The sequence below is a fragment of the Actinokineospora lacus genome (assembly GCF_053813445.1).
This window is the reverse complement of record NZ_JBQERA010000009.1, coordinates 1-55,529: the sequence shown is the minus strand read 5'-3', so window position 1 is coordinate 55,529 and position 55,529 is coordinate 1. Positions and strand designations below refer to the sequence as shown.

The following is a 55,529-nucleotide window of genomic DNA, read 5'->3' as shown; positions in this document are numbered from 1 at the left end:
CGACTCGGATTCTTGCACCTCAGACACGCTCCAATCCTGACACATCCACAATATGGGATGCCTTTCCAAAAAATGGCCGCGCTCATACGGTTCCTCCCCGAACCAACGGACGCGGGAGGATCACGTGCGGAAGAGAACGATCGGAGCGGCCCTGCTGGCGCTGGCGTTGAGCGCCTGCGGCACCGGGACCGGCGCGAGCGGGGGGACGACGCTGTCGCTGGTCGGCTTCGCCGTGCCCAAGGCGGCGAACAACGCCATCCAGAAGGAGTGGGCCAAGACCGCCGACGGCGAGGGCGTGGTCTGGGAGGAGTCCTATGGGGCCTCCGGCGACCAGAGCCGCGCGGTGGCGGGCGGCCTGAAGGCCGACTACGTGCACTTCTCCCTGGAGGGCGACGTCACCCGCCTGGTCGATGCCGGGCTCGTCGCGCCGGAGTGGAACGCCGGTCCGTCCAAGGGCATCGTCTCCACTTCCATCGTGGTGATCGCTGTCCGCAAGGGCAACCCCAAGGGCGTCAAGGGCTGGGACGACTTGACCAAGCCGGGCATCGGCATCGTCACCCCCAACCCGGGCTCCTCGGGTTCCGCCAGGTGGAACATCCTCTCCGCGTACGGCCACGCCGAGGTCACCGGCCAGGACCCGCAGGCGTTCATCACCAAGTTCTTCACCAACGTCGTCGCCTTGCCCGGCAGCGGTCGCGACGCGACGACGGCGTTCACCGGCGGGACCGGCGACGTCCTGCTCACCTACGAGAACGAGGCCATCCTGGCCCGGCAGAACGGCGAGGACTTCGACTACGTCGTCCCGGACACCACGCTGCTGATCGAGAACCCGGCGCGGTGCTCAAGGACGCCGACCCGAAGGCCGCCAAGTGGCTGGAGTTCGCGCTGGGCGCGACCGGCCAGACCGAGTACGCCAAGGTCGGCTTCCGCCCGCTGGTCCAGGGCATCAGCGTCGAGGTGCCCGGCGCCAACGACCCGGCCAACCCGTACCCCACGCCCAGGAAGCTGCAGACCATCACCGACGACTTCGGCGGCTGGCCCGCGGCCAACGAGAAGTTCTTCGGCGATGACGGCATCATCACGAAGGTCCAGAAGGAGATCAGCGGGTCATGACGGCGATGCTCGCCCGCCGGACCATGGGCCGCGGTCCGGCGCTCGGGCTCGGTCTGGCCACGCTCTGGTTCAGCCTGGCTGGTCCTGATCCCCCTGACCGCGGTGCTGGTGGAGACCGCCGCAGGCGGCTGGGGCGCGTTCTGGCGGGCGGTCACCGACGAGCAGACCTTCGCCGCGATCCGGCTCACCGTCATCCAGGCGCTGATCGTCACCGGGGTCAACGTGGTCATGGGCGTGCTGATCGCCTGGGTGCTGGTACGCGACGAGTTCCCCGGCAAGAAGGTCCTCGAAGTCGTCATCGACATCCCCTTCGCCCTGCCGACGATCGTCGCGGGCCTGGTCCTGCTCGCCCTCTACGGACCGCGCAGCCCGGTCGGCGTCGACATCGCGAACACGCGGACCGCGGTGTTCCTCGCCTTCCTGTTCGTGACGCTGCCGTTCGTCGTGCGGACCGTGCAGCCGGTGCTGGCTGAGCTGGACCCCGAGGTCGAGGAGGCGGCGGCCTCGCTCGGGGCGAGCAGGGTGGTGACGTTCCGGCGGATCATCCTGCCCGCGCTGACCCCGGCGATCGCGGCGGGCGCGGCGATGTCGTTCGCCAGGGGCATCAGCGAGTACGGCTCGCTCGTGCTGCTGTCGGGCAACCTGCCGCTGCGCACCGAGGTGGCGTCGGTGCGCATCCTCAGCCACATCGAGAACGGCGACCTCGCCGCCGCGTGCGCGGTCGCCGCCGTGCTGCTGGTCATCGCGCTCGTCGCGATCGCGGTGCTGGACATCATCCAGCGGAAGGTGGCCGGCCGTGATTAAGAACTCGCTGCGCTCGATCGTGGTCGTCTACCTGTTCCTCCTCGTGATCTGGCCCGTGGCGCTGGTGGCGCACAACACCTTCGGCGACGGGGCCGAGGCGCTCCACGTCGCGCTGTCGGACCCGGTGGTGCTCAACGCGCTGTGGCTCACCGCGCAGGTCGCGTTCGTGGCCGTGGTGATCAACACCGTGTTCGGCGTGGGCATCTCGCTCCTGCTGGTGCGCCACCGGTTCCCCGGGCGGCGGTTGCTGTCGGTGTTGCTCGACCTGCCGCTGTCGGTGTCGCCGGTCGTCGTCGGCCTGGCCATCCTCCTGGTCTACGGCGGCGTCGACGGCTGGTTCGGGCCGACGCTGGAGGGTGCCGGGTTCCAGGTCGTGTTCGCCATGCCCGGCATGGTGATGGCCACGGTGTTCATCGCGCTGCCGCTGGTGATCCGCGAGGTCGTGCCGGTGCTGCACGAGATCGGCGATGAGCAGGAGCAGGCCGCGCGCACGCTCGGCGCCACGGGGTGGCAGGTGTTCCGCCGGATCACGCTGCCCGCGGTCCGCTGGGCCGTGGTGTACGGCGTCGTGCTCAGCCTCGCCCGCTCGCTCGGCGAGTTCGGCGCGGTGAAGATCGTGTCCGGCAACCTGATCAACCGGACGCAGACCGCGACGCTCGTGGTCGAGCAGAAGTACCAGGACTTCGAGCAGTCCACCGCGTACGCCACGGCGTTCCTGCTGGCCTTCGCCGCGGTGCTCTGCCTGGTCGTGGTGTCCGTCATCCGCCCGAAGGAGGGCTCATGAGCATCCAGGTCCGCGGTGTCGGCAAGCGGTTCGGCTCGTTCGTCGCGTTGGAGGACGTGTCCGTCGAGGTGCCGACCGGCGGGCTGACGGCGCTGCTCGGCCCCAGCGGCGGCGGCAAGTCCACGCTGCTCAGGGTCATCGCCGGGCTGGAGCGCCCCGACACCGGCTCGGTGCTGATCGACGGTGCGGACGCCACGGACATACCGGTGCGCAGGCGCGGCGTGGGGTTCGTCTTCCAGCACTACGCGGCGTTCAAGCACTTGACGGTGTTCCGCAACATAGCCTTCGGGCTGGAGATCCGCCGCAGGCCCGCCGCCGAGATCAAGGCGCGGGTAGAGGAACTGCTGCACCTGGTGCGGCTGGAGCAGTTCGCCCACCGGTTGCCCGCGCACCTCTCCGGCGGCCAACGTCAGCGCATGGCCCTGGCCCGCGCGCTGGCCGTCGAGCCGCGCGTGCTGCTGCTCGACGAGCCGTTCGGCGCGCTGGACGCCCAGGTCCGCAAGGAACTGCGCGAATGGCTGCGCCGCCTGCACGACGAGGTCCAGGTGACGACGGTGTTCGTCACCCACGACCAAGAGGAGGCGCTGGAGGTCGCTGACGAGATCGTCGTCGTCAACCAGGGCAAGGTCGAGCAGGTCGGCACGCCCGACGAGCTGTACGACCGGCCCGCCAACGAGTTCGTCATGAGCTTCCTCGGCCCGACCACCCGCCTCGGCGACGCCCTTGTCCGCCCCCACGACATCGACGTGCGGCTGGACGGCACGGGGGTGCGGGGCCGCGTCGTCCGGGTGAACCGGATCGGCTTCGAGGTGCGCGTGGTCGTCGAGGTCGGCGCGGACACCGTGCTGGTGACGTTGGACCGCACGCAGGCAACGAGGCTCGGTCTGGTCGAGGGCTTGGCCGTCGGACTGGCCCCGGTCCGCGAGGTCTTGTCCGAAGAAGAGACAGGTCAGGCTGAAGAACTGGGTTGCCACGCCGTGCGGGGCGGATGACGTCTCGCCGATCCCGCCGATCCCGCCGGTCGCCACCGAGAGCACCGGCTTCCAGCGCAGCGCGGTGCGCGGCAGCAGTTCCAGCAGGGCGCGTCGGGCTGTGTTGTCGGAGGAGGAGTACGCGTCGTCGTTGGCTCGGCGGCCTTATGACCTCCGGCATGCGTGTGTGTCGACGTGGCTTTGCCGCGGGTGTGCCGTCGGCTCAGTGCGCGGCGCGGGCGGGGCACTCGGTGACGGTCCTGCACACGGTCTACGCGAAGGTGATCATCGGGCTGGAAGGTGCGGCTCGCCGACGCATCGAGGCTGAGCTGGGACTGGACGTGGACCCCGACCCCAAAACTTGGGGGGAAATAAGGGGCGGGTAGCCGCGGAGGGGCTGCCTAGAGCCGGTCACGCCCGGACAGGGCATGATCAACTAATGGGGGTGTTTGCGCAGGTCGCGGCGAGGAAGTGCTGGTGCCCCCGGTGAGAGTCGAACTCACACTGGACGGGTTTTGAATCCGTTGCCTCTGCCGGTTGGGCTACGGGGGCGCGGGGGAGAGTTTAGGGGATCGGGGTGGGGTGGGTGTCGGCGGTGTCACTGTGGTGGTGACGTCGGGGGGTGGTCGGGCGGCGGTAGGCTGCAACTTCCCGATTCGTGGTCGCTAACCCCAACAGGAGGACCCGGTGAGCGAGTTGGCTGCCGAGGCGCAGGCAGGCCCCGTCGCGCGCCGTGTGCTGGTCGCTGAGGATGAGGCTTTGATCCGGCTGGACCTGGTCGAGATGCTGCGGGAAGAGGGTTACGAGGTCGCGGGGGAGGCCGGGGACGGCGAGGAGGCCGTGCGGCTGGCGGGGGAGTTGCGGCCGGACCTGGTGATCATGGACGTCAAGATGCCGCGGATGGACGGGATCGACGCGGCGACGATGATCGCGCGGGAGCGGATCGCGCCGGTGGTGATGTTGACGGCGTTCAGCCAGCGGGAGTTGGTGGAGCGGGCGCGCGACGCCGGGGCGATGGCGTACCTGGTCAAGCCGTTCGCCAAGCACGACCTGGTGCCCGCGATCGAGTTGGCGGTCAGCCGGTTCGCGGAGCTGCACGCGCTGGAGAACGAGGTCGCGGGGCTGACCGAGCGGCTGGAGACGCGCAAGGTCATCGAGCGGGCCAAGGGGCTGCTGATGACCAAGCAGGGCCTCAGCGAGCCCGAGGCGTTCCGGTGGATCCAGCGCACGGCGATGGACCGCAGGACCACCATGAAGGCCGTCGCCGAAGCCGTGCTGGAGCACATCACCTGATCCGGAACCGGCTCATGGTGGACGAGCTGACGCCTGGCCCCAGCACCCGGGTCTCCAGGACGTGGCCGCCCTGCGCCAAACCACCCAAGGCCAGCGCCACGGCGTAGTCGCCGCCGGGGGAGGGGCCGTCCACCGCCGTGGGCACGGCCGCCACCAGCCGCCCGTCCAGCCGTACCTCGAAGCCGATCACCCCCGCCAGCGTGCCGGTGTCCCATTGGGCCGCCCGCCCGTCCAGCCGCACGTCCAGCACCAGGCGCCCCTGCGGCGCGGCGGTGGCGCCTGCCAGGGGCTTGCCCGCCGAGTCCCCCAAGGTCACCGTGGTCGCGGGAAGCGCGTCGACCACGGGGAAGAACGCCCGCCTGGGCTCGGTCGGGAACGTGGCCCCGGCGCCGGGCTCGATCTCCAAATACGACTCCAGCACCATCGCCCCGGGACCCGCTCCGGGCGCGCGCACCGCCAGCGGGGACAGCGAGTGCGGACCCGTGGGGCCCAGCAGCCGCGCGGGCACGTCGGCGATCACGGTGACCACCGCCCCCGGGCCCGCGGACACCGCGGTGGCAGGCCGGGCGGGCACGCGGTCCGGTCCCAACTGGACGGTCATCCCCGACGGGGCCATCCCGGCGGGCACGGACACCGTCGCCACCACCCGCGCCGCCGTGGCCGTGGCCAGCGGACGCCGGGCGATGCCCAGCCGCGGGGCCTCCTCGTCCGGCCCGAGCACCCGCCGGGTGGCCACGGTGATCGGCACCTCCACCACTGAGGGCACCGCTACCGCCGGACCGGTGAACCCCGCCCCCGCCAGACGCACGCGCGCCCGGCGCCCCGACGGCCCCCGCACCCCCACCACCACGTAAGCCTCGTCCCACGCGGGCACAGAAGACGACGAGGCCACCACGCGCCCGTCCTGCCGCAGCACCACTCCCGACGGACCCACCTCGACCTCGACCAGGTGCAGCACCCCCGCCCCGCGCGGCACCACCAGCCCCGCGGAACCCCCGGGCAGCACGCGCGGCCCACCGTCATCCAGCACAGCCCGCACCGCGCCCTCGGTCACCTCCGCGCCCACCCGGTCGGCCGGACCCGGCACCAGGTCGACGGTGAGCGCCCCGCCCGGCCCGGCCGCGTCGGTCAGCACCGCCACCCGGCCCGCCCCGCCGACCAGCCGCAGCGGCGAGCGCGCCCGCAGCATCGCCACGTCCGACCCGCACCCCAGCTCGATCGACAGCCCCGCGCCCCGCGACCGCTCGCCGATGTCCACACACCCTCGATATCCGGACAGGTGCCAGCGCGAGCCCGGCAGATCCGACCGGACGGAGCCGTCGGAGGCGAAGTCGTCGGTGAAGCCGGTCAGTCCGGAACGCCACGAGGAATCACCCGGACCGGACGCGCCGGTCACCTCGGCCGCCGCCGAGTGCTGCCCGAAGGCGTCCACCGACCGCACCGAGATCGGCGTTCCCGCCGCCACGCCGTCGAGCTGGACCTCCGGCTCGGTCACCAGCCGGGTCCCGCCCGGCCAGCGCACCTCGTACCCCGGCGCGGAGCCCGTCCACGCGACTGTCTGCCAGGTGGGCCCCGGCGTCACGCGGACGGCGCGCGGCGGGTCGGGGGCCCGGCCGGGCGCCGGAATCACCACCGAGTCCGCCGAATAGCGCATCACCCGTTCAGGCGATGGGGGCATCATCTCGGTTGCCGGAGCGTCGTCACTGGGAGTGCGCAAGACCAGGATGGCGGCGACCAGCAGGGCGGCCCCCGCCACCCCGGCCAGCAGGCGCTTGCGCTCGGGCACCCCCGCAGCCTAGATCGGGGACAGCCTCCCAGGTCACCCCGTATTGCGAACTCGAAACAGCGCGGTGTCGCCGAGTTCCGGCCGGGCTGTCCGGCGTGCGGACGCGGGCGCTCACTTTCGTTGCAGTCTGGTCACGAGCAGCCCTGGAGCGTGACTACACCGCGTTCTGTCATTACGTTCCGCCCCAACCCTCCATTAGGTAGGAGGGCGAGGTTCGGCATGCTCTACCCGCATTGTCGAACGCAAGCGGAGAAGGGACATCACGTGCGTAACCAGACGGTGAAGGCCGGTGTGCTGGTCGCCGGCGCGTTGTTGCTCGCAGCCTGTGGCACCAACAAGACCGAGGAGCCCGGCCAGGGTGCCAACGGGGGTCAGGCGTGTGACTTCAGCAAGGGCACCCTGGTCATCGGCGTGATCGCGCCGCAGTCCGGTGGTCTGTCCGCGCTCGGCCTGGGCATCAAGAACTCCGCGGAGCTCGCTGCCGAGCAGGCCAACGAGAAGTGCACGGTCAAGGGCTATGAGATCAAGGTCCAGACCGAGGACGACCAGGCCACCGCGCAGGTCGGCGGCCAGGCGGCGACCCGTCTGTCGTCCAACCCGGACGTCGTGGCGGTCATCGGCACGCTGAACTCGTCGGTGGCCCAGACCGTGCAGCCGATCCTGGCGGGCAAGAAGGTCCTGATGGTCTCGCCCGCGAACACCAGCCCGACCCTGACGATGGGCGCCGAGTACGCCACCGCGCCCAAGCGCCAGTTCGACAACTACTTCCGGGTCTGCGCCACCGACGCGCTGCAGGGCCCGTTCGCCGCGGACTACCTGGTCAAGGACGCGGGCAAGAAGAACATCGCCATCATCACCGACGGCAAGACCTACGGTGAGGGCCTGGCCGCGGAGTTCAAGAAGCAGGCGGAGAAGAACGGCGCCAAGATCGCCGCCACCGCCCGCGTCGGCGAGCAGGAGACCGACTTCTCCTCCGCGATCACCTCCATCCGCGGCTCGAAGCCGGACGCGGTGTACTACGGCGGCGAGTACCCGCAGGCGGGCCCGCTGTCCAAGCAGATGAAGGACGCCGGCCTGGACGTCCCGGTCATGGGCGGCGACGGCATCTTCGACCCGCGCTTCATCGAGCTGGGCGGCAAGGACGGTGACCTGGCCACCTCGGTCGGCGCCCCGACCGAGACCCTGGACAGCGCCAAGGCGTTCGTCGAGGCGTACAACGCCAAGGGCTACAAGGACGGCTTCTCCGCTTACGGCGCCTTCTCCTACGACGCCGCGAACACCATCATCACCTCGCTGGCCAAGACTCTGGGCGACGCGGGCACGTGGGGCGACGACCAGCGCGAGGGCCTGATCACGAACACCAAGGCCTACTCGGCGCAGGGCGCGACCGGCCAGGTCAGCTTCGACGACTTCGGCGACAGCACCAACAAGCTGCTGACCGTCTACAAGGTCTCCGGTGGCGACTGGGCGGCCGAGAAGACCGGCACCTTCGGCGGCTGACCAGGAACTTGACGGTTCCCGGTCCCTGAGAGATGTGGCGGCGGGGGCAGGCGCACCAGCCTGCCCCCGCCGTTCATGGAGGTAGACGTGGCCACGCTGCTACAGCAGCTGATCAACGGCCTGGTGTTCGGCGCAGCGATCGCGCTCATCGCACTCGGCTACACGATGGTGTACGGCATCATCCAGCTCATCAACTTCGCCCACGGCGAGGTGTTCATGGTGGGCGGGTTCGCCGCCCTGGCGACCACATACATGCTCCCCGAGGGCCTGTTGGACGCATGGTGGTTCGCCCTGCCGCTGATGGCGCTGAGCGGCGCGATCGTCGCGGTCGTCCTCGCGGTCATCATGGAGCGTTTCGCGTACAGACCATTGCGGAACGCGCCAAGACTCGCACCGCTGATCACCGCGCTCGGTGTGTCGGTGATCCTCAAGGAGGCCGTGCGGCTCGGCTTCCCCGGCGCGACCGCGGCACTGCCCTTCCCCCGGGTGTTCGTCGACAAGATCTGGCTGATCGAGGTCGGTGGCGGCACCATCGTCATCGGCTCCACCGCGCTGCTGCTGATCGGCGTCTCGATCGTGGGCGCGATCATCCTGCAGACCTACATCAGCCGCTCCCGGATGGGCCGGGCCATGCGCGCCACCGCGCAGGACCCCGACACCGCCCGGCTGATGGGCGTCAACCCCAACCGCACCATCGTCCTGACGTTCGTGATCGGCGCCGCCCTCGCGGGCCTGGCGGGCACCCTCTACGGAGTGCACCTGCTCGCGGTCAACACTGAGCTGGGCTTCATGTACGGCATCTTCGCCTTCACCGCGGCGGTGCTCGGCGGCATCGGCTCCATCAAGGGAGCGGTGATCGGCGGGTTCGTCATCGGCCTGATCAAGACCCTCTCCGGGCAGTACCTGTGGGGCGGTATCGCCTACGACCTGGTGTGGATCTTCGTCCTGCTGATCGTGGTGCTGGTGTTCCGGCCGCAGGGCCTCTTCGGCGAGCCGGAAAGGGTGCGCGCATGAGCAGGATCAAGGACGTGGTCAAGCCCGCGATGATCAAGCCGCTGGCGATCGCCGCCGGTGTGCTGGCGATCATCGCGGCGCTGCTGCCGTGGGTCACCTTCCGGCTGAACGAGGGCTACTACCCGGACTCGGCCACGCTGCAGTTCTTCGACGCGCCGTTCGCCGTCACCGGGTTCCGGCTGCACACGCTGCTCGTCGGCGTGCTCATCCTCGCGTTCACCTTCGCCCCGCTGCCCTCCCGCAACCGCGCCACCCGCGCGCTCGGCTTCGGCCTGCTGGGCATCTCGCTGGTCAACGCCTTGTTCATCACCCTCAACGGCGGCGGCCTCGGCGCCATCACCGCGGCCGACGGGACGTTCGCCTTCGGCAGCATCGTGGGCGTCGTCGCCGCTGTGCTGGCGATCCTCGCGGGCAAGGCCGGTGAGGACGAGGTCATCCCGGAGTACTCGACCAACCTGCCCCGCCTGGCGAAGTACGGGGTGCTGCTGGTCTCCTTCGCCGGTCTGCTGCTGATGGTGGCCTGGCTGCTCACCGTGGGCGGCCAAGGCGGCGTCGGCAACCCGTACGCGGGCGCGGAGTTCCTGTCGCTGCTGTCGTTCGTGGCGGCCGCGATCGGCGTGCTGTACGGCACCGGCGTCGGCAAGTGGATCTCGGCGCTGTCCGACCAGCACAAGTGGTTCAGCATCGTGGTGCTGCTGCTGTGCGCGCTCGCGCTGCCGTTCACCGACGCGGGCACGGCGTACTGGATGACGACCGCGGCCAACGTCGGCGTGTACGCCGCGACCGCGATCGGGCTCAACATCGTCGTCGGCCTCGCGGGTCTGCTCGACCTCGGCTACGTCGCGTTCCTGGGCATCGGCGCGTTCGTCGCGGCGAACTTCTCCGGCGCGGCGGCCGCGGCCTTCGACATCGAGCTGCCGTTCCTGCTCGTCGTGGTGATCGCCGCGGTGGTCGCGGGCATCTTCGGGGCGGTGGTCGGCTCGCCGACGCTGCGGGTGCGCGGTGACTACCTGGCCATCGTCACCCTGGCCTTCGGTGAGATCTTCCGAAAAGCCGCGCAGAACGACATCGGCGGTGTGACCGGCGGCGCGAACGCCATCCCCGGCGTGCCGCCGATCAACTGGTTCGGCCTGTCCTTCGACGAGTCCTTCAAGATCGGCTCGATCCAGCTGCCCTCCGGTGTGCTCTATTACGTGCTCATCGTGGTGATGGTCGCGCTGGTCATGGTCGTGTTCGCCAACCTCAAGGACTCCCGGATCGGGCGGGCCTGGATCGCCATCCGCGAGGACGAGGACGCCGCGCGCGCCATGGGCGTCAAGACCGGCCAGGCGAAGATCCTCGCCTTCCTCATCGGCGCGATGCTGGCCGGTGTCGCGGGCGCGGTGTTCGCGCACAAGACCTCGACGGTGGCCTATGACAGCTTCCAGTTCATCGAGTCGGTGACGCTGCTCGCCGCGGTGATCCTCGGCGGCATGGGCTCGATCCCGGGCGCGGTGCTCGGCGCTTCGCTGCTGCTGGTGCTGCCGGAGAAGCTGCGCGAGTTCGCGGAGTGGCGGCTGCTGCTGTTCGGCCTGGCCCTGGTGCTCATCATGCGGTTCCGTCCACAAGGGATCGTGCCGGACGCGCACCGCAGAGCCGAGCTGGCCAAGGACGACGAGCCCAAGGTGCTGGAGGGGGCCCGATGAGCGCGGCGACGAGAATCGGCGAGCCTGTGCTGGTCGCCAGCGACGTGACCATGGTGTTCGGCGGTCTGACCGCGCTGCGCGATGTGAGCCTGACCCTGCACGCGGGCCAGATCCTCGGGCTGATCGGGCCCAACGGCGCGGGCAAGACCACGTTCTTCAACTGCCTCACCGGCCTGTACACCCCGACTCGGGGTGGGGTGAAGCTCAGCGGGGTCAGCCTGCCCAACGACCCGGCCAAGGTCACCGTGGCGGGCGTGGCGCGGACGTTCCAGAACATCCGGCTGTTCCCCAGCATGACCGCGCTGGAGAACGTGATGGTCGGGCGGCACTCGCGGATGAAGCAGGGCCCCATCGCCTCGCTGTTCCACGGCCCGTCGTTCAAGCGCGGGGAGAAGGCCGCCCGCGACCGCAGCCTGGAGTTGCTGAACTTCGTCGGCCTGTCCAAGGTGGACGACGAGTTGGCCCGCAACCTCCCCTACGGCGACCAGCGCAGGCTGGAGATCGCCAGGGCGCTGGCCACCGACCCGTCGGTGCTGCTGCTGGACGAGCCCACCGCGGGCATGAACCCGCAGGAGACCGAGGCGGCGCGGCAGCTGATCCTGTCCATCCGCGAGCTCGGCATCGCGGTGGTGGTCATCGAGCACGACACGAAGTTCATCTTCTCCCTGTGCGACCACGTCTCGGTGCTCGTGCAGGGCGAACTGCTCGTGGAAGGCACCCCGGACGTCGTGCGGGGGGACCCGCGGGTCATCGAGGCCTACCTGGGCAAGCCGCCGGAGGAGGTCCAGGCCGAGGTCCGCGGGTACGCCGAGGAGACCGCCGTCATGCGGCCCGTCCGCGACGAGGGTCAGGGAGAACAGCGATGAGCGCCCTGCTTGAAGTGCAGAACCTCAGCGTCGCCTACGGCGCCATCGAGGCCGTCCGCGACGTGTCGTTCACCGTCGGCGAGGGGCAGATCGTGTCCCTCATCGGCAGCAACGGCGCGGGCAAGACGACCACGCTGCGCACGATCTCCGGGCTGCTGAAGCCGAAGTCCGGCAAGATCCTCTTCGAGGGCGCCGCGATGGACAGCTGGCAGGCGCACACCATCCTGGAGCGCGGCATCGCGCACTGCCCGGAGGGCCGCAGGCTGTTCGGGCGCATGACCGTGGAGGAGAACCTCCACCTCGGCGCGTACGTCCGGCGGGACGCGGGCGTCGAGAAGGACATGCACCGCGTGTACGAGCTGTTCCCGGTCCTGGGGGAGCGGCGCAACCAGAAGGCGGGCCTGTTCTCCGGCGGCGAGCAGCAGATGCTCGCCATCGGCCGGGCCATGATGTCGCGCCCCCGACTGCTCATGCTCGACGAGCCCTCCATGGGCCTCTCCCCGATCATGACGCAGCGGATCTTCGACACGATCTCGGAGCTGAAGTCGCAGGGCACCACGATCCTGCTGGTCGAGCAGAACGCGCTGGCCGCACTGGCGCTGTCCGACCGGGGCTACGTGGTGGACCTGGGCCGCACGACGCTGGAGGGCCCGGGGCACGAGCTCCTGGCCGACGAGCGCGTCCGGGCGGCGTACCTCGGCGAGGGCTGAGTTCGGATTGACAGGGCCCGCGACCAGATTCGGTCGCGGGCCCTTTTCCGTGTCCGGTGCGGCTTTACGGACGGGTGATGTGACCGGCCTTGACCGCGCCGATCAGGTCACCCAAGTCCGTCGTGACCAGCACCGCGCCTCCGGGGTTCTTGCTGTCCCGGACAGCTCCAACAGCTGCGACCTCGACGCAGTTTCCGCCATTGCCTCCGCTGAAGCTGCTCTTGCGCCAAGCGTGACCCATCTCGACGCACCTGACTGCCCCATCACGATCGACGCGCACTGCGTGGACCAGTACGTCGAAGTCGTGATCGGGGACCGAGTCGGGTGCGACAACGCCGTGACCCTCGTCCTCGCCCACCCCGACACCTGCGATCGCCTGATCACGGCGGCCACCGAAGCGCGCGACCGGCTCATCGGCCTGTTGGCCGACACCACCGCGCCTTCGGATTCGGGACCACTCGCTCTCGTCCCCTTCGACTGAGCCAGGGACAGCCCGATGCGCGGCTACTTCGAGCCGGGGGCGCGGTCCAGGGCCATGCAGGTGAGGCGGGCGGTGCAGGTGCGCTTGCCGGACTCGTCGGTGATGACGATTTCGAAGGACGATGCCGTGCGGCCCACGTGCAGTGGGGTGCAGACGCCGGTGACGATGCCTTCGCGGGCGGCGCGGTGGTGGGTGCAGGAGAGTTCCACGCCGACCACGGACTTGCCCTGCGGGGCGTGCAGCGCGCCCGCGATGGAGCCCAGGGTCTCGGCCAGGACGCCGTTGGCGCCGCCGTGCAGGAGGCCGTAGGGCTGGAGGTTCCCGGCCACCGGCATGGTGCCGACCAGCCGGTCCTTGTCCCACTCGGTGACCTTGATCCCCAGCTTGTCGTCCAGGAGCTGGCCCGCGACGTCCGGGTGCACCTGGAAACCGTCAAGACTGCTCATGGGTCCCTCCGATGGGTGACGCGTCAGCGCTGTCGGGGCTCCACCCTAGACTCGCGGGGTGCCTGCGAAGACCGAGATCCCAACCACACCCGCGCGCCGCCTCCTGCTGATCGACGGCCACTCGATGGCGTACCGGGCGTTCTTCGCGCTGCCCAAGGAGAACTTCTCCACCGGCACCGGCCAGCACACCAACGCCGTCTACGGCTTCACCTCCATGCTCATCAACCTGCTGCGCGACGAGGCGCCCACCCACCTCGCGGTGTGCTTCGACCTGTCGCGGCAGACCTTCCGGTCGGAGGCGTTCGCCGACTACAAGGCCAACCGCAGCGCGTCGCCGGATGAGTTCAAGGGCCAGGTCAGCCTCATCCAGGAGGTGCTGACCGCCCTGCAGATCCCGATGCTGTCCAAGGAGAACTACGAGGCCGACGACTGCATCGCCACGCTGACCACCCAGGCCACCGCGCAGGGCTACCACGTGGCCATCTGTACCGGCGACCGCGACGCCCTGCAGCTGGTGACCGGCCAGGTCACCGTGCTCTACCCGGTCAAGGGCGTCTCCGAGATGGCCCGGTTCACCCCGGAGCTGGTGCTGGAGAAGTACGGCGTCAGCCCCGAGCAGTACCCCGACTTCGCCGCCCTGCGCGGCGACCCGAGCGACAACCTGCCGAAGGTCCCGGGCGTCGGCGAGAAGACGATCATGAAGTGGATCCAGCAGTTCGGCTCCCTCGACGGGCTGATCGACCGGGTCGACGAGGTCAAGGGCAAGGTCGGCGACGCGCTGCGGGCCAACCTCTCCCACGTGGTGCTCAACCGCCAGCTCACCGAGCTGGTGCGCGACGTCCCGCTCGGCGTCGAGCCCGACGAGCTGGCCGTGCAGGCCTGGGACCGCGACGCCGTGCACCGGCTGTTCGACGAGCTGGAGTTCCGCGTCCTGCGCGACCGCCTCTTCGCCACCCTGGCCACCGCCGAGCCCGAGGCCGAGGAGGGCTTCGAGGTCAGCGGCGGCGCCCTGGCCCCCGGCGAGCTGGCGGCCTGGCTGGCCGAGCACGCCGGGCCGGGCGTGCGGATCGGGCTGTCCCTGCGCGATCAGTCCGCCGGGGTGTCCGGGCAGGCCGTCGAGCTGAAGTCGGTGGCGCTGTCCGGGACCGACGGCGCGGGCGTCTACGTCGACGTGGTCGAGCTGGCCGAGGCCGACGAGACCGCGTTGCGCGCCTGGCTGGCCGACCCGGCCGCGCCCAAGCTGGCCCACGACGTCAAGCGGTCGCTGCACGCGCTGCGCCACCGCGGCTGGGAGCTGGCGGGCCTGGCCACCGACACCGCGCTCGCGGCCTACCTCGTGCGGCCCGGCCAGCGCACCTTCGCCCTCGACGACCTGGTGCTGCGCTACCTGCAGCGCGAGCTGCGCGTCGAGCAGGCCGACGGGCAGCAGCAGCTGTCCCTGCTCGACGAGGAGGGCGAGGACGAGCGCAAGCTGGCCGCCGGGGAGATCCTGCGCGCCCGCGCCATCGCCGAGCTGGCCGACGCCCTCGACACCGCGCTGGCCGAGGTGCGCCAGGACAAGCTCCTCGCCGAGATCGAGCTGCCCCTGCTGCGCGTGCTGGCCGAGCTGGAGGCCGACGGCATCGCCGTGGACACCGAGCGCCTCAGCGAGCTGGAGTCGCACTTCGGCGCCCGGGTCCGCGACGCCGAGCGGGCCGCGTTCGACGTCATCGGCAAGGAGATCAACCTCGGCTCGCCCAAGCAGCTGCAGGTCGTGCTGTTCGACGAGCTGCAGATGCCCAAGACCAAGCGCACCAAGACCGGCTACACCACCGACGCCGACGCGCTCACCACGCTCTACGAGCAGACCGAGCACCCCTTCCTGCGCCACCTGCTCGAGCACCGCGACGCGATGCGCATGCGGATCACCGTCGAGGGCCTGCTCAAGTCCGTCGGCGACGACAACCGCATCCACACCACGTTCAACCAGACCATCGCGGCCACCGGGCGGCTGTCCTCCACCGAGCCCAACCTGCAGAACATCCCGATCCGCACCCCCGAGGGCCGGATGATCCGCGAGGCGTTCATCGTCGGGCCCGGGTGCGCCGAGCTGATGTCGGCGGACTACAGCCAGATCGAGATGCGGATCATGGCCCACCTCTCCGAGGACGAGGCGCTCATCGCGGCCTTCCACTCCGGCTTCGACTTCCACGCCGCCACCGCCGCCCGGGTGTTCTCCGTCGAGCCCACCGAGGTCACCGGGGAGCAGCGGGCCAAGATCAAGGCGATGAACTACGGCCTGGCCTACGGGCTCTCGGCGTTCGGCCTGTCCGGGCAGCTGCGGATCTCCACCGAGGAGGCGCGCGGGCTGATGGAGGAGTACTTCGCCACCTTCGGCGGCATCCGCGACTACCTGAACGAGATCGTGGGCGTGGCCCGCAAGGAGGGCTACACCGAGACGATCTTCGGCCGCCGCCGCTACCTGCCCGACCTGACCAGCGACAACCGCCAGCGCCGGGAGATGGCCGAGCGGATGGCCCTCAACGCCCCGATCCAGGGCAGCGCCGCCGACATCATCAAGGTGGCCATGCTGCGCGTGCAGCGGCGGCTGTCCGAGACCGGCGCCCGCAGCCGGATGCTGCTGCAGGTCCACGACGAGCTGGTGCTGGAAGTGGCCGACGGCGAGCGGTCGGCGATCGAGGACCTGGTGCGCGTGGAGATGGCGGGCGCCTTCGACCTGCGGGTCCCGCTCGACGTGTCGGTGGGCTTCGGCCGCTCCTGGCACACCGCGCACTGACCGTGGAGCTGTACGAGGCCATCGCGCGCCGCCGCGACGTCCGCGCCGAGTTCACCGACGCCCCGCTGGAGGAGGCCGCGCTGACCCGGGTGCTGGGCGCCGCGCACGCCGCGCCCAGCGTCGGGCTCACCCAGCCGTGGGACTTCATCGTCATCCGCTCGGCCGCCACCAAGGCCGCCTTCCACGCGCACGTGTCGCAGGAGCGCTCCGCCTTCGCCGCGACGCTGTCGGGGGAGCGGCGGGAGACGTTCGACCGCATCAAGATCGACGGAGTCCTGGAGTCCGCCGCCTCGGTCGTGGTGACCTACGACCCGCGCCGCGGCTCGCCCGCGGTCCTCGGCCGCCACGCCATCGCCGACGCCGGGCTGTACTCGGTGTGCCTGGCCATCCAGAACCTGTGGCTGGCCGCGACCGCCGAGGGGCTGGGCGTGGGGTGGGTCAGCTTCTACCGCGAGGATTTCGTGCGCTCGCTGCTGGGGATTCCGGCGGAGGTCCGCCCGGTGGCGTGGCTGTGCCTCGGCCCGGTCGCCAGCCTGCGGAGCGTGCCGGACCTGGAGCGGCACCACTGGCGCAGCCGCGCCCCGCTGGCCGACGTCGTGCACCGAGAGCGATTCCCGAAGGTTACTTAGCCATCCGGCGGGTATCACTGCTCCTGTGAACACTCGACGCGGACTGATCCTGGGCGGAACAGGGATGCTCGCGGGTGTCTCGGCCCGACTGGTGGGCGCGGGGTGGCACATCGTGCTGCCCAGCCGCCGGTACGCGCCCCTGGCCGTCGAGGGCGACGGCCGCGCCCGCTGGGTACGTGCGGACTGGAACCGCCCCAACGACTTGGCCTGCAAGGCCACGCGCGTGCTCGGCGGTCAAGCCGACCTGCTGGTCACCTGGATCTCCGAGGAATCCCGCGAACCGGTCCTGCGCGCCGTCGGCCCGTTGCTGGCCCCGGACGCCCCGGTGGTGGAGGTGCACGCCCACGACGCGGTGAAGCCCGTCCTGGCCGAGCACCCGACGCACCAGGTGGTGCTGACCGAGGTCGGCTTCGCGGGCCGCACCCGCTGGCTGAGCGACGACGAGATCACCGCGGGCGTCCTCGCCGCGGTCGACCGCGCCCTCTCCGGCCTCCCACCCGCGTCCCGCCGCCTGTCCGAGCTGGTCTGACTCGCCCACGGCCTCGGCGGAAAGCGTGAACTCCAGGGATTGGGGGCTCGCGCCAGTACCGTCCAAGTCGTCCACAGTGGACCGGCAAGGCGGGTTCACCGCAGGGCGTCGGCGGGGCGGAGTTCCCATACGGTCCACAGTGGGCGGTAGCCCTGGCGGGCCCAGAACGTCGGGGAGATCGGGTTCGGGGGGTTGTAGTACAGGAACGAGCCGCGGGAGTGGGGGGTGCCCAGGTCGGCGTGGACGGTGTTCATGAGGGTGCGGCCGACGCCGATGCCGCGGGCGGAGGGCAGGACCGAGACGCAGTTGACGAAGGCCCAGCGGCCCGCGGGGACGCGCGTCCTGGCCCACGAGCCGGGCACCGCCTCGGTCTCCCACGCCTCGGCCATGGCCACCGCGACGCCGTCGAGTTCGGCGATCCACGTCGGGTCGCCGCGGTCGAGGTGGGTCCTGATCGTGCCGCGCTTGATCGCCAGGGCGTCGGGGCGGACGATGCCGCCGCCGACCAGGGCGGCGTACTCGACCTCCGCCATGGCCAGCTCCACCAGCACGTCCACGTCGGCGAGCGTGGCCCGCCGGACCGCGCAGACGCCGCCCGCGGCGACCGGGCCGGCCGCGCGCACGGCCAGCACCGTCAGCGGGATGAAACCGTGGGCCAGCAGCGGTGCCGTGGCCGCCGCGTCGCGGCTGGGCCAGGTCAGCACGCACGCGGAGTCCGGGCCCGACGCCTCGGAGTCCAGGCGAGCGCGCCAGCGCCGCAGCAGGGCGTCGAGGCCGGGGCCGCTGAACGGCCCCACGACCGGGTGCAGCTCCCGCACGTCCCGGGTCGACCACAGGGTCTGCGGGGCGCCCGGCTGGTGCAGCGTGCGCACGACGACGCCCGCGACCCGGTCGCCGCCGGGCAGGGCCGCGGTCAGCACCTCGCCGTCCGGCGGGGGCGTCGGCTCGGGCAGCAGGGGGTCCACGGCCGCGAAGTGGGCCGTCTGGGCGCGCATGAGGGAGTCCAGCGCCGTCACCGCACGCACCGGAAGATCGCGGTGCCGGGGAAGAGTCGCCCCCGCAGCGGGCTCCACTGGCCCCACTCGCGGGTGTGCCCCTCAGGCCACTCCGGCTCGATCAGGTCGAAAAGCCGGAAACCGGCGTCGTCCAGCGTGCTGACGTAGTCGCCCAGCGTGCGGTGGTGCTCGACGTAGGTCGCGTTGCCCTCGGCGTCGACCTCGACGTACGGCGTCCGGTCGAAGTACGAGGTCTTCGCGCGCAGGCCCTCGGGCCCGGGGTCGTCCGGGAAGATCCAGCGCATCGGGTGGGTGACCGCGAACGTCCACGTCCCGCCCGGCCGCAGCACGCGGGCGACCTCGGCGAACACCGCCCCGACGTCGGGCACGAACGGCACGGCCCCGAACGCCGAGCAGGCCAGGTCGAACGAGGCGTCGGCGAACGGCAGCCGCTCGGCGTTGGCCTGCACGAGCGGCACGGCCAGCCCGGTCGCCGCGTTGGCCCGCGCGCCCCAGCGCAGCATCCCCGCCGACAGGTCCAGGCCGACGGCGAAGGCGCCCTGCGCGGCCAGCCACCGCGAGCACGGCGCCGAGCCGCAGCCCACCTCCAGCACCGAGCGGCCGCTGACATCACCCAGCAGCCCGGCCTCGGCCTCGGTCAGCCCCTCCGGGCACCAGCGGAACTCCGCCGCGCCGAGGAAGTCCCCGTGCTCGGCGTGGTACTCGTCGGCATCGGCGTCCCACCAGGCGATATTCGCCGCTTCGGACTCCGCCGACCCGACCCGCCTGCGGGCGGTCCCGCTCGTTCCCAGTGCCCGTTCCGCGTTGACATGGCTCACCTCGGTATCTTCGCAGCCGGGTTGGCCAACCCCAGGTTTGCCCAGGCAGGGAGAACCCGCGTAGGATATGGCCGCGCAGTGGATTCATGCTGGCCTGCCTATTTCACGTATTTGGGTGTCCGTCGGCGACGTCTCCGCCGCGTGACCGGTTAGCCACCACAAGACCCCAAATCCGTAGCGGAGCCACCTACCTAATGTCCACCGACACCACCGCCGTCCCGACTGCTGCCCCTGCACCCAAGCAGCAGGTCGCCATCAACGACTTCGGGACTGAGGAGGAGTTCCTCGCCGCGATCGACGCGACGATCAAGTACTTCAACGATGGCGACATCGTCGAGGGCACGATCGTCAAGGTCGACCGGGACGAGGTCCTGCTCGATATCGGCTACAAGACCGAGGGTGTCATTCCCTCTCGTGAGTTGTCGATCAAGCACGATGTCGACCCCGCCGACGTTGTCAAGGTCGGCGATGAGGTCGAGGCCCTGGTTCTCCAGAAGGAGGACAAGGAGGGCCGCCTCATCCTGTCCAAGAAGCGCGCTCAGTACGAGCGGGCCTGGGGCACGATCGAGGCCCTCAAGGAGGCGGACGAGCCGGTCAAGGGCACCGTTATCGAGGTGGTCAAGGGCGGTCTGATCCTCGACATCGGGCTGCGCGGCTTCCTGCCCGCGTCGCTGGTGGAGATGCGTCGCGTCCGCGACCTGCAGCCCTACGTCGGCCGCGAGCTCGAGGCCAAGATCATCGAGCTGGACAAGAACCGCAACAACGTGGTCCTGTCCCGGCGCGCCTGGCTCGAGCAGACCCAGTCCGAGGTCCGCAGCGAGTTCCTCAACCAGCTGCAGAAGGGCCAGGTCCGCAAGGGCGTCGTGTCCTCCATCGTCAACTTCGGTGCCTTCGTGGACCTTGGTGGCGTCGACGGCCTGGTGCACGTCTCCGAGCTGTCCTGGAAGCACATCGACCACCCCTCCGAGGTCGTCGAGGTCGGCCAGGAGGTCACGGTCGAGGTCCTGGACGTGGACATGGAGCGCGAGCGCGTGTCGCTGTCGCTCAAGGCCACGCAGGAAGACCCGTGGCGCCAGTTCGCCCGCACCCACGCGATCGGCCAGATCGTGCCGGGCAAGGTCACCAAGCTGGTTCCGTTCGGCGCGTTCGTCCGGGTGGACGAGGGCATCGAGGGCCTGGTGCACATCTCCGAGCTGGCCGAGCGCCACGTGGAGATCCCCGAGCAGGTCGTTCAGGTCGGCAACGAGGTCATGGTCAAGGTCATCGACATCGACCTCGAGCGTCGCCGCATCTCGCTGTCGCTGAAGCAGGCCAACGAGGGCTTCACCGCGGACTCGGAGTTCGACCCCACGCAGTACGGGATGGCCGCCGAGTACGACAACGAGGGCAACTACATCTACCCCGAGGGCTTCGACCCGGACACGCAGGAATGGCAGGACGGGTTCGAGAAGCAGCGCGAGGAGTGGGAGCGGCAGTACGCCGAGGCCCACGTGCGCTACGAGGCCCACATGAAGCAGGTCACCAAGGCCGCCGAGCTCGACGCCGCTGCCGCGGCCGAGGCGGCGACCGGTGGCGGCAGCACCGGCGGGGAGCAGAACTACTCCTCCGGTGGCTCCGACCAGCCCGCCCAGAGTGGTGGCACGCTGGCCAGCGACGAGCAGCTCGCAGCGCTGCGCGAGAAGCTGTCCGGCGGCGTCTGATCGCCTGAGGGTTTCCCTCATCCGAGCGCCCCGCACCGATTCCGGTGCGGGGCGCTCGGCCGTACGGCGGGCGTCACGCGTGGTGTGGTTGCTGGGGCTGGTGGTCGCGGGTTGCCCCTCGGCCCGCCCGCGCTCCCCGGAGTTCACCCACGGCCCCGCCGACGCGAGCCGAGCGCGCGGTGCCCCGGGTGATACCGGTCGGGTGCGGGGATCGTCCGCTGACAGAATGGCCGCCATGCTGCGCATCGGGCTCACCGGCGGGATCGGGTCAGGGAAGTCGACGGTGGCCGCCAGGCTCGCCGAGCACGGGGCGCTGGTGATCGACGCCGACGCGCTCGCCCGCGAGGTGGTCGAGCCCGGCACCGACGGCCTCGCCGCCATCGCCGCGGAGTTCGGCCCCGGGGTCCTGACCTCCGACGGCGCCCTCGACCGGCCCGCGCTGGCCGCCACCGTGTTCACCGACGAGGCCGCCCGCAAGCGCCTCAACGCGATCGTGCACCCCCGGGTCGCCGCCCGCACCGGCGAGCTGATCGCCGTCGCCCCGGCCGACGCCGTGGTCGTCCACGACGTGCCCCTGCTGGTCGAGAACGGGATGGCGCCGCACTACCACCTCGTCCTCATCGTCGACGCCCCGGTGGAGACCCGCGTCGCCCGGCTCATCGAGCGCGGGCTGCCCGAGGCCGACGCCCGGGCGCGCATCGCCGCCCAGGCCGACGAGGCCGCCCGCCGCGCGGTGGCCGACGTGTGGCTGGACAACTCCGGCGCCCGCGACCTCGTCCTCGCCGAGGTCGACGCCCTCTGGGCCGACCGCGTCGTGCGCTACGAGGCGAACGTGCGCCTGCACCGCGGCCCCGACCGCGGCAGGCCCCGGCTCGTCGACCCCGACCCGACCTGGCCCGCGCAGGCCGAGCGGGTCATGGCCCGGCTGCGGCTGGCCACGGGCCGCCGGGTGGACCACATCGGCTCCACCGCGGTGCCCGGCCTCGCCGCCAAGAACGTGCTCGACTTCCAGGTCACCGCCGACCTCGACCAGGCTGCCGCTTTCGAGCAGGCACTCGCCGAGGCGGGCTTCCCCCGCGCCCACGGCTTCGAGCAGGACACCCCGTACCCCGCCGACGACGACCCGGCCCGCTGGCGGAAGCGCACGCACGTCAGCGCCGACCCGATGCGCTGGGCAAACATCCACATCCGCGCCGAGGGCGGCCCCAACTGGCGCTACGCCCTGCTGTTCCCCGCCTGGCTGCGCGCCGAGGACACCGCCCGCCAGGAGTACGAGGACCTCAAGGCCGACCTCGCCGGGCGGGCCGAGGACATCCCGTCCTACGGCGACGCCAAGGGGCCGTGGTTCGAGTCGGCGCACCACCGGGCCGAGAAGTGGGCGGAGGCGACCGGCTGGCGGCCGTGAGGTTCTGGAAAGGGAAGTCCGGGAAAGGAAGTCCTAGAAAGGCGGCCACACCTCGAAGATGTGCTTGTACGCCAGCCACGCGGAGAGGTCGTGCCGGAAGCGGCTCATCTCCTCCAGCGTCTTGTGGACGGTGCACAGCGCCAGGTCCGCGTCACCGACGCGCAGCACGCGCCCGGCCACGGCTGCGGCGAACTCCTCCGACCGCACGATCCGCGCCGTCGAGCCGCCCGGCGCGGCCAGCCCGAGCAGCAGGTCGGTCGTGCGCCACATCCTGCCGTCGATGCGCACCCGCACGGCCGTGAGCACGCTGGGGCCGGTCCGCGCGTGCCGCGAACGCGGTCTCTGCTGGGTCAGGCGCAGGTTCAGCTCCGGCAGCAGCCAGGTGACCTCGGAGTCGGCGAACGGGTCCTCCGGGGTGGGGCACTCCAATCGCAGGCCCCACCGCTCGATCTGGCAGACGCGGAGGCCGCGCGAGGTTCCGGACGAGTAGCTGCGTACCGCGGAGACCGTGTCGACGATGTCGACCAGCTGCGGCGTGATTGCCGTGCCCACGCCGCCGAGGGTAGTCGGAAGCATGCGGTCGGTGATCGCTGAAGGGAATTCGTTATGTCACGACTACCGCGCGGTTCGGTATCGTTCGAGCGTACTTCGTGTTCAGTTGGTGACAGGCCGTTGACTATTGCCGCTTCGCACCACTAATGAGGCCGCCACGCGACCTCGATGCCGTGCGTCGCGAGCCAGGAGTCGACGTCGTGCCCCGCGTGCGCGATGCCCGCGACGGCGCTGTGGGAGCGGGAGAGGGCGCGCTCGCCCGCGCCCAGGTCGAGCAGCCCGGCGCGGACCGCGGCCAGCAGCTCGTCGTTGTCCTCCACCCACACCGACCGGCCGGTGCGGACCAGGACGTCCAGGTACAGGTCCACGGTGCGCCAGATGTCGTCGTGCACCGAGATGTCCACGACGTCGATGTAGTAGTCGTGGCCGAGGTCGACGCCGGGGCGCCCGCGCCAGCGCGAGACGCGCAGCCCCATCGCGGGCAGCAGCAGCGACTCGAAGTAGGCGATGCGGCGGTGCCCGTCCACCGGGCGCGCCATGTACAGACCGTGCTCGGTGTGGCGGTACTCGTCCACCAGCCGGATGAAGCCCTTGGGGTCGACGTTGGTCATCGCGGCCGGGTCGAAGACCTCCACCTTGGGCGGGTGGGTCGCGTGGTCGCGCCGGGCGAGGGGCACGGGGACCGGGGAGTCGGCGGTCATGCCGCCATCGTGCCCACTCCGACACCGTCTCGCACAGTCCTTTCGCGCCGATCCCGCCACTCGAACGGGTGAACACCACTAAGCTCCCGCGCCGACCGGCCGTTGTGGCGCCGGGTCGAGCGCGAGAGGCCCCGATGTTCGGAATCCTGCGGCCGTGCCGCCACCGCCTGCCCGGTGACCTGGCCACGTCCTGGCTCGCCCACCTCTGTGGACTGTGCCTCGCCCTGCGCGACGACCACGGACAGTTCGCCCGAACGGTGACCAACTACGACGGGCTGGCCATCTCCGCGCTCGTGGAGGCGCAGGCGGCAGGCGACGACCGGCGGGTGGCCGGGCCGTGCCCGCTGCGCGGGATGCGCCGGACACCGGTCGCTGAGGGATCGGGCGCTCGGCTGGCGGCCGCGGTGTCGCTCGTGCTGGCCTCGGCCAAGGTGCGCGACCACGTCGAGGACCGCGACGGCGTGCTCGGCAGGCGGCCGGTCTCCGCCGCGGCCCGGACGGTGGCGCGGCGCTGGGCCCAGCAAGGCACGCGTACCGGCGCCGACGTGGGCTTCGGAACCGCGGTGCTGCTCGACGCGGTGGGTCGCCAGGGTTCGGTGGAGGCGTCGGTCGGGCTCGGGGTGTCCGTCCTGGCCGCGACCGAGCCCACGGAGACGGCCACCGCCGCCGCCTTCGCCCACACCGCGGTGCTGGCGGGGCGTCCGGGCAACGCCGAGCCCCTGGCCGAGGCGGGACGGCTCTTCGGCCGCATCGCGCACCTGCTCGACGCGGTGGCCGACCTGGAGGCCGACCGGGCGGCGGGGCACTGGAACCCGATCACGGCCACCGGCGCCGACCTGGCCGCGGTGCGCGGCCTGTGCGACGACGCCGTGATGGGCGTGCGGCTGGCCCTGGCCGAGGTGGAGTTCCGCGACCAGGCCCTGGTGCACGCGCTGCTGGTGCACGAACTCGGCGCCGCCGTGGACCGGACCTTCCGCGCCCACTACCCGCCCCCCGGCCAACCACCCCACGGCCCTGGGCACCCGGGTCACGGGTACCCGACGCCCGGCCCCGGCGGCTGGCAGCGGCCGATGGCCGCCACCGGGCCCGCGGGCCCGCCACCCCCGTATGGGCACGGTCACGTCCACGAGCACAGGCCCTCGCGGTGCGGCTGCTGGCAGTGGCCCAAGCTGACCACGCCGCCGACGTCGCGCGGTGTCGTGCTGGGCTGCCTGGCCTGCCTGTACGAGTGCGGCAGCTGCCAGGTCTGCTGCCGCGACCCGTACCCCGGCCCCTGGTCGGGCAAGCCCCGCGACGGGTGGTGCAGCAGCAACTGCGACTGCCCGACCTGCGATTGCTGCTGTCCCTGCGACTGCTGAGTGTCGGTGCCCGGGCGTAGCCTCGTGGCGTGGCATTCGCGACCGAGAACCCCGTCCTCGCGCACTCCGAGTACCGCCCGGTGGGCGACATCCCCCGCACCGGCGGCGAGTTCCGGATGCGTGCCGACTACCAGCCCGCGGGCGACCAGCCCGCGGCGATCACCGAGCTGGAGCGGCGCATCCGCGGCGGGGAGCAGGACGTGGTGCTGCTGGGCGCCACCGGCACCGGCAAGTCGGCGACCGCGGCGTGGCTGATCGAGCGCCTGCAGCGGCCGACGCTGCTGATGGCGCCGAACAAGACGCTGGCCGCCCAGCTGGCCAACGAGCTGCGCGAGTTCTTCCCGGAGAACGCCGTGGAGTACTTCGTCAGCTACTACGACTACTACCAGCCCGAGGCGTACATCCCGCAGACCGACACCTACATCGAGAAGGACTCCTCGGTCAACGACGACGTCGAGCGGCTGCGCCACTCGGCGACGATGAGCCTGCTCTCCCGGCGCGACGTGATCGTGGTGGCCTCGGTGTCCTGCATCTACGGCCTGGGCACGCCGCAGTCGTACCTGGACCGCTCGATCCCGCTGGCCGTGGGCCACACCGTCGAGCGCGACGTGTTCCTGCGCGCGCTGGTGGACGTGCAGTACGCCCGCAACGACATCGCCTTCGCCCGTGGCACCTTCCGGGTGCGCGGGGACACCGTGGAGATCATCCCGGCGTACGAGGAACTGGCCATCCGCGTGGAGTTCTTCGGCGACGAGATCGACTCGCTGTACTACCTGCACCCGCTGACCGGCGACGTCGTGCGCCAGGAGCAGGAGCTGCGGATCTTCCCGGCCACCCACTACGTCGCCGGGCCGGACCGCCTGGAGCGGGCCATCAGGAGCATCGAGGAGGAGCTGGAGGCCCGGCTGGCCGAGCTGGAGCGGCAGGGCAAGCTGCTGGAGGCCCAGCGCCTGCGGATGCGCACGAGCTACGACGTGGAGATGATGCGCCAGGTCGGCTTCTGCTCGGGCATCGAGAACTACTCCCGCCACGTCGACGGCCGCGCCGCGGGCACCTCACCGGCGACCCTGCTGGACTACTTCCCGGAGGACTTCCTCCTGGTCATCGACGAGTCGCACGTGACGGTCCCGCAGATCGGCGGCATGTACGAGGGCGACATGTCCCGCAAGCGCAACCTCGTCGAGCACGGCTTCCGGCTGCCCAGCGCGGTCGACAACCGCCCGCTGACCTGGGAGGAGTTCGCCGAGCGCATCGGCCAGGCCGTCTACCTCTCGGCCACCCCGGGCCCGTACGAGCTGGGCCAGACCGGCGGCGAGTTCGTCGAGCAGGTCATCCGCCCGACCGGCCTGCTGGACCCGGAGGTGGTGGTCAAGCCGACCGAGGGCCAGATCGATGACCTGGTCCACGAGATCCGCACCCGCGCGGACAAGGACGAGCGCGTCCTGGTCACCACGCTGACCAAGAAGATGTCCGAGGACCTGACCGACTACCTGCTGGAGCTGGGCATCCGCGTCCGCTACCTGCACTCCGAGGTCGACACCCTGCGCCGCGTGGAACTCCTGCGCCAACTCCGCATGGGCGACTACGACGTCCTGGTCGGCATCAACCTGCTGCGCGAGGGCCTCGACCTGCCCGAGGTCTCGCTGGTGGCCATCCTCGACGCCGACAAGGAGGGCTTCCTCCGCAGCGGCACCTCCCTCATCCAGACGATCGGCCGCGCGGCCCGCAACGTCTCCGGCGAAGTCCACATGTACGCCGACAAGGTCACCGACTCGATGCGCCACGCCATCGACGAGACCAACCGCCGCCGGGAGAAGCAGCGCGCCTACAACGAGGCCAGGGGCCTGGACCCGCAGCCGCTGCGCAAGAAGATCGCCGACATCCTCGACCGCGTCTACTCCGAGGCCGAGTCCACCGACCAGGCGGTCCCGGTCGGTGGCTCCGGCCGCAACACCTCCAGGGGCAAGCGCGCCGCGGGCGAGCCCGGCGGCGCCAAGTCCGCGGGCATCGCGGGCAAGGACCCGTCGACGATGCCCCGCGCCGAGCTGGCCGACCTCATCCAGTCGATGACCGACCAGATGATGAACGCCGCCCGCGACCTGCAGTTCGAGCTGGCCGCCCGCCTGCGCGACGAGATCCACGACCTCAAGCGCGAGCTGCGGGGCATGGACGCCGCCGGGATCAGTTGATCCGGTAGAAGTTCCCGTAGTGGTCGGGGGAGTACCAGACCACGCCGGTGGTGACGTCGCGGACGATGCGGCGGGCGTCGCGGGCCGCGCCCCTGGGCCGGTGGTGGGTGTCGTACTCGTAGAAGGTGTGGCCCGCGGGGAGCTGGCCCTCGCGGTTGTAGAAGCGCCCGCCAGCGAAGTTGTACTGCCCGTAGGGCCAGGCGTACCAGTTGCGGGCGGTGGGGAAGCCCAGCTGGCCCCAGCCCCGGTAGGCGGTGCGGGCGGCGTCGCAGGCGGAGAAGGTGCACGAGGGGTACACGGCCGCGCTCGCGGGAGCGGCCACAGTGGACGTGAACGCGATGAGCAGCGCGAGCAGGGTGAGCGCACGGCGGAACAAGGCAACCTCCACGGTCCGGAGTTGGTCAAGATCCATCGTGGCCACGCGGGCGGTGCCCGATCAAGAGCGACCGGATGAACAGCGCTCAGACGGCGGATTGCCTGCCGATCGTCAGCGTCCGGATGCCGGGGGTGAGCACGACCGCGCCGATCGCCAGCAGGATCAGCGCGCCCGCCCCGGTGAGCGTGGCGGGGGCGCCGAAGTGCTCGGCCAGCGGGCCAATGGCGATCTCCCCCAAGGGGATCGCGATGAAGGAGCCCATCGCGTCGTAGGAGTACACGCGGGCCAGCCGGTCGGCGGGGACGTTCTCCTGCAGCGAGACGTCCCACGCCACGCCGAACTGCTCGACGGCCATGCCGCACAGCACCATCGTCAGCAGCAGCGGCACGAACGCGGGCACGTGCGCCATGGCGAACAGCGGCAGCGCGGCCACCGCGACCAGGGCGGTGCCCACCAGCAGCGCCCGCCGGGGCTGCCAGCGGGTGGCGATGAGCCCGCCCAGCAGCGCGCCCGCGGTCTGCGCGCCGAGGATGAACCCCCACGCCAGCCGCCCGACGGTCTCATCGGCCACCGAGGGGCCCAGCACCTGCAACCCGCCGACGTAGGCGGCGTTGACCACGAGCATCCCGGCCACCACCGACCACACCCACGGCCGCGACGAGAACTCCCGCCACCCGGTCCGCAGGTCCGCCAGCGGCCGGGTCGGGGCGGCGGCGTCCACCTCGGGGGCGCGCACGCGGGCGTAGAAGAACCCGGCCAGCGCGAACACCGCCGCCGTCGCCGCCATCGCCCAGCCCGGCTCGGTCAGCGCGACCACCATGCCGCCCAGCGACGCGCCGGTGATCATCGCCGTGTTGATGCCCAGCCGAGCCAGCCCGTTGGCCTGGCGCAGGAGGTCGGCGGGCACGGTCTGCGGCGTCAGGGCCGACGCGGCGGGCAGCGAGACCGCGGCGACCGCGCCGTTGATCACGCTGAGCACCACCAGCAGCGGCACGGTGGCGAACTCCATCAGCACCGCGGCGGCCGTCGCCGCCTGCGACCCGGCCGCGGCCAGGCTCGCGCCCTGCAGGATCACCCCGCGCGGCAGCCGGTCGGCCAGCACGCCGCCGATCAGCAGCAGCGCCACGTTGGCCAGGGAGCGGGCCCCGACGACCAGCCCGAGCGCGGCCACCGAGTTGGTCAGGTCCAGCACGGCGAAGGCCAGCGCCACCGGGGCCACGGCGTTGCCGAGGAACGTGGTGACGCGGCCGATCACCAGCCTGCGGAACATCGGGTGCCGCATCGGGGACCACATCCCCGGCGGTGTCCTGCCCCGTTCGTAGTGCGAGCCGTCAGCGGCGGTCGCCTCGAAATCCCCCATGCCCAACCCCCGTCAGCGCGGTTCCATCTCAAAGAGAGAGATCGTCGTGCTGACCCGGACCGTACCGGGGGTGTGCGCGGGTTGGGCCGAGCGGTGCAGGCGCTCGCTGAGCGCGCTGATCGCCGCGACGGTCTCCCGCCACAGGGCGGGGTCGACCCACAGCTCGGCGTCGTCGGCGGTGCCGTGCGCGGCCCGCATGGCGCTGCGCCTGCTCAGCTCGGTGAGCAGGGACCGGTCGACCGCGGGCTGCTCGGGCTCGGGCGGGCGGTGCCGGTAGCGCTTGGCCACGCCGCCGCGGATCGGCACCTCCTCGACCATGTCCACCAGCCCGGCGTCGAAGAGCTTGCGCAGGTGGTAGCTCACGTTGGCCTGCGTGCCGCCGACCTCGCGGGCCACCTCGGCCGCGCTCATCGCCGCGCCGGTGAGCAGGGTCAGGATGCGCATGCGCAGTGGATGGGCCAGGGCCCGCATGTCGTGCAGGCTCGGGTGAGCGTCCCCCTCGGTCATGCGGGAAGTCTGCCGAACCGGCCCACCCTGCTGTCAAACGAGTATTTGGCGGTCGCTGCCCAGTCGGGGCTGCCTACTCGGCGCTGGCTACTCAGCGCTGTCCACTCGGCGTTACCTACTCCGGGCGCCTGCGCCGCCCGCCGGGCTGCGCGGCAGGGCCGGGCGCGGGCTGTGCGGGGGGCGCGGGGGGCGCCTGCTCGGCCGGGCGCGGCTCCTCGGCCGTCGCCCTCATCTCGCGCAGCAGCTCGTCGAATATCGGCGTGGACATCGGCGCACTCTGACCTGCCACTTCGTACTCCAATCAACAGCATGGTCCACGCGGAACCTACCGGTCTGCCCCCACAGTCTCCGCCATCCGGGGCGGACACGTTCGGGCGAAAGGGTGCGATGACAAGCAAGTTACCCATGGGTAATAATTGCCGCATGACGGAGAACCTGGTTTCGCTCAAGGTCGACATCGCCGACCACGTCGCCGAGGTGACGCTGCTCGGCCCCGGCAAGGGCAACGCCATGGGCCCGGACTTCTGGCGCGAGCTCCCCGTGGTCTTCACCGCGCTCGACGCCGACCCCGAGGTCCGCGCGGTCGTGCTCACCGGCAGCGGGGCGCACTTCTCCTACGGGCTCGACCTCCCCGCCATGATGCCGTCCTGGGGCGACCTGCTCGGCGGCGAGGCGCTCGCGGCCCCGCGCACCCGGTTCCTCGACCAGATCCGCGCGCTGCAGGAGGCGGTGACCTCGGTGGCGGCCTGCCGCAAGCCGGTGATCGCCGCCGTCAGCGGCTGGTGCATCGGTGGCGGCGTCGACGTCATCGCCGCGGCCGACGTCCGCCTGGCCAGCGCCGAGGCCAAGTTCAGCGTGCGCGAGGTCAAGGTGGCCATCGTCGCCGACCTCGGCAGCCTCCAGCGCCTGGCGGGCATCATCGGCGAGGGCCACGTCCGCGAGCTGGCCTACACCGGCCGCGACATCGACGCCGCCCGCGCCGAGCGCATCGGCCTGGTCAACGACGTCTACCCCGACCAGGGCGAGCTGCTGGCGGCCGCGCGCGCCATGGCCGCCGACATCGCGGCCAACCCGCCGCTCGTCGTGCAGGGCACCAAGGACGTGCTCAACCACGACCGCGAGCGCCGCGTCGCCGACGGCCTGCGCTACGTCGCCACCTGGAACGCCGCCTTCCTGCCCAGCAAGGACCTCGGCGAGGCCGTGCAGGCGTTCCTGGCCCGCCGCCCGCCCACGTTCACCGGGGAGTGACCAGGACGCCCGGGTTGAGGATGCCCGCCGGGTCCCACGCGCCCTTGATGGCGGCGTAGAGGTCGCGTTCGGCCTGGGTGCGGGTCAGGTGCAGCCAGGGGGCCTTGGCGACGCCGACGCCGTGCTCGGCGGAGATGGACCCGCCGAAGCCCGCGACCGCGCGCAGCACCGCGTCGGTGACGGCGTGCTCGTCGGGGGCGCCGACGACGTTGACGTGGAAGTTGCCCTCGGCGAGGTGGCCGAAGAGGACCAGCCGGGCGCCGCGCGCGGTCTCGGCGACGGCGGCGCGCACCGCGGCCTCGAACTCCGCCGCCCGGGTCGGGGGCACCGCGACGTCGAGCTTCACCGGGACGCCGAGGGCGCTGACCGCCTCGGTGTGGCCCTCGCGGTAGGCCCAGAGGCCGCGCCTGCCCGTCTCGTCCACGGCCAGGGCGGTGTCGAGCACGTCGGGCAGCCCGGCGACGACCGCGCCGAGCGCCTCGGTCGGGTCGTGGTCGTCGGCGTACTCCACCAGCAGGTACACCGGGTACGCCCGGGGGAACGGCGGCGGGATCTCCCGGTGCGCGCACACCATCCGCACCCCGTCGTCGAAGACGACCTCCACCGAGGTCAGCAGCGGCCCGCGCAGCGCGGCGATCGCGGCGACCGCCGCGGCGGTGGACGGCAGCGCCAGCACCGCGGTCGCCCGGCGCGCGCTCGCCGGGACCAGCCGCAGCCGCACGGCGGTGACCACCGCCAGCGTCCCCTCGCTGCCCACCAGCGCCCCGGCCAGGTCGTAGCCGGTGCTGTCCTTCTCCAGCCCGGCCAGTGACCCGATCACCCGCCCGTCGGCCAGCACCGCCTCCACCCCGGCCACCTGGTCGCGCATCGGCCCCCACCGCACCACCCGCAGCCCGCCCGCGTTGGTGGCCACCATCCCGCCCACCGTCGCCGAGTCGCGCGCGGCGATGTCGACGGCGAAGTCCAGCCCGGCCGCCGCCGCGTGCGCCCGCAGCGCCGCCAGCGGCACCCCGGCGCCCGCGGTGACCTGGCCGGACGCCGGGTCGACGGCGCCCAGCTCGGTCAGCCGGGCCGTGCTCAGCACGACCTCGCCCGAGCGCGGCACCCCGCCGCCCACCAGCCCGGTGTTGCCGCCCTGCGGGACCACGCCGACCCCGGCCGCCGAGCACAGCGCGAGCACCGCGGCGACCTCGTCGCGGGAGCCGGGGCGCACCACCGCCGACGCCGACCCGGTGAACCGGCCCGTCCAGTCGGTCTCGTACGCCGCGCGCGGGCCCGGATCGGTCAGCACGTGCGCGCTGCCCACCGTCGCGACCAGCCGTTCCACAAGGTCCACAGCCGCCACGCTAGCCCGGACGGTTGAGCGGGGCCGCTCCTGGACACCCTCCGCGAAAGGACTCCCACGCACCGAAGGAGAGCCATGCCTTCCCTGACCGATCGCCGCGTCGCGTTCCTCGTCGCCTCCGAAGGCACCGAGCAGGTTGAGCTGACCGAACCGTGGAAGGCCGTCCGGGAAGCGGGCGGCGTGCCGGAGCTGGTGTCCACCGACCAGGGGCGCGTGCAGGCGTTCAACCACCTGGACAAGGCCGGGACCTTCGCCGTCGACCGGGCCGCGAAGGACACCTCGGCCGAGGACTTCGACGCGCTGGTCCTGCCCGGCGGCGTGGCCAACCCCGACTTCCTGCGCATGGACGGCGACGCGGTCGCCTTCGCCAAGTCGTTCTTCGAGCAGGGCAAACCGGTCGCGGTGATATGCCACGGGCCATGGACGCTGGTGGAGGCCGACGTCGTGCGCGACCGCAGGATGACCTCGTGGCCGAGCCTGCGCACCGACATCCGCAACGCGGGCGGCGACTGGGTCGACGCCGAGGTCGTGGTGTGCCAGGGGCGGGCGTCGACGCTGGTCTCCAGCCGCAAGCCCGACGACCTGCCCGCCTTCTGCCGCACCCTGGTCGACGTCTTCTCCCGGTCCCCCATACCCGGCTGACCGGGGCCGATACGCTGCGCGCGTGTCCCAACCAGCAGACCGAATATGGACGATCCCGAACGCCCTGAGCGTCCTGCGCCTCGCGGGCGTCCCGGTGTTCCTGTACCTGCTGCTGGTCCCCAAGGCCGACGGCTGGGCCATCGCCATCCTGGTCGTCGGCGGGTTCACCGACTGGCTCGACGGCAAGATCGCCCGATGGCTCGACCAGACCTCGAAGCTCGGGGTGCTGCTGGACCCGGCCGCCGACCGGCTCTACACGCTGGCCGCGATCATCGCCTTCGTCGTGCGCGACATCGTCCCGTGGTGGGTGGCCGCGGTGCTGGTGGGCCGCGACCTGCTCGTGGCCGTGTGCATCGCGCTGCTGCGCCGCAACGGGTTCGGCCCGCCCGAGGTCACCTACGTCGGCAAGGCCGCCACGTTCAACCTGATGTACGCGTTCCCGCTGCTCCTGTTGGCCCAGGGCGGCTCGACGGCCGCGGAGATCGCCCGGCCCTTCGCCTACGCGCTGGCCATTTGGGGCGGGCTGCTGTTCCTGTGGTCCGGACTGCTCTACATCGCGCAGACCCGAGGGGCCCTGCGGCTGCCCGCGACACCGTGAGACGATCTTCCCCCGCGCGTGCGTGCCTGCGGGGGAGCCACCCTCACCTCCGCTGATCGCGCACGGTACGTTGGCACTGTTCAACGCCAGTCGACCCAGCAGGAGGAGAGCTCACGTGAGCACCAACGACGGGCCTGGAATCCCGCCGGAGCAGTCTCCCGAGCGGACGTCGGTGTTCCGGGCCGATTTCCTGGCCGACGCTGAGGCCGCGCCCCCCAAGGCGCCCGAGCCCGCCGTCGCCGGTGTCGACGCCCTGCCGCACGGCTCGGCCCTGCTGGTGGTCAAGCGCGGTCCGAACGCGGGCTCGCGCTTCCTGCTGGACCGGGACACCACCAGCGCCGGGCGCCACCCCGACAGCGACATCTTCCTCGACGACGTCACCGTCTCTCGGCGGCACGCTGAGTTCCGCCGCGAGGGCGGGGAGTTCGTGGTGATCGACGTGGGCAGCCTCAACGGCACCTACGTCAACCGCGAGCCCGTGGACCAGGCCGTGCTGGCCGGTGGCGACGAGGTGCAGATCGGCAAGTTCCGCCTGGTGTTCCTGACCGGGCCGAGCGCGGGCGCGTAACACTGGTGACCATCGTCGGGCAACCGACGCGGGACGGATCGACCATCGGCGCGGTGCTGGCCCGGCTGCGCCCGGAATTTCCCGACGTCACCATCTCCAAGATTCGGTTCCTGGAGGCCGAGGGGCTGCTCAGCCCCGAGCGCACGGCGGCGGGCTACCGCCGCTTCTCCGAGGCCGACATCGCCCGGCTGCGGTTCGTCCTGGCCGCCCAGCGCGACCACTACCTGCCGCTGAAGGTCATCCGCGAGCGCCTGGACGCCGGGGCGACCCTGCCCGCGCTGACCGCGGTCCCCAAGCGCGGCAGGATGCCCGTCATCGGCTTGGACGAGCCCGCGGGCGACCGGCTCACCCGCGAGGACGTGCTGGCCCACACGGGCGTGCCGTCGGCGCTGCTGACCGAGCTGGAGCAGTACGGCCTGGTGCGCCCGGACCCCAGCGGCTGTTTCGACACCGACGGCGTGCAGGTGGTGCGGATCGCCGCCGCCCTGGGCGGGTTCGGCATCGAGCCCCGGCACCTGCGCGCCTTCCGGGCGGCGGCCGACCGCGAGCTGGGGCTGCTCGAACAGGTGGTCGCGCCGCTGTACCGCCAGCGCGACCGGGCGAAGGCCGGGGAGCAGGCGCGGGAACTGGCCGGACTGTCAGTGGGTTTGCATACCCTGCTGGTGAAGTCCGGATTGCGCCGGGTCACCGGTGAGTGATCGAGAACCTTGGTGTGGGCCTGCGCGGATTGTGACCGGATCTGCGTGCCGGGGCCCGGGATTTGTCGGGCATGGTGGCAGCTTGGCGGGTAGCGTCGGGGCCAGGCGATAAGCGATGCTCGGTGAAGACGGGACGCCGGAGCCCCAGCGAGCGGAGGGAGGCGAGCCCGATGAGCAGCGAGATGCGCGTGGTGGGCGTGCGGGTGGAGCTACCCGCCAACCAGCCGATCCTGTTGTTGCGTGAGACCGACGGTGATCGGTACCTGCCCATCTGGATCGGGTCGGTGGAGGCCACCGCGATCGCGCTGGAGCAGCAGGGGGTGCGGCCTGCCCGGCCGTTGACCCATGACCTGCTCAAGGACGTCATCGGCGCCTTGGGCCGCGAACTGGAGCAGGTCCGGATCACCGACCTGCGAGAAGGCACCTTCTACGCCGAGCTGGTCTTCGACGGCGACATCCGGGTCTCGGCCAGGCCGAGTGACTCCGTGGCGCTCGCGCTGCGGGTGGGCGTGCCCATCCACGCGGAGGACGCGGTGCTGCAGGAAGCGGGCCTGGTCATCCCGGACGAGCAGGAGGACGAGGTGGAGAAGTTCCGCGAGTTCCTCGACTCGATCTCCCCGGAGGACTTCCGGGGCGCTGACACCTAGACCGGTTGCACGCGCACCGCGTTGACCGGGGGAGACCTCGCCCGGTCCGGTGTGGGGGCGTCGGTCGCGGTGCGATGGCACATCCATCCACAATGCGGCATCCTGCTTCTCTCACCGTGCGGTTCGCCGGTTGTCCGCGCGTCGCGTTGACCCCTGGGCGGGGTCGTCTTACCGTCGGGGACGAGCCGATTCGCGCCGGGCGTGCGAGCCCACCTCCGCGAAACGGCGCGGCCGAGGCGTTCCCACCAGCGGAACGGGCGGTCTCGTTCGCCGGTCGCCAGACCGGTCGAGGGGAGGCAGGCGTGTTGGAACACGGGTCCACCACGGCGGGTCAGCCGGACGGCGCCGAGCAGGGCGAGTTGTTCCCGGACGCGTCGCTGCCGGACGAGTTGGTGGGCTACCGCGGGTCAGCGGCCTGCCAGATCGCGGGCATCACCTACCGCCAGCTCGACTACTGGGCGCGCACCGACCTGGTGGTGCCCACCATCCGCAGCGCCCACGGATCGGGGTCGCAGCGGCTGTACTCGTTCAAGGACGTGCTGGTCCTCAAGGTCGTCAAGCGGCTGCTGGACACCGGTGTGTCGCTGCAGAACATCCGCGTCGCGGTGGAGCACCTGCGCCGCAGGGGGGTGCGCGACCTGGCGAGGATCACCCTGTTCAGCGACGGGACCACGGTCTACGAGTGCACCTCGCCCGAGGAGGTCGTCGACCTGCTGCGCGGCGGCCAGGGCGTGTTCGGCATCGCGGTCAGCGGCGCCATCCGGGAGATCACCGGCACCATTCATGAGTTCCCCTCCGAGCGGGCCGACGGCGCGGTCATCTCCGACGACGAACTCGCCCAGCGCCGCAAGGCCCGAACGGCAGGATGAGCTGTGACGCCCGCCACCGCAACCGGTGAGCGGGCAGGTCACCCGGCTGGGGCTAGACTCAGCGACGTCGCCGATCCCGCGCGGGAGAGTCCGACCGGCCCCACCAGGCCGGTTCGGCGCCGAAGGAGCAAATCCTCCCCGGAACCTCTCAGGCACCCAGGACCGCATGGGGGAGACACCTCTGGAAAGCGAGCCCGCCGGTCACCTCCGGCAGGGCCCCGCCGAAGGTGCAAGCCCGCTGCAGCGGGTGAAGCTCTCAGGCGCCCGGGTACCGGGCACGGACAGAGGGGGAGGGCCACCGGGCGACTGACGTCCGTGGGCCCGAACCCGACTGCCCGAACCCCGACTGCCTGAGGAGCTTGCCGATGACGAGCGACCGCGTCCCCCTCGCCGCGCTGGAGCACGGCACCCCGTTCGCCGAGCGCCACATCGGCCCGCGGCCCGCCGAGCTGGCCCGCATCCTCGACACCGTCGGCGTCGGCTCCTTGGAGGAGCTGGCCGAGCACACCGTGCCCGCCGCCATCCGGGAGGACGGCCTGCGGCTGGACCTGCCCGAGCCCGCCACCGAGGCCGAGGCGCTGGCCGAGCTGCGCGCGCTGGCCGCGTCGAACCGCACTCTCGCGCCGATGATCGGTCTGGGGTACTACGGCACGGTCACCCCGCCGGTCATCCGCCGCAACGTGCTGGAGAGCCCGGCCTGGTACACCGCCTACACCCCGTACCAGCCCGAGATCAGCCAGGGCAGGCTCGAGGCGCTGCTCAACTTCCAGACGATGGTCGCCGAGCTGGTCGGCCTGCCCACCGCGAACGCGTCCATGCTGGACGAGTCCACCGCCGCCGCCGAGGCGATGACGCTGCTGCGCCGGGGCGGGCGGTCCAAGTCGAACCGGTTCGTCGTGGACGCCGACACCTTCCCCCAGACCATCGCGGTCGTGCGGACCCGCGCCGAGCCGCTGGGCATCGAGGTCGTCGTCGCCGACCTGGCCGACGGCCTGCCCGACGGTGAGTTCTTCGGCGTGCTGCTGTCCTACCCCGGGGCCTCCGGGGTGGTGCGCGACCACGCCGAGCTGATCGCCGAGGCGCACTCGCGCGGCGCGAAGGCCGCCGTGGCCGCCGACCTGCTGGCGCTGACGCTGCTGCGCGCGCCCGGCGAGATCGGCGCGGACGTCGTCGTCGGCACCACCCAGCGCTTCGGCGTGCCGATGGGCTTCGGCGGCCCGCACGCCGGGTACATGGCCGTCGCCGCCGGGCTGGAGCGGCAGCTGCCCGGCCGCTTGGTCGGCGTGAGCACCGACGCCGACGGCAACCTGGCCTACCGGCTGGCGCTGCAGACCCGTGAGCAGCACATCCGCCGGGAGAAGGCCACCTCCAACATCTGCACCGCGCAGGTCCTGCTGGCCGTGGTCGCCTCGATGTACGCCGTCTACCACGGCCCCCTGGGCCTGCGCGGCATCGCGACCCGGGTGCACCGCATGGCCGCCGTCCTGGCGGGCGGGCTGCGCGCCGGTGGCGTCGAGGTCGTCCACGACGGCTTCTTCGACACCGTGCTGGCCCGCGTCCCCGGCCGCGCCGCCGACATCGTCGCCGCGGCCCGGGAGCGGGAGGTCAACCTGCGCCTGGTCGACGCCGACCACGTCGGCATCGCCACCGGCGAGACCACCACCCGCGCCCACCTGCGCGCGGTGTGGGCGGCCTTCGGGGTCTCCGGCGACCCCGACGCCCTCGACGAGACGGTGGCCGACGCGCTGCCCGGCGCCCTGCTGCGGACCAGCGACTACCTGACCCACCCGGTGTTCTCCACCCACCACTCCGAGACCGCGCTGCTGCGGTACCTGCGCGCGCTGTCGGACAAGGACGTCGCGCTCGACCGCAGCATGATCCCGCTGGGCTCGTGCACGATGAAGCTCAACGCCACCGCGGAGATGGAGCCGATCACCTGGCCCGGCTTCGCCGAGCTGCACCCGTTCGCGCCCGTCGAGGACGCGCCCGGGATGCTGCGGGTCATCGATGACCTGACGGGCTGGCTGGCCGCGGTCACCGGCTACGACGCGGTCAGCCTGCAGCCCAACGCGGGCAGCCAGGGCGAGTTCGCGGGCCTGCTGGCGATCCGGGCGTACCACCGCTCGCAGGGCCACGGCGAGCGCGACGTGTGCCTGATCCCGTCGAGCGCGCACGGCACCAACGCCGCCAGCGCGGTCATGGCCGGGATGCGCGTGGTCGTGGTCAAGTGCGACAGCTCGGGCAACATCGACATGGAGCACCTGCGCGCCACCGTCGAGGCCCACCGCGACGACCTCGCCGCCATCATGATCACCTACCCCTCGACGCACGGGGTGTACGAGGACACCGTGCGCGAGGTGTGCGGCCTGGTCCACGACGCGGGCGGCCAGGTCTACGTCGACGGCGCCAACCTCAACGCCCTGATCGGCCTGGCCCGCTACGGCAAGTTCGGCTCGGACGTCTCGCACCTGAACCTGCACAAGACCTTCTGCATCCCGCACGGCGGCGGCGGCCCCGGCGTCGGCCCGATCGGCGTGCGCGCGCACCTGGCCGAGTTCCTGCCCAACCACCCGCTGCAGCCCGCGGCGGGCCCGGCCACCGGCGTCGGCCCGATCAGCGCCGCGCCGTGGGGCAGCGCGTCGATCCTGCCGATCTCCTGGGCGTACGTGCGGATGATGGGCGCCGACGGCCTGCGCCGGGCCACCCTGACCGCGGTCGCGGCGGCCAACTACGTCGCCCGCAGGCTCGACGAGCACTACCCGGTGCTCTACACCGGCAAGGGCGGCTTCGTCGCCCACGAGTGCATCCTCGACCTGCGCCCGCTGACCAAGGCCACCGGCATCAGCGTCGACGACGTCGCCAAGCGCCTGGCCGACTACGGCCTGCACGCCCCGACCATGAGCTTCCCGGTGGCGGGCACGCTGATGGTCGAGCCCACCGAGAGCGAGGACCTGGCCGAGCTGGACCGCTTCTGCGCGGCCATGATCGCCATCAAGTCCGAGGTGGACAAGGTGGCGGGCGGGGTGTGGCCCGCCGGGGACAACCCGCTGGTCAACGCCCCGCACACGGCGGCGTCCATCGCGGCCAAGTGGGACCACGCCTACAGCCGCGAGGAGGCCGCGTTCCCGACCGGCTCGACGGCGGCGAAGGTGTGGCCGCCGGTGCGCCGCATCGACGGGGCCAAGGGCGACCGCAACCTCGTCTGCTCCTGCCCCCCGCTGGACGCCTACGCCTAGGGGTCTCACACCACTGGACAGCCGCTTTAGGACAATGAGGTGACAAAACCACGCCGGTCCCGGGCATTCGGGTGAGTTGGCGCTAGCGTCGCAGTCCGTACACACAGTGCTCCGCTCTGTGAAAGGACCGCCGGGATGGTCGCCCAAGTCGAGCGCACCGATTTCATACCCCGCGTCGCCGCTCCCGTGCCCGACCGTGACGACAGCACCCGCTTCCTCTGCGCCGCGGCCCACCTGAGCCCGGACTACGCGGAGTCCGCTGTCGCCGAGATGCTGGTCGAGCCGACCAGGGCCACCGCGCCCTCGCTGGGCATCGACGCCGGGGCGGTGCTCACCGAGGCGGTCGCCGCGCGGGTGCGGGTGCGGCTGGTCGCGGCCGCCGCGCTGGTGACGGCCGTCGTGCTGGCGCTGCTGTGGCCCGCCGGGCTGGCCGTCTGGTTCGGCGTGTCCAGCCCGCTGCTCGTGGCCAAGGTGGTCCGGTGGGTCAGGGGCGGGCGCAGCGCGCGTGGCGTCGGCATCCGCTCGGGCGCGGCGGTGGTGATCGCCGCCCTCGTCCTGATCGTGCTGCTCGGGTTCCAGGACGGTGATGTCGAGCCGAGCCCGCTGGCGCTGCTCGTGCTCGTCTCGCTGCTGGTAGTGCTGATCGCCAACCGGGGTCGCGGTCAACCGGCTGATCGCGACCCGGTTCCAGCGGCGCAACGGGGCGCAGCCCTCGCCGTCGGCCCGGCTGGACTCCCCGCTGCTCTCGTTCAGCCAGGGGCTCACCCAGCGGGTCAAGGAGCGGTACCTGACCGACGACCGCTTCGTCGCCCCGAGCGAGGCGGCCGTGGTCGGCCCCCCGAACGAGACCGACGCCGCGGACTGGGTGCCGGTCGTCGTGCACCGCGGCTACGAGCCCTTCGTCGGCGCCGGGGGCCCGTTCCGGCCGTGGTCCATGGCGATCCCGCTGGAGCGCGACCCGCTGGCGAGCGAGTACCAGACGCTGTCCACGGCGCGGCTGCTCGACAGCATCAGCCGGGAGGTCGAGCGGCTGCGCAAGTCCGGCCCGCTCTCGCCCAGCGGGCGGCTGCGCAGGCTGATGTCCGAGGACGTGGTCCTGATCAGCTCCGACGAGCTGGTCGAGCACCTGGGCGCCGAGGACGGTCAGCCGTTCCTCAGGGACCCCGGTCACCGCCCCTACACCCACATCTCGCGCGCCCGCGCGATGGTGCTGCGCGACAACCCCGTGGAGTGGGCCCGCCACTTCCGCCGGTTCACCGTGCTGACCTGGGACCACGACCTGATCCTGTCGGTCTACCTGCACGTGGCCATGGACGAGTCCACTTTGTACATCGAGTGGACCCCGTGCGTGCTGCGGCCCATCAACGACACCTTCCGGGACATCGACACCCGGCACTACTCCGTCGGCCGCGCGGTCGGGCAGGCCGTGGTCGACCTGCTCCGGTTCCCGGCCGACCTGCCCGCGGGCATCTCCCGGCTGTTCACCGTGGCCCGCCCGCTCAAGGTGGAGCGCGGCCTGGTGAACCCCGACAAGTACGGCGCGCTGCGCAGCCTGCGCGAGTTCGCCGCCGACGAGGGCGTGCGCACCTACTTCCAGCGCCTCGACGTCGACCGCTACCTCAAGATCCTGCACACGCGCGCGATCCGCGCCGTCGGCGGCCTGCTGGCCGAGGCGGGCTACCTGAGCGCGTCGCTGGAGCAGCAGGCGCAGGCCGTGGTGCAGAACAGCGTCCACATCGGCGGGTCGATGAGCGGCTCACTGGTGATGGGCGCGCACAACACCATCCGTGACATCAACGTGAAAGGCGGCTGATCCGTGGAACCCCGCTCAGTGACCAACCGGGTGGACATCGGCGGTTCGATGACCGGACCGCTGATCCAAAGCGGCGGCTCGGTCCGGGTGAACGACATCAACGTCTCGCCCGCGACGCCGCGGGCCCGCCTGGCCGCCGAGATCGCCGAGGTGCGGGCGCTGCTGAAGGCGCACGCCGCGCTCGTGCCCCGGCACGCGATGACCGACGTGTGCCTCGGCCAGATCGCCGCGCAGGTGCGTGAGCCCGCCGAGCCCGCCGCGTCCGCCGTCGGCCCGCTCTGGCGTGAGATCCAGCCGGAACTGTCCACATTGGCCGAATCAGTGGCCGGGCTCGCGGAGTTGGGGCCGCGGCTGGCGGCCATCAGCAGCGGCATCAGGGCGCTAGATTGAGAGTTGGCGCCCACGGTTGAGCCCAGCACATACTTTTCATCGCGGGAAAGGAACGCCACGAATGGCCGTGCTGAACGAGCACACCGTCGACACCTCCGGTAGCGACGCATCGGTTGCCGACCGCGACGACATCACCCGCTACCTCTGTGCCGCTGCACATCTGAACCCGAACTATGCAGACGCTGTGGTCGCGGAGATGCTGACCGAATCGACGCGGGCTACCGCGCCATCGCCAGGGGTGAACGCGAGCGCAGTGCTCGCCGAGGCGGTCGCAGCACGAGTGCGAGTGCGGATTGTCGCGTCAGTCAGTTTGTGCGCCGCGTTTGCCCTCGCCCTGCTGTGGCCCACTGGACTGGTCTTGTGGTTCCTGCTCGCCATCCCAACGCTACTCTCTCGCATGGGTACGTGGTTCGGGTCGGAACCAGGTGTTCCCCGAGCGGGCGCCGTGAGAGCGGCCTCGGTGGTCTTCCTCGTTCTCGCGACCATAGTGGTCCTTGGACTCGATATTGACGATCTCGCGCCTTCGTGGGCCTTCTTTCTGGTGCTCGCCGCGCTCCTCGGCGTGTACTCGGCCAACCGTATCGCGGTCTACAAGCTCATCGCCGAGACGTTCCAGCGCCGTCCGGGTACTCAAGCATCGGTCGTGACCAGGCAAGATTTGGCCCTACAGTGCCTCAGTGACGAGTATATGGCGCAGATTGAGGACCGCTACCTCCGGGAAAAGAAGTCGGTCACCGTCTCCGATACGGATGCTACGGACCTGGTGCCTCTGGTGGTTTATCGCGGCTACAACCCCTTTGTCGGTGGGGGAATCCCTACCAAGCCTGGTCAATGGCTGTTCCCTTGGAGCGCAAGCCGCAGGCCTCTGAGCAACTGACGTTGTCCACTGCGCGGCTGATGGATTGCATCACTTTGGAAATTGAGCAGCTCCGCACTGCGCGTCCGCTGTCCCCCAGTGCCCGGTTACGCAGACTGGTTTCCGAGGACATCGTGGTGATCGGCTCCGATGAGCTGATCGAGCGTGTGGACGATGATGAGACAACCCCGTACATCGAGAGCTCGGTTCATCGTCCGTACAGTCATATTTCTCGCGATCGTGCTCTGGCCTTGCGCGATGAGCCCATCGAGTGGGCGCGCCACTATCGCAAGTTTACGGTAGAGACTTGGGACCGAGAGCTCATCCTTTCAGTGTACCTGCACCTCGCGATGCACGAGTCTGCTTTGTACATCGAGTGGACACCCTGCGTTCTGTTGCCCATCGACACTGAATTTCGCAAGATCGATAGCGTCGAGTACACCCCTTTCAGGGGGATCGTGGCGGCGATCGGTGATCTCCTGACTTTTCCGGCTGACCTCTTTGGAAACATCGTTCGGTTGTTCGCCCTACCGGAGGTTTTGCGGGACGGCGTCACATCCAACCCCGATCGATTCGGTGCTCTTCACAGTTTGAGGGAGTTCGCCGCTACTCCGGTCGTGACCAACTACTTCCAGCGGCTCGACATCGACCGGTACCTCAAAATCATGCACACGCAGGCGCTCCGGGCTGTCAGCACCATGCTGTCGGACGCCGGGTTTCTCGTCGCGGCGTTGGAGCAACAGGTGCAGGCGATCGTGCAGAACAACGTGCACATCGACGGTTCGATGACGGGGTCGCTAACGATGGGACAGAGCAACAAGATTGGCAATATTGAGGTGAAGAAAAGTGGTTGACGAAAACGCGTCTCCATCGACAGGGGGATCAGGGCGCTAGACTGAGCGCGGGCCTCCGGCAGTGTACGGCTGCCGGAGGCCCTTGCGCGCTCACGCCTTCGCGAGGCTGAAACGCTGCTTGTCGGGGTCGGCGTGCAGGACGCGGACCTCGATCTGGGTGCCGACTTCAAGGGACTCGCCGTGCAGCAGGCCGTGCGGGCCCTCCGGGTGCTCGATGAAGGAGCCGAAGGGCACGACCTGGACGACGGTGCCGACGAAGACGTCGTCCACCGATGGGAACATGTGTATTCTCACCTCCCTTCCCCTGGTGTCCGAAAACGACACTCGGTGGGGCGGGAGGGGCCCTGATCACGTCAGGGCCGGGCAACCGTTTCGCTCGCGGCCAAAGGCCGACCCGGCAGTCATGTCCCCTACCGTATCGGACGTCCCGCGCGCGGCGCAATCCTTCCGGGTGGGGATCAGGACCGGCTTCGAGCCGGCCGACATGCGCGCACCGTCCACGTTGGACAACGGCGACCAGGCAGTCTCAAACCCGGACGAGTTCGGGGCCCGGCCCGCCTACCCGGTGATCGCCTTGACGAGGTCCTCGCCGCCCACCGCCGCGCATCCGCTCACCAGCAGCACCAGGGCCACCACCACTTTCAGCATGGGCGCATCCTAGAAGCGCGTCCTCCGGGCCAGTAGCTCCCGCAGCGCGGCCAACTCCGCGGGCGCGGTGTCCAGGACGGCCCGCCTGCGCCAGCGCGCCAGCCGGTAGGAGGTGTCGACCGCGCCCAGCTGGCAGCCGACGGCCGCGACCACACCCGCCGCCGCCCACCCCAGCGCGGGCCACAGCGGGCCGCCTGCCTGCCAGTGCATGACCGCCGCGCCCACGGTGGTCCCGAGCGCGGCGCCGAAGAGGGCGGCGTGCGGCAGGGTGACCAGGGGCGAGGACACCCGCAGCCACGCCCACCGCCGCAGGTCCTGCTGCGCGCGCACCGCGCCCAGCCGGTCGGCGATCTGCGCCAGCACGTACTCGGCCTTGTCCCGGTCGGACCGCGAGATCGGCCCCTGTCGGGCGAGGTGGGCGCCGACCATGGCCAGCTCCCCGCGGATCGAGGACGGGGTGGCGGCCAGCCAGGCGCGCGGCCAGGCCAGCGCCTTCTCTCGGTGGTTGATCCACTGCGTCGCCAGCCCCATCGTGGCCACCACGACCACGCCCAGCGCGGCGAGCCGCAGGTCGGCGGGCATGTCGCTGGTCAGCAGCACGATCACGGCCAGCCCGGCGATGGTCGCCCCGACCACCGCGTTGGTCCTCTCGTCGCCGGGCCGCCTGGTCCAGGCCCGGTCCATCCCGTCGATCGGCTTGCGCAGCGCGTGGACGAGCGCCGCTGTGCCCCAGGCGACCACCAGCAGCGCCACCAGGACCACCGCGAGCGCCGTCAGCCAGACCACCCGGTCGGCGGTGGCCTGGTGCACCACCGCCACCGGCACCACCGCGCCCGCCAGTGCGGCCTGCGCCATCGCCGTCCGCCACCGCCCGCGCGGGCGCGGGTCCGGCTCCGGCGTCGGAAGCGCCTCCGCGGCCACGTGCCCCTCGATCACCGCGAGCAGCGTGCCGATGTCGTGCTCCCACTGCCCGAACCGAACCGCGTGCGCCTGGCACTTCGCCAGCTCGGCCAGCTCCGGCGGCAACTCGCCCGACTCGGGCAGCCGGGCGTCCGCCAGCAGCACCGGCAAAACCGGCTTGCCCTGCTCCAGCGCGGTGGCCAGCTCGTGGCGCACCCAGTCCAGCTCACCCTCGCGGTCGCGCAGGTCCGCCAGCCACTCCCGGTGGATCACCGCGACCACCAGCTCGCTGCCCGCGAGCCGCTCGCGCAGCTCGTCGGGGTACCGGGTCGCCGCCCGCATCCCGGTGTCCAGGAAGACCGCCCCCGCGCCGAAGTGCCACCGCAACCGATCGGCGACCGCCTCGACGACCTGCGCGTGCGGCCGCAGTCCCGAGGGCCGCCGGTTCTGCCGGTAGTTGACGAAGATCGCGTTCACAGAAGCATTGTGGCCGGGTTCCCGCGCGCCGCGGTGCCGAACAGCTCAGAGGGCGGCGTGGGCGCGCAGCAGCGTGTCGCACAGGTCGATGAGCCGCCCGCGCAGGGGAGCGGCGCGTTCGGCGAAGGCGGACTGGGCGCGGACGTAGTCGGCGCGGCCGCGCTCGGTCTCGATGCGGACCGGGGGGTAGCCGAGGTCGGCGAGGTCGTACGGGCTGGCGCGCATGTCGAGTTCGCGGATGTCGGCGGCCAGGGCGAAGCAGTCCGCGGTGAGGGCGGACGGGGTGTAGGGGTCCAGCTTGTAGGACCACTTGTAGAGGTCCATGCCCGCGTGCAGGCAGCCAGGCTGCTCATTGTCCACTTGGGACTCACGAGTGGGGTTGACGGTGTTCAACGGGCCCGCGTCCGGGGTGAAGAAGCGGTACGCGTCGTAGTGGCCGCAGCGGATGGTCTGGGTTTCCACGACGGAGTCGGTCCCCTGTGGACCCAGCCGCAGCGGCCAGGCGTGGCGGACCTCGGGGGTGCGGTAGACCATGGCCCACTCGTGCAGGCCGAAGCAGCCGAGGCGGGGTGGGCGGGACAGGGTGGCCGACAGCAGGGCGCGGACGAACTCGGCGGTGCGCAGACGTGCCTCGGGAATCGCGGCGAGGTCGACGCTCACGCCGTCGGGGGTCTCGGCATAACCGGGCCAGGACAGGTATTCCCGCGCCGACGGCCCCGCCAGCGCCACGCCCGGACCCGGGTGCCAGCGCTCCAGGCGGGCCGGGCGGTGGGAGTAGTAGGTGAACAGGAAGTCCAGCACCGGGTGCTTCTCGCCGCGGGTGCGGCGGTCCACGTGCGGCGCGGTCCACCGGCGCACGCGGTCGAGGTGCGCCGAGCGCATCGCGTGCCAGGCGGATTCGGGCAGGACCTCAGTCATTGCGGACGTGCGTCCCGTCGCGCACGCGCCCGACGTACTCCTCCACCAGGTCCTCCAGCGCCACCACGCCCACCACCGCGCGGTCCGGCGCCACCGCCTTGCCGAGGTGGCTCTGGGCGCGCCGCAGCACCGCCATGGCGTCGTCGAGGCGGGAGTCGGCGGGGACCTCGGGCAGGTCGCGGACCCGCACCACCGTCGCCGGGTCGGCGTCGACCTGGTCGAGGACGTCCTTGACGTGCACGTACCCGTCGATGCCGCCGTCGCGGTGGACCGGGAAGCGGGAGAAGCCGGTCTCGGACACGGCGGCGGCGATGTCGCCGACCGTGGGCGGGAACGGCAGCATCGTCAGGCGGTCCAGGGGAACCATGACCTCGGCGACGGTGCGCCGCGCCGAGGACAGGGTCTGGGTGATGCGGCGGTGCTCGGAGTCGTCGAGCAGGCCCTCGCGGCGGGACTCGGCGATCAGGGTGGCCAGCTCGTCGTGGGTGTAGGAGTTCTCCACCTCGTCCTTGGGCTCGACCTTCGCCAGGCCGAGCAGCCAGGTCGACACGGCGGTGAACAGCGCCAGCAGCGGGCGCACCATCCGGCAGAAGGCGTAGTGCGCGGGTACCATCGCCATCGCCGCGCGCTCGGGGCCCGCGATGGCCAGGTTCTTCGGCACCATCTCGCCGATCACCGTGTGCAGGGTGACGACGATGGCCAGCGCGAAGGCGAACGCGATGCCGTGGACCACGGCCTTCGGCATCCCCAGCGCGCCCAGCGGCACCTCCAGCAGCCCGGCGATCACCGGCTCGGACAGCGCGCCCAGGCCGAGCGAGCACACCGTGATGCCCAGCTGCGCGCCCGCGATCAGCAGCGGCAGCCTGCGCCCCGCCTCGATCACCACGGCCGCGCGCTTGTGCCCGTCGCGCGAGAGCGCCTCCAGCCGGTCGTGGCGGGCGGTGATGATGGCGAACTCGGCGCCGACGAAGAAGCCGTTGCCCAGCAACAGGAGCAGGGTCGCGCCGAGGGCCAGCAGGTCGGTCATGTCTCGGCTCCCCTGGCCACCCTCAGCTCGGCCACCCGGTGCCGGTCCATCCGCAGCACGGTGACGCGCCAGCCGTCCAGGGCGATCTCGTCGTTGACCGCCGGGATGCGGCCCATCATGGTCACGACCAGGCCCGCCAGCGTCTCGTACTCGCCGCTGGGCATCCGGAAGCCGGTGGCCTCGGCGAGCTCGTCGTCGCGCAGCAGCCCGGAGACCAGCCAGCTGTCCCGGCCCAGCCTGCGCACGGGCGCGACCTCGCCGCGGTCGTGCTCGTCGCGCACGTCGCCGACGATCTCCTCGACCAGGTCCTCCAGCGTGACCAGCCCCGCGGTGCCGCCGTACTCGTCGACGACGATCGCCACCTGCAGGCCGGACCCGCGCAGCCGCTCCAGCAGCGCGTCGCCCTCCAGCGTCTCCGGGACCGTCAGCACCGGCCGGGCGAGCGAGCCCACCCTGGTGGTGGCCCGCTGGCCCGCGGGGACGGCGAACACCTGCTTGACGTGCACGACACCGCGCACCTCGTCGAGGTCGCCGCCGTGCACCGGGAACCGGGAGTGCCCGGTGGCCAGCGCCAGCTCGACCAGCTCGGGCACGCAGGCGTCGGCCCGCAGCGCGCTCACCCGCACCCGCGGCGTCATCAGCTCACCGGCCACCCGGTCGCCGAACAGCAGCGACCGGCTCAGCAGCGCCGCGGTCTCGGTGTCGAGCGTGCCCGACGCGGCGCTGGAGCGGACTAGCCCGCCCAGCTCCTGCGGCGAGCGGGCGCTGCGCAGTTCCTCCTGCGGCTCGACGCCCAGGCGCCGCACCACCCAGTTCGCCGCGGAGTTGAGCCCGTGGATCAGCCAGCGCAGGGCGGAGGTGAACGCCATCTGCGGGATGGTGACCGCGCGCGCGGTGGGCAGCGGCCGGGCGATGGCCAGGTTCTTGGGCACCAGTTCGCCGAAGACCATCGACAGCGAGGTCGCCACCGTCAGCGCGACGACGAGCGCCACCGGCCTGGCCACCGCCTCGGGCATCCCGAGCGCGGTGAACCCCGGCGCGATGAGTTCGGCGATGGCGGGCTCGGCGATGTAGCCGGTCACCAGCGTGGTGATCGTGATGCCGAGCTGCGCCCCGGAGAGCTGGAAGGACAACCCCCGGTGCGCCTTCTGGATCGCCAGCGCCCGCCGGTCCCCGACCCGCTCGGCGTGCCGGTCGACCTGGCTGCGCTCCAGCGTCGTCAGGGAGAACTCGGCGGCGACGAACAGGGCGGTGCCCGCGGTCAGGACGCTCACCGCCAGCAGCCCGAGCACGCTCAACAGAACTCCGGTCACCAAGCACCCCGCTCGGCTTCCGGATAGGTATGCCGGCCGGGACTCTCTCCCGGCTCGCTACTGCGACCGGGGGACCGCGCCTCGCGCATGACCGGCACTCACTCCTCGCACGGATGGACCAACCGACCCATTCTAGGGCGTCCTGATGACCATGGGTCGTCTTCCCGGCTGCCAGAACCCCATCCGCTCTCCGCGGAGCGGCAAATCCCCCGCCCAGACCCACAAAACAAACCCACCCGACACGCCGCGAGCCGGGTCACCCCCGCCCGAGCAGCGCCCCGAGCCCCGCCGCCGCCAGCTGGGCCACCGCCACCACCGCGATCGCCGCGCCCGGTCCGGCGGCGGGCACCAGCCACCCGCCCACCGAGGCGCCCACCGCGAAGCCGCCGATCTTCAGGCTCGCGCCCGTCGTGGCCACCTGGGCCAGCAGCGCGGGCGGGCTGTGCCGCTGCCGCGTCGCCATGATCCCGGGCAGGGCCAAGCCCTCCACCAGCCCCGCCAGCAGCACCAGCCCCACGAGCACCGTCATCGACCCCGCCAGGGGCCAGGTCACCATCACCACCCCGTAGGCCGCGGTGCACCCGTAGACCACGACATCGACCCGCCGGTCGCGCAGCCGCCTCCCGAACGCCACGGTCGCCGCCAGGCAGCCGACCTCCAGCGCCGCCCACAGCCACCCCGCCCCCGCCGTCCCGACGCCCAGCTCCTGCGCGCGCAGCGGCAGCGCCGTCGCCAGGACCCCGACCGACCCCAGGCTGAGCACCGAGGTCAGCGTCGCTCCCCGCAGCGGTGGCGTCCTGACCAAATGGGACAGCCCGGCCCGCACGGTCGACAGCAGACCGGCTCGCGGGCGGTCCTCCGGCGCCATGGCGGGCAGCAGGCCGGTCGAGCCCGCGCCCACCAGTGCCAACCCGGCGATCGCGCCGACCGCCGCGTCCGGGGAGACGACCGCCGCCAGCGTCCCGGCCAGCGCCGGGCCCGCGATCGCCGCGGTGTTGAACACCGCCGCGTCCAGCGCGTTCGCCCGGGGGAGGCCCGCCTCGGGGACCAGCCGCGGCACGAGGCCGGAATACCCGCCACTGGTCAGCGGCAGCGCGAACCCCGTCATGGCCGCCAGCACAAAGGACCACGCGGTCGCATCGATCGTGACCAGGCCCACGCAGGCCACCGCGAGCAGCGCGCCGCCGCCCGCCAGCACAGTCCGCCGATACGCGGTGCGGTCCAGCCAGGCGCCCAGCACGGGCCCCGAGAGCACCGACGGAAGGGTGTACGCGGTGACCGTCGCCCCGGCCAACAAAGGACTTCCGGTCCGGTCGAGCACCAGCAGCACGACGGCCACGCCGACCATCTCGTCGGCGACCCGCGCGCAGGCGGCCGCCAGCAGCCACCGCCGCATCACGTGGCCCTGCGGTGCCTCCGCACGGACTCCTCGACCAAGTCCAGCACGGCGTCCAGGTCGTCGGCGGGCAGCCCCATGGCCAAATGGGACACCAGCCCCTCCAGCACCAGCTCCAGAAATGCTGTGAGCACTGTCACATCGATGTCGTCGCGCAGGTTTCCGGCCTCCCGCTGGCGCAGCAGGCGGTTGCGCGTGGCGCCGGTCAGCTGGGCGGAGCGCTCGGCCCAGCGGGCGCGGAACTCCGGGTCGGTGCGCAGCCGCCGGGAGACCTCAAGGCGGGTGCCGAGCCAGTCGGCGGGCCCGTCGCCGTGGCCCGCCCCGGGGGGCGCGGCGAGCAGGTCGCGCATCACCTGGACCAAGCCCTGCTCGGCGACGACCTCGGTCATCCGCAGCACGTCGTCCTCGGCGAGGGCGAGGAACAGCGACTCCTTGTCGCGGAAGTGGTGGAAGATCGCGCCGCGGGACAGGCCGGTGGCTTCTTCGAGCCTGCGCACTGTGGCGCCTTCGTACCCGTGCCGGGCGAAGCAGGATCGGGCGCCGTCGAGAATCTGGCGGCGGCGCGCGTCAAGGTGGTCCTGGCTGACCCTGGGCATGGGGCGATCGTGGCAGTCGGCCGGAAAAGAAGCAATCCGTACGTACGTATTGCGTGTCACGCCATCCCGGCGGCCTGCGCCTGTCGGTGCCCGCGTGTAACTTCGGAACGACCGCAAAGCCGTGATGCTACGGCATGGTTCCCGGAAGGGATTACCCACGTGACCGCACTCCGCGACCGCGGAGCCGCTGAGCCTGACGGCAGGCGGCTGCGCGCTCGAGTGGAGGCCGAGGCGTACGTGGCCTCGGTCTGCTTCAAACACGGCCCACCCCGGCTCACCGGTGTCGAGCTGGAATGGACCGTCCACCACCGCGACGATCCCCGGCGGCCGCTCGACCCGGACGTCCTCGACGCCGCCCTGGGCCCACACGCCCCGCAGACCCTGCGACCGGACAGCCCGCACCTGCCGCTACCGGCCGGTTCCATCGTCACCCTCGAACCCGGCGGCCAAGTCGAGATCTCCTCTCAGCCCGCCGCGGCCTTCGGTGATCTCATCGATGCGGTCACCGCGGACCACCGCTTCCTCTCCCACCGGCTCGACGAGGCCGGACTCACCCTCGGCGTCCACGGCACCGATCCGTTCCGCCGTCCCACCCGCCTGCTCGACACCCCGCGCTACGCGGCCATGGAGCGCGCCTTCGCGCCGATCGGCCCCGACGGCATCACGATGATGTGCGCCACCGCGGGTCTGCAGGTCTGCCTCGACATCGGCGAGCCCGGCGACGTGGTGGTGCGGTGGGCGGCGCTCAGCGCGCTCGGCCCGGTGCTGGTCGCGTTGTTCGGGAATTCACCTGTCCTTTCCGGAGTCGTCACCGGCTGGGTGTCCGAACGCACCCGTGCCGTGCTCGGGGTGGACCCGGCGCGCAGCAGGCCCGTTCCCATCACCGACGACCCGGCGGGCACCTGGGCCCGTCACGTGCTCGACACCCCGCTGCTGTGCGTGCGGCGGGACAACGGCACCTGGGACGCGCCCGCCGGGGTCACCTTCGCCGACTGGATAGCGGGCGCCCTGCCCACCAAGCCCACGACCGCCGACCTCGACTACCACATCTCGACGATGTTCCCCCCGGTCCGCCCGCACGGGTACTTCGAGGTGCGCTACCTCGACGCCCAGCAGGGCACGGACTGGATCACCCCGGCGGCCCTGGTGACCGCCCTGATGTCCGAGCCCGCCACCGTCGCCGCCGTGGCCGGGGCCTGCCTGCCGGTCGCCGACCGGTGGCTGCCCGCGGCCCGGCTCGGCCTGGCCGACGCCCCGACGGCCGCCGCCGCCCGCACCGTGCTGGACCTGGGCCTGCGCGCGCTGCCGGGGCTGGGGCTGCCGCCGGGCGCCGCCGCCGTGGCCACCGCCCGGCTGGCCGGACTCGCCGATCGACTGACGATTCCTGGGAGGCCGGCATGACCACCGGTACCGAGCACACCGAGGCCGAACGGCTGCGCGAGCGCGTGGCCGCCGACCTGCGCCGGGCGCGCGAGCGCAGCACGGCGCTCACCGACATCGATGACGACGACCTGGTGCGCCAGCACTCAAAGCTCATGTCGCCGCTGGTGTGGGACCTCGCCCACGTCGGCAACCAGGAGGAGCTGTGGCTGGTGCGCGATGTCGGCGGGCGCGAGCCGCTCCGCCACGACATCGACGACCTCTACGACGCCTTCCAGCACCCGCGCGCCGACCGGCCCGCGCTGCCGCTGCTCAACCCCGTCGAGGCCCGCGGCTACGTCCGCGAGGTCCGCGACAAGGTGCTCGACGTGCTGGAGACCACGCCGCTGGAGGGCAGTCCCCTGGTGGAGCGGGGGTTCGCCTTCGGCATGATCGTCCAGCACGAGCAGCAGCACGACGAGACCATGCTGGCCACCCACCAGCTCCGCGCGGGCGCACCCGTGCTGCACGCGCCCGCGCCGCCGCCCGCCGCGCCGGTCGCGGCAGCCGAGGTGCTGGTGCCGGGTGGACCGTTCACCATGGGCACCTCGACCGAGCCGTGGGCGCTGGACAACGAGCGGCCCGCCTTCACCGCGGAGCTGGCGCCGTTCTGGATCGACACGGTGCCGGTCAGCAACGGCGACCACCTCGCCTTCATCGACGCGGGCGGGTATGACGACCCGCGCTGGTGGTCGGCGGCGGGCTGGGCGCACCGGCAGAAGGCGGACCTGCGCGCCCCGCGGTTCTGGAGGCGCGACGGCGACGGCTGGCTGCGCACCCGGTTCGGCGTCGTGGAACCGGTTCCGGCCGACGAGCCGGTGGTGCACGTGTGCTTCCACGAGGCGGCGGCGTACGCGCGGTGGGCGGGCAAGCGGCTGCCCACCGAGGCCGAGTGGGAGAAGGCGGCCCGGTTCGACCCGGCCACCGGGCGCTCGCGCCGGTACCCCTGGGGCGACGACGACCCGGGGCCCCAGCACGCGAACCTGGGCCAGCGGCACCTGCGGCCCGCCCCGGTGGGGGCGTACCCGAGGGGCGAGTCGCCGCTGGGCGTGCGCCAGCTGATCGGCGACGTGTGGGAGTGGTGCGACTCGGACTTCCTGCCGTACCCGGGTTTCGCGGCGTTCCCGTACAAGGAGTACTCGGAGGTGTTCTTCCGGGGCGACTACAAGATGCTGCGCGGCGGGTCGTTCGGCACCGACGCGGCGGCGGTGCGGGGCACGTTCCGCAACTGGGACCACCCGGTGCGGCGGCAGATCTTCGCCGGGTTCCGCTGCGCCCGCGATGCGGACCGGCGCTGACGATGTGCCGCCACCTGGGGTACCTGGGCCCCGCCGTGCCGTTGTCGCGGCTGCTGCTGGAGCCGCCGTCGGGTCTGCTGCGCCAGAGCTGGGCCCCGGCCGACATGCGCGGGGGCGGGACGGTGAACGCCGACGGCTTCGGGGTCGGCTGGTACACCGAGGCCGGGCCCGTCCGCCACCGCCGCGCCGTTCCGATGTGGACGGACACCTCGTTCGCCTCGGTGGCCGCGGCGACCGCCAGCGGGGCCGTGCTCGCCGCGGCCCGCTCGGCCACCGTCGGGATGCCGGTGGTGGAGACCGCCTGCGCCCCCTTCGCCGAGGGGGACTGGCTGTTCAGCCACAACGGCGTGGTCGCGGGCTGGCCGGAGAGCGTGGCCGACCTGGCCGCGACCCTGCCCACCGTCGACCTGATGACGCTGGACGCGCCGACCGACAGCGCCCTGCTGTGGGCGCTGGTGCGCCACCGGCTGCGCGCCGGGGTCGGCCTCGGCGACGCGCTGGCCGAGGTCGTCGCCGCCGTCACCACCCGCGCGCCGGAGTCCCGGCTCAACCTCATGCTCACCGACGGCCGCGCGCTGGCGGCCACGACCTGGTGGCACTCGCTGTCGGTGCTGCGCACCGGCGACTCCGTCGTCCTGGCCTCCGAGCCGTGGGACGACTCGGACCGGTGGACGTCCCTGGGGGACCGCCTGCTGGTGACCGCCACCCTCGAACCACATCCCGACGTGCGGATCACCGCACTGCCCGACCCGGAAGGCCATGCCGTGTCCACAGTGGAGATCCACCTGCCCGCCGACCACGCCGCCCGCGGTCTCGCCGCCGACGTGCGCGCCGGGCTGGCGGCGACCCCGAAGTCCCTGCCACCGAAGTGGTTCTACGACGCCCGCGGCAGCGAGCTGTTCGACGCGATCACCCGCCTGCCCGAGTACTACCCGACCCGCGCCGAGGCCGCGATCCTGACCGCGCACGCGGCGGACATCGCCGAGGCCACCGGCGCGCACACGCTGGTCGAGCTGGGCTCGGGCTCCTCGGAGAAGACCCGGCTGCTGCTCAACGCCCTGCGCGAGCACGGCAGCCTGAACCAGGTCGTGGCGCTGGACGTCTCCGAATCCGCCCTGCGCGCGGCCGCGGACGCCCTGACGCTGGAGTACCCGGGGGTCGGGGTGCACGCGGTGGTCGGCGACTTCACCGAACACCTGGCCCTGGTGCCCGGTGAGCCGCCGCGGCTGGTGGCGTTCCTGGGCAGCACGATCGGCAACCTGCTGCCCGACGAGCGCGCCAAGTTCCTCGGCGCCCTGCGTGGCACGCTGCTGCCGGGGGAGTGGCTGCTGCTGGGCACCGACCTGGTGAAGGACCCGGCGACGCTGGTGCGGGCCTACGACGACGCGGCCGGGGTGACCGCGGAGTTCAACCGCAACGTCCTGCGCGTGCTCAACCGCGAGCTGCGCGCCGACTTCGACGTCTCGGCCTTCGAGCACGTCGCGGTGTGGGACGCGGAGCGGGAGTGGGTCGAGATGCGGCTGCGCGCGGCACGGGCGCAGCGGGTCGAGATCGCGGCGCTGGGCATGACCGTCGACTTCGCCGAGGGGGAGGAGCTGCGCACCGAGATCTCCGCGAAGTTCCGCCGCGAGGGCATCACCGAGGACCTGGCCACCGCGGGCTTCGCCGCGCACAGCTGGTGGACCGACCCGGAGAACCGCTTCGCCCTGTCGCTCTCGCGCGCGGAGTAGCGCACGCGGGAGTGAACGGTGTGGGTGACCACACCGCTCACTCCCGTGCGTACCAGCCGGTTTATCTGTCAGCGGGTCCTGCCAGCCGGTTGGTCTTGCCAGCCGGGTTGCCTGCCAGCTGGGTTGCCTGTCAGTCGGGTTGCCTGTCAGCCGGTGGCGCAGCTCAGCCGTGGCCAGCTCCAGTTGCCGCCGTGCTGGACGGTGAAGCCGAAGACGTTGCCGTTGCCGTTGGGCCGCGCGGTCATGACCAGCCCGTTGGAACTCATGCTGACGCTGGCGTTCCAGCTGTTGATGATCCGCTGCGGGCTGGACAGGGTGACCGTGACCACCCAGTTGCTCGCGCCGGAGACGGTGACCTGGCCGTTGAAGCGGTCACTCCACTTCTGGCCCTCGGCGTAGGCCGTGGTGCAGCTGCCGCCGGGAGGGGGCGTTGTCGTCGTCGTGGGCGGGGTGGTGGTCGAGGGCGGCGGGGTGCCGCCGTTCAGCGCCGTGAGGACCGAGTTGTAGGCGGCCTTCTTGTTGCCGCTGCCGTCGAACAGCAGCGGGGTGCCCGAGGCGCGCCAGGAGTCGGTGTCGCGGATGCCCCAGACGGTGATGCCGGTGCAGCGGGAGACCGCCAGGCAGGCCTTCACGACGCGTTCGTAGTTGGATGCCTGTGCGGAGCCGGAGCCTTC

At 71.8% G+C, this 55,529-nt stretch carries 55 protein-coding genes, 1 tRNA gene, 3 pseudogenes and 2 riboswitches (1 of these 61 running past the window's edge); of the genes and pseudogenes, 35 read left to right on the top strand and 24 right to left on the bottom strand.

Annotated elements, in window-relative coordinates; translation table 11 throughout:
- Positions 1–27: the 5' end (the start) of an IclR family transcriptional regulator gene (locus tag ACTG9Q_RS22440; protein WP_455574819.1), read on the bottom strand. It extends 750 nt beyond the left edge of the window; only the first 27 of its 777 coding nucleotides appear in the window; its start codon is at positions 25–27; its stop codon lies beyond the left edge, outside the window.
- A 93-nt stretch (positions 28–120) separates the two neighbouring features.
- On the bottom strand, positions 121–258 hold the full coding sequence (locus ACTG9Q_RS22435; RefSeq protein ID WP_455575064.1) for a hypothetical protein: 138 nt from the start codon (positions 256–258) through the stop codon (positions 121–123).
- On the opposite strand from ACTG9Q_RS22435, the pseudogene ACTG9Q_RS22430 reads away from it, so the two are divergent.
- The 6 genes and pseudogenes from ACTG9Q_RS22430 to ACTG9Q_RS22405 form a co-directional block, all read left to right on the top strand.
- Positions 233–784, top strand: a pseudogene (locus tag ACTG9Q_RS22430) (substrate-binding domain-containing protein); the annotation flags it as partial. The gene ACTG9Q_RS22435 and the pseudogene ACTG9Q_RS22430 sit on opposite strands and share 26 nt — an antisense overlap.
- 53 nt (positions 785–837) lie before the next feature.
- On the top strand, positions 838–1,113 hold the full coding sequence (locus tag ACTG9Q_RS22425) for a hypothetical protein (RefSeq protein ID WP_455575063.1): 276 nt from the start codon (positions 838–840) through the stop codon (positions 1,111–1,113).
- A gap of 78 nt (positions 1,114–1,191) precedes the next feature.
- The gene (cysT, locus tag ACTG9Q_RS22420) at positions 1,192–1,917 is read left to right on the top strand and encodes a sulfate ABC transporter permease subunit CysT (protein WP_455575053.1); all 726 of its coding nucleotides are present in this window, start codon (positions 1,192–1,194) and stop codon (positions 1,915–1,917) included.
- A complete protein-coding gene (locus ACTG9Q_RS22415; protein WP_455574818.1) occupies positions 1,910–2,701 on the top strand; it encodes a sulfate ABC transporter permease subunit in 792 nt (263 codons plus the stop codon). The genes cysT and ACTG9Q_RS22415 overlap by 8 nt, the downstream gene beginning before the upstream one ends.
- Positions 2,698–3,693 carry a sulfate/molybdate ABC transporter ATP-binding protein gene (locus ACTG9Q_RS22410; protein ID WP_455574817.1) on the top strand — a complete coding sequence of 332 codons (996 nt, stop codon included), beginning with the start codon at positions 2,698–2,700 and terminating at the stop codon, positions 3,691–3,693. Before ACTG9Q_RS22415 ends, ACTG9Q_RS22410 begins: the two co-directional genes overlap by 4 nt.
- 88 nt (positions 3,694–3,781) lie before the next feature.
- Positions 3,782–4,058, top strand: a pseudogene (locus ACTG9Q_RS22405) (tyrosine-type recombinase/integrase); the annotation flags it as partial.
- 89 nt (positions 4,059–4,147) lie between these two features.
- On the opposite strand, the gene ACTG9Q_RS22400 reads toward ACTG9Q_RS22405, so the two are convergent.
- Positions 4,148–4,224 (bottom strand) — tRNA-Leu (locus ACTG9Q_RS22400).
- A 135-nt stretch (positions 4,225–4,359) separates the two neighbouring features.
- Here ACTG9Q_RS22400 and ACTG9Q_RS22395 point away from each other — a divergent pair.
- Positions 4,360–4,965 carry an ANTAR domain-containing response regulator gene (locus tag ACTG9Q_RS22395; protein WP_455574816.1) on the top strand — a complete coding sequence of 202 codons (606 nt, stop codon included), beginning with the start codon at positions 4,360–4,362 and terminating at the stop codon, positions 4,963–4,965.
- Here the strand turns inward: ACTG9Q_RS22395 and ACTG9Q_RS22390 are convergent.
- On the bottom strand, positions 4,958–6,751 hold the full coding sequence (locus tag ACTG9Q_RS22390; RefSeq protein ID WP_455574815.1) for a hypothetical protein: 1,794 nt from the start codon (positions 6,749–6,751) through the stop codon (positions 4,958–4,960). The two genes, ACTG9Q_RS22395 and ACTG9Q_RS22390, sit on opposite strands and share 8 nt — an antisense overlap.
- A gap of 264 nt (positions 6,752–7,015) precedes the next feature.
- On the opposite strand from ACTG9Q_RS22390, the gene ACTG9Q_RS22385 reads away from it, so the two are divergent.
- From ACTG9Q_RS22385 to ACTG9Q_RS22365, 5 genes are all read left to right on the top strand, one after another.
- The gene (locus tag ACTG9Q_RS22385) at positions 7,016–8,251 is read left to right on the top strand and encodes a branched-chain amino acid ABC transporter substrate-binding protein (RefSeq protein WP_455574814.1); all 1,236 of its coding nucleotides are present in this window, start codon (positions 7,016–7,018) and stop codon (positions 8,249–8,251) included.
- A gap of 87 nt (positions 8,252–8,338) precedes the next feature.
- Positions 8,339–9,265: a branched-chain amino acid ABC transporter permease gene (locus ACTG9Q_RS22380; RefSeq protein ID WP_455574813.1), complete on the top strand. Its 927-nt coding sequence runs from the start codon at positions 8,339–8,341 to the stop codon at positions 9,263–9,265.
- Positions 9,262–10,950: a branched-chain amino acid ABC transporter permease gene (locus tag ACTG9Q_RS22375; RefSeq protein WP_455574812.1), complete on the top strand. Its 1,689-nt coding sequence runs from the start codon at positions 9,262–9,264 to the stop codon at positions 10,948–10,950. The genes ACTG9Q_RS22380 and ACTG9Q_RS22375 overlap by 4 nt, the downstream gene beginning before the upstream one ends.
- Entirely contained in the window at positions 10,947–11,816 is an 870-nt protein-coding gene (locus ACTG9Q_RS22370) for an ABC transporter ATP-binding protein (protein WP_455574811.1), read from the top strand. Before ACTG9Q_RS22375 ends, ACTG9Q_RS22370 begins: the two co-directional genes overlap by 4 nt.
- Positions 11,813–12,526 (top strand): ABC transporter ATP-binding protein, encoded by a 714-nt coding sequence (locus ACTG9Q_RS22365; RefSeq protein WP_455574810.1) that lies wholly within the window; start codon positions 11,813–11,815, stop codon positions 12,524–12,526. The genes ACTG9Q_RS22370 and ACTG9Q_RS22365 overlap by 4 nt, the downstream gene beginning before the upstream one ends.
- 64 nt (positions 12,527–12,590) lie before the next feature.
- Here ACTG9Q_RS22365 and ACTG9Q_RS22360 read toward each other — a convergent pair whose 3' ends face one another.
- Both ACTG9Q_RS22360 and ACTG9Q_RS22355 read right to left on the bottom strand, forming a co-directional pair.
- On the bottom strand, positions 12,591–12,767 hold the full coding sequence (locus tag ACTG9Q_RS22360; RefSeq protein ID WP_455575052.1) for a DUF397 domain-containing protein: 177 nt from the start codon (positions 12,765–12,767) through the stop codon (positions 12,591–12,593).
- 263 nt (positions 12,768–13,030) lie between these two features.
- Positions 13,031–13,480 (bottom strand): hotdog fold thioesterase, encoded by a 450-nt coding sequence (locus tag ACTG9Q_RS22355; RefSeq protein WP_455575051.1) that lies wholly within the window; start codon positions 13,478–13,480, stop codon positions 13,031–13,033.
- Positions 13,481–13,511: 31 nt separating this feature from the next.
- On the opposite strand from ACTG9Q_RS22355, the gene polA reads away from it, so the two are divergent.
- Genes polA through ACTG9Q_RS22340 form a run of 3 tightly spaced genes read left to right on the top strand, consistent with a single transcriptional unit; the run spans position 13,512 to position 17,387 of the window.
- Positions 13,512–16,229 carry a DNA polymerase I gene (gene polA / locus ACTG9Q_RS22350; RefSeq protein WP_455574809.1) on the top strand — a complete coding sequence of 906 codons (2,718 nt, stop codon included), beginning with the start codon at positions 13,512–13,514 and terminating at the stop codon, positions 16,227–16,229.
- Positions 16,226–16,858 (top strand): 5,6-dimethylbenzimidazole synthase, encoded by a 633-nt coding sequence (gene bluB / locus ACTG9Q_RS22345; RefSeq protein WP_455575050.1) that lies wholly within the window; start codon positions 16,226–16,228, stop codon positions 16,856–16,858. Before polA ends, bluB begins: the two co-directional genes overlap by 4 nt.
- Positions 16,859–16,883: 25 nt before the next feature.
- On the top strand, positions 16,884–17,387 hold the full coding sequence (locus tag ACTG9Q_RS22340; protein ID WP_455574808.1) for a hypothetical protein: 504 nt from the start codon (positions 16,884–16,886) through the stop codon (positions 17,385–17,387).
- Positions 17,388–17,482: 95 nt separating this feature from the next.
- Here the strand turns inward: ACTG9Q_RS22340 and ACTG9Q_RS22335 are convergent, their stop codons facing one another.
- Positions 17,483–18,403, bottom strand: a complete 921-nt coding sequence (locus ACTG9Q_RS22335; protein WP_455574807.1) for an N-acetyltransferase family protein — start codon at positions 18,401–18,403, stop codon at positions 17,483–17,485.
- On the bottom strand, positions 18,400–19,221 hold the full coding sequence (locus ACTG9Q_RS22330) for a class I SAM-dependent methyltransferase (protein WP_455574806.1): 822 nt from the start codon (positions 19,219–19,221) through the stop codon (positions 18,400–18,402). Before ACTG9Q_RS22330 ends, ACTG9Q_RS22335 begins: the two co-directional genes overlap by 4 nt.
- Before the next feature lie 194 nt (positions 19,222–19,415).
- Between ACTG9Q_RS22330 and rpsA the strand changes: the two genes are divergently transcribed.
- Positions 19,416–20,921: a 30S ribosomal protein S1 gene (rpsA, locus tag ACTG9Q_RS22325; protein ID WP_455574805.1), complete on the top strand. Its 1,506-nt coding sequence runs from the start codon at positions 19,416–19,418 to the stop codon at positions 20,919–20,921.
- Positions 20,922–21,156: 235 nt separating this feature from the next.
- Positions 21,157–22,326 carry a dephospho-CoA kinase gene (coaE, locus tag ACTG9Q_RS22320; RefSeq protein ID WP_455575049.1) on the top strand — a complete coding sequence of 390 codons (1,170 nt, stop codon included), beginning with the start codon at positions 21,157–21,159 and terminating at the stop codon, positions 22,324–22,326.
- A 33-nt stretch (positions 22,327–22,359) separates the two neighbouring features.
- Here coaE and ACTG9Q_RS22315 read toward each other — a convergent pair whose 3' ends face one another.
- Together ACTG9Q_RS22315 and ACTG9Q_RS22310 are read right to left on the bottom strand one after the other, a co-directional pair.
- The gene (locus tag ACTG9Q_RS22315; protein ID WP_455574804.1) at positions 22,360–22,878 is read right to left on the bottom strand and encodes a DUF402 domain-containing protein; all 519 of its coding nucleotides are present in this window, start codon (positions 22,876–22,878) and stop codon (positions 22,360–22,362) included.
- Between the two features lie 143 nt (positions 22,879–23,021).
- Complete coding sequence (locus ACTG9Q_RS22310; protein ID WP_455574803.1) at positions 23,022–23,579, bottom strand: DUF402 domain-containing protein; 558 nt, start codon at positions 23,577–23,579, stop codon at positions 23,022–23,024.
- A 134-nt stretch (positions 23,580–23,713) separates the two neighbouring features.
- On the opposite strand from ACTG9Q_RS22310, the gene ACTG9Q_RS22305 reads away from it, so the two are divergent.
- The gene (locus ACTG9Q_RS22305; RefSeq protein WP_455574802.1) at positions 23,714–24,937 is read left to right on the top strand and encodes a DUF5685 family protein; all 1,224 of its coding nucleotides are present in this window, start codon (positions 23,714–23,716) and stop codon (positions 24,935–24,937) included.
- A 29-nt stretch (positions 24,938–24,966) separates the two neighbouring features.
- Positions 24,967–27,126: an excinuclease ABC subunit UvrB gene (gene uvrB / locus ACTG9Q_RS22300; RefSeq protein ID WP_455574801.1), complete on the top strand. Its 2,160-nt coding sequence runs from the start codon at positions 24,967–24,969 to the stop codon at positions 27,124–27,126.
- Here the strand turns inward: uvrB and ACTG9Q_RS22295 are convergent.
- The 4 genes from ACTG9Q_RS22295 to ACTG9Q_RS22280 form a co-directional block, all read right to left on the bottom strand.
- Positions 27,119–27,502, bottom strand: a complete 384-nt coding sequence (locus ACTG9Q_RS22295; RefSeq protein ID WP_455574800.1) for a ribonuclease domain-containing protein — start codon at positions 27,500–27,502, stop codon at positions 27,119–27,121. The two genes, uvrB and ACTG9Q_RS22295, sit on opposite strands and share 8 nt — an antisense overlap.
- An 85-nt stretch (positions 27,503–27,587) precedes the next feature.
- Positions 27,588–28,862 (bottom strand): MFS transporter, encoded by a 1,275-nt coding sequence (locus ACTG9Q_RS22290; RefSeq protein ID WP_455574799.1) that lies wholly within the window; start codon positions 28,860–28,862, stop codon positions 27,588–27,590.
- Between the two features lie 12 nt (positions 28,863–28,874).
- On the bottom strand, positions 28,875–29,369 hold the full coding sequence (locus ACTG9Q_RS22285; protein ID WP_455574798.1) for an ArsR/SmtB family transcription factor: 495 nt from the start codon (positions 29,367–29,369) through the stop codon (positions 28,875–28,877).
- A gap of 115 nt (positions 29,370–29,484) precedes the next feature.
- The gene (locus ACTG9Q_RS22280) at positions 29,485–29,637 is read right to left on the bottom strand and encodes a hypothetical protein (protein ID WP_455574797.1); all 153 of its coding nucleotides are present in this window, start codon (positions 29,635–29,637) and stop codon (positions 29,485–29,487) included.
- A 155-nt stretch (positions 29,638–29,792) separates the two neighbouring features.
- Here ACTG9Q_RS22280 and ACTG9Q_RS22275 point away from each other — a divergent pair, with 155 nt between their 5' ends.
- Positions 29,793–30,617, top strand: coding sequence for a crotonase/enoyl-CoA hydratase family protein (locus ACTG9Q_RS22275; RefSeq protein ID WP_455574796.1), 825 nt, complete (start codon positions 29,793–29,795; stop codon positions 30,615–30,617).
- Here the strand turns inward: ACTG9Q_RS22275 and ACTG9Q_RS22270 are convergent.
- A complete protein-coding gene (locus tag ACTG9Q_RS22270; RefSeq protein ID WP_455574795.1) occupies positions 30,604–31,953 on the bottom strand; it encodes an FAD-binding oxidoreductase in 1,350 nt (449 codons plus the stop codon). The genes ACTG9Q_RS22275 and ACTG9Q_RS22270 overlap by 14 nt on opposite strands.
- 84 nt (positions 31,954–32,037) lie before the next feature.
- On the opposite strand from ACTG9Q_RS22270, the gene ACTG9Q_RS22265 reads away from it, so the two are divergent.
- The 7 genes from ACTG9Q_RS22265 (at position 32,038) to gcvP (ending at position 39,220) form a co-directional block, all read left to right on the top strand.
- On the top strand, positions 32,038–32,604 hold the full coding sequence (locus ACTG9Q_RS22265) for a type 1 glutamine amidotransferase domain-containing protein (RefSeq protein ID WP_455574794.1): 567 nt from the start codon (positions 32,038–32,040) through the stop codon (positions 32,602–32,604).
- Positions 32,605–32,626: 22 nt separating this feature from the next.
- Positions 32,627–33,202 carry a CDP-alcohol phosphatidyltransferase family protein gene (locus tag ACTG9Q_RS22260; protein WP_455574793.1) on the top strand — a complete coding sequence of 192 codons (576 nt, stop codon included), beginning with the start codon at positions 32,627–32,629 and terminating at the stop codon, positions 33,200–33,202.
- Positions 33,203–33,317: 115 nt separating this feature from the next.
- Positions 33,318–33,770, top strand: coding sequence for a glycogen accumulation regulator GarA (garA, locus tag ACTG9Q_RS22255; protein ID WP_455574792.1), 453 nt, complete (start codon positions 33,318–33,320; stop codon positions 33,768–33,770).
- Positions 33,771–33,775: 5 nt separating this feature from the next.
- Positions 33,776–34,468, top strand: coding sequence for a transcriptional regulator FtsR (ftsR, locus tag ACTG9Q_RS22250; RefSeq protein WP_455574791.1), 693 nt, complete (start codon positions 33,776–33,778; stop codon positions 34,466–34,468).
- A gap of 170 nt (positions 34,469–34,638) precedes the next feature.
- Entirely contained in the window at positions 34,639–35,115 is a 477-nt protein-coding gene (locus ACTG9Q_RS22245) for a bifunctional nuclease family protein (RefSeq protein WP_455574790.1), read from the top strand.
- Between the two features lie 302 nt (positions 35,116–35,417).
- Positions 35,418–35,984, top strand: coding sequence for a MerR family transcriptional regulator (locus tag ACTG9Q_RS22240; RefSeq protein ID WP_455574789.1), 567 nt, complete (start codon positions 35,418–35,420; stop codon positions 35,982–35,984).
- Positions 35,985–36,055: 71 nt separating this feature from the next.
- Positions 36,056–36,159, top strand: a riboswitch (glycine riboswitch).
- Positions 36,160–36,279: riboswitch (glycine riboswitch) on the top strand.
- Positions 36,280–36,349: 70 nt separating this feature from the next.
- Positions 36,350–39,220 carry an aminomethyl-transferring glycine dehydrogenase gene (gene gcvP, locus ACTG9Q_RS22235; protein WP_455574788.1) on the top strand — a complete coding sequence of 957 codons (2,871 nt, stop codon included), beginning with the start codon at positions 36,350–36,352 and terminating at the stop codon, positions 39,218–39,220.
- Positions 39,221–39,465: 245 nt separating this feature from the next.
- Here the strand turns inward: gcvP and ACTG9Q_RS22230 are convergent, their stop codons facing one another.
- Positions 39,466–39,870, bottom strand: a complete 405-nt coding sequence (locus tag ACTG9Q_RS22230; protein WP_455574787.1) for a hypothetical protein — start codon at positions 39,868–39,870, stop codon at positions 39,466–39,468.
- 176 nt (positions 39,871–40,046) lie between these two features.
- Between ACTG9Q_RS22230 and ACTG9Q_RS22225 the strand changes: the two genes are divergently transcribed.
- The 4 genes from ACTG9Q_RS22225 (at position 40,047) to ACTG9Q_RS22210 (ending at position 43,133) form a co-directional block, all read left to right on the top strand.
- Positions 40,047–41,033: a hypothetical protein gene (locus tag ACTG9Q_RS22225; protein WP_455574786.1), complete on the top strand. Its 987-nt coding sequence runs from the start codon at positions 40,047–40,049 to the stop codon at positions 41,031–41,033.
- Positions 41,034–41,051: 18 nt separating this feature from the next.
- Entirely contained in the window at positions 41,052–41,423 is a 372-nt protein-coding gene (locus tag ACTG9Q_RS22220; RefSeq protein ID WP_455574785.1) for a hypothetical protein, read from the top strand.
- Positions 41,424–41,484: 61 nt separating this feature from the next.
- Positions 41,485–42,300 carry a hypothetical protein gene (locus tag ACTG9Q_RS22215; protein ID WP_455574784.1) on the top strand — a complete coding sequence of 272 codons (816 nt, stop codon included), beginning with the start codon at positions 41,485–41,487 and terminating at the stop codon, positions 42,298–42,300.
- Entirely contained in the window at positions 42,255–43,133 is an 879-nt protein-coding gene (locus tag ACTG9Q_RS22210) for a hypothetical protein (RefSeq protein WP_455574783.1), read from the top strand. The genes ACTG9Q_RS22215 and ACTG9Q_RS22210 overlap by 46 nt, the downstream gene beginning before the upstream one ends.
- A gap of 90 nt (positions 43,134–43,223) precedes the next feature.
- Here the strand turns inward: ACTG9Q_RS22210 and ACTG9Q_RS22205 are convergent, their stop codons facing one another.
- The 7 genes from ACTG9Q_RS22205 to ACTG9Q_RS22175 all read right to left on the bottom strand — a co-directional run bounded on the left by ACTG9Q_RS22205 (position 43,224) and on the right by ACTG9Q_RS22175 (position 50,408).
- Positions 43,224–43,415, bottom strand: a complete 192-nt coding sequence (locus ACTG9Q_RS22205) for a S1 RNA-binding domain-containing protein (RefSeq protein WP_455574782.1) — start codon at positions 43,413–43,415, stop codon at positions 43,224–43,226.
- A 375-nt stretch (positions 43,416–43,790) separates the two neighbouring features.
- Complete coding sequence (locus tag ACTG9Q_RS22200; RefSeq protein ID WP_455574781.1) at positions 43,791–45,158, bottom strand: TIR domain-containing protein; 1,368 nt, start codon at positions 45,156–45,158, stop codon at positions 43,791–43,793.
- A 45-nt stretch (positions 45,159–45,203) separates the two neighbouring features.
- Positions 45,204–46,076 (bottom strand): 3-methyladenine DNA glycosylase, encoded by an 873-nt coding sequence (locus ACTG9Q_RS22195; RefSeq protein ID WP_455574780.1) that lies wholly within the window; start codon positions 46,074–46,076, stop codon positions 45,204–45,206.
- Positions 46,069–47,103: a hemolysin family protein gene (locus tag ACTG9Q_RS22190; protein ID WP_455574779.1), complete on the bottom strand. Its 1,035-nt coding sequence runs from the start codon at positions 47,101–47,103 to the stop codon at positions 46,069–46,071. Before ACTG9Q_RS22190 ends, ACTG9Q_RS22195 begins: the two co-directional genes overlap by 8 nt.
- Complete coding sequence (locus ACTG9Q_RS22185) at positions 47,100–48,416, bottom strand: hemolysin family protein (RefSeq protein WP_455574778.1); 1,317 nt, start codon at positions 48,414–48,416, stop codon at positions 47,100–47,102. Before ACTG9Q_RS22185 ends, ACTG9Q_RS22190 begins: the two co-directional genes overlap by 4 nt.
- 256 nt (positions 48,417–48,672) lie before the next feature.
- Positions 48,673–49,812, bottom strand: a complete 1,140-nt coding sequence (locus ACTG9Q_RS22180) for an MFS transporter (RefSeq protein ID WP_455574777.1) — start codon at positions 49,810–49,812, stop codon at positions 48,673–48,675.
- Positions 49,812–50,408 (bottom strand): TetR/AcrR family transcriptional regulator, encoded by a 597-nt coding sequence (locus tag ACTG9Q_RS22175; RefSeq protein WP_455574776.1) that lies wholly within the window; start codon positions 50,406–50,408, stop codon positions 49,812–49,814. The genes ACTG9Q_RS22180 and ACTG9Q_RS22175 overlap by 1 nt, the downstream gene beginning before the upstream one ends.
- Before the next feature lie 159 nt (positions 50,409–50,567).
- On the opposite strand from ACTG9Q_RS22175, the gene egtA reads away from it, so the two are divergent.
- From egtA to egtD, 4 genes and pseudogenes are all read left to right on the top strand, one after another.
- The gene (gene egtA / locus ACTG9Q_RS22170; RefSeq protein WP_455574775.1) at positions 50,568–51,809 is read left to right on the top strand and encodes an ergothioneine biosynthesis glutamate--cysteine ligase EgtA; all 1,242 of its coding nucleotides are present in this window, start codon (positions 50,568–50,570) and stop codon (positions 51,807–51,809) included.
- Complete coding sequence (egtB, locus tag ACTG9Q_RS22165; protein ID WP_455574774.1) at positions 51,806–53,125, top strand: ergothioneine biosynthesis protein EgtB; 1,320 nt, start codon at positions 51,806–51,808, stop codon at positions 53,123–53,125. Before egtA ends, egtB begins: the two co-directional genes overlap by 4 nt.
- 2 nt (positions 53,126–53,127) lie before the next feature.
- Positions 53,128–53,844, top strand: a pseudogene (gene egtC / locus ACTG9Q_RS22160) (ergothioneine biosynthesis protein EgtC); the annotation flags it as partial.
- 45 nt (positions 53,845–53,889) lie between these two features.
- The gene (egtD, locus tag ACTG9Q_RS22155; protein WP_455575048.1) at positions 53,890–54,855 is read left to right on the top strand and encodes an L-histidine N(alpha)-methyltransferase; all 966 of its coding nucleotides are present in this window, start codon (positions 53,890–53,892) and stop codon (positions 54,853–54,855) included.
- 146 nt (positions 54,856–55,001) lie between these two features.
- On the opposite strand, the gene ACTG9Q_RS22150 is transcribed toward egtD, so the two are convergent.
- Positions 55,002–55,529 (bottom strand): endo-1,4-beta-xylanase (locus ACTG9Q_RS22150; RefSeq protein ID WP_455574773.1); only part of this gene is annotated, 528 nt, incomplete at its 5' end.

Excerpts from the sequence above, each read along its gene's own strand:
- ACTG9Q_RS22435 (WP_455575064.1), bottom strand. The coding sequence starts at position 258 with ATGGCGTTGTTCGCCGCCTTGGGCACGGCGAAGCCGACCAGCGACAGC.
- ACTG9Q_RS22410 (WP_455574817.1), top strand. The coding sequence starts at position 2,698 with ATGAGCATCCAGGTCCGCGGTGTCGGCAAGCGGTTCGGCTCGTTCGTC.
- ACTG9Q_RS22375 (WP_455574812.1), top strand. The coding sequence starts at position 9,262 with ATGAGCAGGATCAAGGACGTGGTCAAGCCCGCGATGATCAAGCCGCTG.
- ACTG9Q_RS22370 (WP_455574811.1), top strand. The coding sequence starts at position 10,947 with ATGAGCGCGGCGACGAGAATCGGCGAGCCTGTGCTGGTCGCCAGCGAC.
- ACTG9Q_RS22365 (WP_455574810.1), top strand. The coding sequence starts at position 11,813 with ATGAGCGCCCTGCTTGAAGTGCAGAACCTCAGCGTCGCCTACGGCGCC.
- ACTG9Q_RS22360 (WP_455575052.1), bottom strand. The coding sequence starts at position 12,767 with ATGGGTCACGCTTGGCGCAAGAGCAGCTTCAGCGGAGGCAATGGCGGA.
- rpsA (WP_455574805.1), top strand. The coding sequence starts at position 19,416 with ATGTCCACCGACACCACCGCCGTCCCGACTGCTGCCCCTGCACCCAAG.
- coaE (WP_455575049.1), top strand. The coding sequence starts at position 21,157 with ATGCTGCGCATCGGGCTCACCGGCGGGATCGGGTCAGGGAAGTCGACG.
- ACTG9Q_RS22310 (WP_455574803.1), bottom strand. The coding sequence starts at position 23,579 with ATGACCGCCGACTCCCCGGTCCCCGTGCCCCTCGCCCGGCGCGACCAC.
- ACTG9Q_RS22305 (WP_455574802.1), top strand. The coding sequence starts at position 23,714 with ATGTTCGGAATCCTGCGGCCGTGCCGCCACCGCCTGCCCGGTGACCTG.
- ACTG9Q_RS22290 (WP_455574799.1), bottom strand. The coding sequence starts at position 28,862 with ATGGGGGATTTCGAGGCGACCGCCGCTGACGGCTCGCACTACGAACGG.
- ACTG9Q_RS22285 (WP_455574798.1), bottom strand. The coding sequence starts at position 29,369 with ATGACCGAGGGGGACGCTCACCCGAGCCTGCACGACATGCGGGCCCTG.
- ACTG9Q_RS22280 (WP_455574797.1), bottom strand. The coding sequence starts at position 29,637 with ATGTCCACGCCGATATTCGACGAGCTGCTGCGCGAGATGAGGGCGACG.
- ACTG9Q_RS22275 (WP_455574796.1), top strand. The coding sequence starts at position 29,793 with ATGACGGAGAACCTGGTTTCGCTCAAGGTCGACATCGCCGACCACGTC.
- ACTG9Q_RS22265 (WP_455574794.1), top strand. The coding sequence starts at position 32,038 with ATGCCTTCCCTGACCGATCGCCGCGTCGCGTTCCTCGTCGCCTCCGAA.
- ACTG9Q_RS22245 (WP_455574790.1), top strand. The coding sequence starts at position 34,639 with ATGAGCAGCGAGATGCGCGTGGTGGGCGTGCGGGTGGAGCTACCCGCC.
- gcvP (WP_455574788.1), top strand. The coding sequence starts at position 36,350 with ATGACGAGCGACCGCGTCCCCCTCGCCGCGCTGGAGCACGGCACCCCG.
- ACTG9Q_RS22215 (WP_455574784.1), top strand. The coding sequence starts at position 41,485 with ATGGCCGTGCTGAACGAGCACACCGTCGACACCTCCGGTAGCGACGCA.
- ACTG9Q_RS22210 (WP_455574783.1), top strand. The coding sequence starts at position 42,255 with ATGGCTGTTCCCTTGGAGCGCAAGCCGCAGGCCTCTGAGCAACTGACG.
- ACTG9Q_RS22205 (WP_455574782.1), bottom strand. The coding sequence starts at position 43,415 with ATGTTCCCATCGGTGGACGACGTCTTCGTCGGCACCGTCGTCCAGGTC.
- ACTG9Q_RS22195 (WP_455574780.1), bottom strand. The coding sequence starts at position 46,076 with ATGACTGAGGTCCTGCCCGAATCCGCCTGGCACGCGATGCGCTCGGCG.
- ACTG9Q_RS22190 (WP_455574779.1), bottom strand. The coding sequence starts at position 47,103 with ATGACCGACCTGCTGGCCCTCGGCGCGACCCTGCTCCTGTTGCTGGGC.
- ACTG9Q_RS22180 (WP_455574777.1), bottom strand. The coding sequence starts at position 49,812 with ATGCGGCGGTGGCTGCTGGCGGCCGCCTGCGCGCGGGTCGCCGACGAG.
- ACTG9Q_RS22175 (WP_455574776.1), bottom strand. The coding sequence starts at position 50,408 with ATGCCCAGGGTCAGCCAGGACCACCTTGACGCGCGCCGCCGCCAGATT.
- egtB (WP_455574774.1), top strand. The coding sequence starts at position 51,806 with ATGACCACCGGTACCGAGCACACCGAGGCCGAACGGCTGCGCGAGCGC.